The following is a 50,981-nucleotide window of genomic DNA, read 5'->3' as shown; positions in this document are numbered from 1 at the left end:
GCGGGACCCTCCGCGCTGGCGCGCGGAGGAGTGAAACGACTCCGCTTACGCTCCGTCAAATTCCCCCGCAAGCGGGGGAATTGAATTCCGCAAGCGGAATTCTAAAAACGCGTCAATTCGCGCTGCGCGCGAATTGTGAAGTCCCCGCAAGCGGGGACTTGTTGGCTGGCTACGGGGGCGGTGCATCGCGCGCGAGCCTGTGTAGGGCTTGGGATTCCCAGCCACCACCCCCGAAACGAGACTGACGGACCGTCGACCTGACGGGGTGCCGGCCCCATCGCAGTTACGGGCTCCGCTGCGCTCCACCCGACCCCTCCCCACTTCCAAATACGGCGTGTTCACGTTCACTGATAGCCCGCCCAGCCTACATGCCGACGCGCCTCAATGGTGCTGAATCCGCTGACACTTCATCCGGGAAAGTGAGCGCGGTAGGCAGAGCGATGCATCATGCAGTTGGACTGTGTAGCGTTTGGTCCTGTCCGTGACACCACCGTCCCAGCAGAAAAATTGCCGGCAGCGCGGCTATGAATAGCTCGGCCACAGAACGGAAGCCCGATATGGGAGAGTCGAAATTCGATGTGCGGAGGTACCGGAGCCGTCCGGCCCCCGGGGCCGGACGGCGGATCCGCCCACAGGCACTGGCCACGCCTTGATGTTTGGGATCGTCACGGCCAGCACCACCCGAGACGCAGCAGCGCTGATGCAGCCTACGGTCCGCACCAGTTCCATGGAGCCGCACGCGAAGCCGCCGCAGCCATCGACGGGCCCCGCTCCGCGTCGTGCCGCAGGAAGCCGTCCACAGGCCCCGCGCGGACCTGCCTTGCACCGTTGGCGCACCGAGTGGCGCCTGCGATGCTCCTGGGGGCCTTCGCAGGTGTGGTGGTCGTGCGGGCCGGGTGGAGGCTGTGCTGCGCACCACCGGCTGTGGCGGCTGGTGCCGTGCGTAGCGGCCCGCCCCACGAGCGTGAGTTTTTGGTCCTGCCTTCGCGCGCGCGTGCGTCTTAAGGAAAAGAGGGCGCTCATGGAAACCCTGCTTTGACCTGGTCTTTTGCAGAAGGAGATGTGTCAGGGCTGACACATTGACCTGCGGAAATGTGTCCGTGGTGCCACACCGACACCCATATTGGCCAACCCTACTTGTACAAATGGGGAACGTTGCTGGTGAGGGCCGGTTCCCGGGGAGTACGCCTTGAATCTACTGTGTCGGCGTCGACACCAAAGCGCCACGCCAGCGTGTACAAATCTGCCAACTGAAGTTGAACAACTGTTAGTGTCCGGCGCGACCCCCAAGATCGAGGACAGGACCACCGTCGATGCCCCGCCAGCCCAAGCGCCCGACCGCCGGCCGCGGGAAGGGCAAGATCACCGCCGTGCCGCCCGGTGGTGACAGCGCCTTCCGCGAGACCCTGTCCTCCCGGCTGGGCAAGGACATCAAGCCGCCGACCCGCAAGCGGCCGGTGCAGCAGATGGACGTCAGCGTCCGGTACACCTACCGCGCGCCGCACGACATGTACGGGCGCTCCGGCTACAGCGTGGTGTCCAACGACTTCCTCGCCGACGTCCTGGCCGTGCTCATCGCCCAGCACGGTATGTCGCCGATCCAGTCCGCGGTGCTGCTGTGGTGCATCGGTCGGCAGCGCGAGGGCTGGCTGAAGGCCACGCACAAGAAGATCGCCGACAAGCTGGGCGTGGAACGGTCGAACGTGACCCGGGCGATCGGCCGCCTTGAGGAGTGGCACATGATCCAGCGCGTGGACACTGGGCTGATCTTCGTGAATCCGATGCTCGGGTTCGAGGGCAACGGAGACCGGCAGCGCGAGATCCTGGACGCATTGCGCGACGAGGACGGGAAGCTGCCCGAAGAAGTCTTTCCGGCCTTGAACGCCCCGCGGCCACCGCGCAGCGTTCAGCTGGAGCTCGGGGCAGAAGACGGGGAAGATGAAGTGGTCGACGCGGAGGGGCGTGCATGCTGATCCAGGCGAGCGCCGGTTTCGGAATGCTGTACCGGCTGGACCTCACCAAGGCCGCATTGGAGCTTCTGAGCGCCCTCATCGAGCGCCAGGAGCCCGGCGGCGAGGTGAACGCTTCCCAGGCCGAACTGGGGGCGCGCGTGGGCCTGTCGCGGAACTCAGCGAACACAGCGATGTCGCTGCTGGAGAGTCGGAACCTCGTGCTGAGGCCCGTGGACCGCAAGTACCGGACCTACTACCTCCACCCCTACATCGCTTCCTACGCTTCCCAGGAAGAGCTGGAGGAAGCGATCGAGGACGCATCCGAGCGCATCGAGGCCGGCGAACTGCCCGAGATCACCGTCCCGCTGTACGAAACCGCACCACCCAAGCGTCAGAGCCAGCCGCTCCGGGCTGTCCGCGCCGCCGGATAGTGCGGCCCGCCTTCACCCCCGGGTGATGACCGACCGCGGAACGTGCCCCTGCCGCACAGGAAATTGAGGCAAGGGCACAATCGTCTCTCCGATTGGTGACAGCCTGCGGACATCGATCTCCTCCAGGGGAAACTCACAGGTCACCGACGTGCGGCCCCGAGAGGGCGGTAGCACCAGGTAAACCGGTTTGTTCTGGTTCTCCAGAACAGCCAGCGACTGCTCCGGTCCGTGCGTACATACATCGTTCCCCTCTGTGGGAAACCCGCCGGCAGCTGTCCCGCTGGTGGCGCTGCTGCCACCGTTTCGTGGCAGCCGCGCCACGAAAAGTGCCGTAGGTCAGCGGGCTCTGACTTACGGCGCTATATGCGGCAGCTGTGCATAGATCTCGCCCGGAACATGCAGATCTGCGATGTTATGCAGCGCCGGGGCGGGCCCACCGTCGTGCTGGAGGCCGCGGAGCAGGAGGCGCCGGCCGGGTGCAGCACGGCCCGAGCAGCGTGCAGCAGCTGCACCGGCCGGGGCCGGCCTGCTACCCGTGCAGCACCCGTGTGCCGCCTGGCCCATGCAAATGCTGCGCTCCACCCACGACACCGCCCTGCTGCACTCCGAGGACCACCACCAGGACCGCGCGCAGCACCACCGAGACGACGACCACCACCCAGAGGACCCCACCGAGCAGCACGACCAGGAGCAGCGGCACTCCGTCGCCGCAGGCTTCGCCTCACACCTCGCACCCTCACACCGGGCCTTGCCCACCCGGGGAAACGTCCTGTGTGCCACACAGGAGCAGGCGGGAGCGGTGGCCTACAGGACAGTGCGGTGCAGACGCCGTGGACGGCCTGGCGGCACGGTGGGCTCATCGAGGGCCTGGAGGCCGCTTTGAAGCAAGCGTGGCGAGTCGGCGGGTGACCAAACCACGAGCCGTGGCCGAGCGGCACCCAGACGCGGGCGGCATGCGCGTCACAGACCCGGGCGGCGAGCACCGCTACGGAGCACTGGCGCCGTCCATCGCCGCGCACAGCCCTGCCTGTCACCTCCCGGGCCTGCACCGCGCTGAGCGGCGGCCGCGCCGGTCCGGCGACGTCGCCCTGGGCGTACTCGGTCATACCTGTCATCGCCCTCCGCGTCGGCGGACCCGATCAGGGCGTACGGAAGCACGGGCGCGAGCGCCTAGCCCAATAGGTCGCCGTGCGGGGGTGTCGGTGGTGAGGCGCATCATGGGCGGAACCTGCCCAGCGAGCGAAAGAACCACGTGAGCGCTACCTACGCCCTGACTGTTATCGAAGAACACGGTGCCCGTCCGGGTCTGACCAGGGTCATCGAGAGTGTGCACGCCATGATCTGCGTGATCGCCGACGACTTCGACGTTCCGGACCTGGAGTTGACGGTGGTGCTCACCGGCGACATCACAGCATCGATCCAGGCGCGCAGCGAGACCGAGCGAGACTTCAGCCCCGAGCGGGTCGGCGGCACTGTGAGGGGCAAAACGATCAGTCTGGTCCGCGACTTCAGCGAGACGGCCATCGTGCTCGCCACCGGTGACGCGGCGGCCGACGAGGACTTCGACGAGGTGGAGTTCCTGCATCTGGTCGGGCACGAGTACGGGCACGCCCTCATCGGCAGGCTCCGGGCGGCAGCCGGTACCCGGCCTCCCAAGCCGACCCGGGACCTGACGCCGGACGAGGTGGCGGCAATCTGGGCGTACGAGGCTGCCGACGAGTTCCGGTGCGACCTGTTCTCCAACACGCTCCTGGGGAAGTTCGTCACCGTGACGCCGGGCGGCTCCGAGCCCCGGCCGCTCACCCTGGCTGACGTGTTCGGTGAGGGGTACCGCGTCGCCTTCGTCGACCTCCTCGATGATGTGCACCCTGGCTGGCCCGACCTCGTTCAGGCATACCGGACACGCGAGGTCGGCCTGGGTGAGATGTACGGCGGCCTGGTCTTCGGAACCGGGTCGGTCCTCAAGCTGATTGCGCACGCCGATGCTGTCGAGGAGGCTGGCGGGAACGCCCCACTCCTGACCGCGGCCACGGATCACCCGGCGGTACAGCGGCTTCTCGGTCCGGTCTGGACACAGATCCGCGAGGTGCTGGATACGACCCCGACCCTGCCGCCGTTGGCTGAGTTCGCGGCCACGGACCGGGCGATCCAGGAGTGCGGTCAGCACATCGTTGCGATGTGGCAGTCTCTGGGCGTCAGGGGGCACCTGACGGAGGACGACCAGCTGTACGTCTCCGTCAGCTGAGCGAGACGATCCCGCCCACAACAGCCTCTGAGTATTGGCTCTACCTGCGGAATCGTGCTGTGAGGCTCACAACCTCCCAGCCCTCAGCGGCCTCAGAGGCTCTAGGCACCTGAATGCGCCAGGTGGGGGTTGTTTGGGCTTGGCAAGCAAGCGGGTAGCCAACTCTCTTGGTGCGCTCTGTTTCCTGACATTGTGCAGAACTCGGGAGAGTGCCCAGTAATGAGCTGTGCTTACCCAGACAAGGGAGCGAGCACCGATGCTGTTTGGGGACATGGCTACTGGCGAAGGCGTAGAGGCCAACCCTTGGCTATTCGGGTGGGAAGCGCTCGTAGCCATCGGCACTATCGCCTTGGCGGTCTATACCGCCCTTCTGGCCAAGCGCACCCGAACTCTGGCTGAAGAGTCTACGGCTGACCAAAGGGCCCAGTGGCGACCCTTCCTTGTTCCGAAACACGGGGTCACAGTACGTGCGCTTTTCGAGAGGCAAGTGGAGATCGAACCCATCTCCCTGTATGGCCACCACCTGCACCTATCCATTCACAACACTGGCCGTGGTCCTGCTTTGCATGTGAGAGCTGAGCTCCAAGGAGAGTCAAGCGCTGCTCTCCCGGCTTTTTGGTCTGCAGCTGCTCTGTCACCCGGTGACGTGCAAGAACTTGCTTTCAATGAAATTGCAGCCGATGAGTCAGCCCTTCAGCTGCTCTTGGACTACCGCGACTTGACGGGACGCTCGTACTCAAGCGCGATCAGCATCACCGTCCGCGATGGAGCTGCGTACTTCTACGACGTGCGGACATGGGAGGACCACACGGTGACCCGCTACACCGATACTCCATATCCGCTGCCCGGCCTTACAGATGTCTCTCCCAAGCCGAAACCCGACTGGCTCGACCCGAATTGGCCCGACGGATGAACGGCCCCTCCCGCCCTATCCCGCCGACAGCGCCGAGCGCCTCCTCTTGAGCGTCGTCGATCTCACGGTACGGGGCCGCCGGTAATGGCGGGAGCGGGTTGAGGAGGGTGGGTGTTACCGGCGCTCGAAGCAGGGTGTCGTCAGGCTGTACCCGGCGGTGCGGATGTGCTCGCAGACAGGAACTTGGGTGGTGAAGGCGGCTCCGGTCTCACGGGCGAGGGCGGGGAAGAACTGCTGCGCCTGGGGCGACTGGTGGGTGGTGGTCCAGTGGTAGTCCTCGGCCCTCTGCATCGCGCGCTGGACCATCCGTCGCCCCAGGCCCTGTCGCTGCCAGTGGTCGGCGATGTAGATCTTGGCGATGTGGCCGCGGCGGCATGGTGCGCAGATGTTCCAGGACAGCCGTGCGGCGTCCCAGCCGGTTCGGTCGCACACGCTCAGAATCTGCAGGCTCGCGGCATGGGCGACCGGATAGTACAGCCAAAGCTGTTGGCGGAAGGGATGCCGGCGCAGGATTCGTTTCCACTGGCGGTCGGTTAATCCCTCGGGCATTTGGTGTTCCTCTCAGAAGGACACGTCGAAGTAGTCGATGTCGGTGAATTCGACTTCAAGGTTGTCGGCGCGGCGTCCGCCGTCCTTGAAATAGATTTCTTGAAGTCCTTCGGCGACGATGTCGCGCATCTGCTGGTCGTTTGCCCCTTGCTCCCGGGCGTCGAACAAGCGGCGGGCGTACTCCGGCGGGAGGTGGACGGTCAGGCGACGAAAGCGGCCGTCGTCGGTGGTGCCGATCGGTGCGGTGTATCCGAACCGGGCCCTCGTTTCGACGGTGATGCCGGTGGCGGTGGCGGCCTGCTTCTGGCGCCGCTTGCGGACCTGTGGCTGCCAGCGGGCGCGCACCGCCGCGTCGATCCGGTCCGTGATCTCCTTGGGCGGGTGCTTCCGTTCGCCGGTGCGGTAGCGCTCCACCGACCGTTGGCTGACTCCGATCTCGCTCGCGACGGCCTTGGTCGATTTGAGCTGCTTGACCAGGAAGTTGATGCGGGCCCGGAGGCTCTTGGGGGGCTCGCGGGTGAAGGTCTCCTGGTCCGCACGTTGCAGGGCTTCGTGTACGTCTGTCATGGCTTACTCTCCTTCGTCCATGACGGCGTCGCCGCCCTTGATGTGTCGGGCGGGGTTGAAGCCTTTCTCCATCAGGTCGACCGCCCAGGACATCTCTTGGACGCCCTCCAGCTTGGCCAGGCCCGGGGTAGGCCCGAGGCGGAACCCGCCGGGCTGCGGCTTGCCGGAGGCGGCGTACGGCAGGAAGTCCAGCGGTGAGGCCCCCGGCGAGGGGTAGACGACGCAGTCGGACAGCACGGCCAGCGGGTACAGGCCCGTCATCCGCGCCATGTTGGCCAGCTTGCGGTGCATGTTGACCCGGGCCTTGGAGATGACAGCGGCGCGGATGTCCGGGCGCCAGGTCGGGCGCTCCAGGGCCGGCCACCGCTCGCCGTCCTTGTAGTGGCGGCCCTGCGGGCGCTCGCGGAGTTTGCCGATGCCGCCCTTGACCGTGGCTTTGATGGCGGCGAGCACCGCGGCCAGGGCCGTGTCGACGTCCTTGTGCCGCTCCATCGCGGCCAGGAACTCCTGGTCCGTCAGATCCTTGGTGACGCCCAGGTCCGCGAGGGTGTCGACGTAGGCGGTCTTGAGCCGGTCGTGCCACGGGTCCAGGTAGGCGCCGGTCTCCCGGCGCAGGTACGCCTCGAACGGGGCGACGTTGTAGCCGAGCTCCTGGGCGTAGGCGACGGTGTGCGTCTGGTACCAGGCCGGGCCGGTCGGGCGTTCGCCGGTCGGCGTGAACGGCGACGGGAGGCGCGGGTCGAGCTCAACGTGGGAGAGGTCCACCAGCCAGGAGCCGGGGATCTTCGGGTTGAAGGTCGGGTGGTGGAAGTGGTCGGGGGCGGAGAGGCCGACCGTGAGCCGGGCGGCTGCCGCGAGGAACGCGGTGTTCAGGTCCAGGCCGACCGCGTACGGCAGCAGGCACTCCTCGTCGGAGAGCAGGTCCACCGACCGCACCCACTGGTACGCCTCCTCATCCAGGAAGCCGCCGGTCCAGCTGCTGTTCACGACCACGGGGTGCTCCTGGGTGGCCTCCGGCGGCGCCGGGTGCATCGGTTCCGTGCCCAGCGAGCCGGGGTTGTGGCCGGAGACCCAGTTGCCGGTCTCCTTGTCCTGCACGGCCCGGGTCGGCGGGCGCAGCGCGGTCATCAGCTCCAGCCCGGAGACGGCGGTCGATCCGCGGGGGGTGATGACGCGCTGGGCGTAGATGCCGAGGACGCGGGCGACGTCGGCCGGCTCCATCTCCGCAACTCCCGGCCACGACCGGGAATCGAGCGCGTCCCATGAGAGGACGGCGAGCTGCACGCACTGTCGCTGTCCGGCCTGGGCGGGGCGGTAGATCCGCGCCCAGGGGCCGAACCCGCGCTGGGTGAGCTTCCACTTCGCCTTTGTGACCTGTTTGACCACGGGGTGGTCCTCGGGCAGGCGCAGGGAGCGGCGCTGCTCGTGGCCCTCCAGGCGCTCTGGGAGACCGAGCTTCACGGCGGCGGCCTCGGTGAGCACGATCAGTGGGTCGCTGTCCTTGCCGTTGCGGTGCAGCTTGGCCGCGCCGAGACCGGACTCCTTGAGTGTCCAGTCCACCAGCTCCGGCACGGTGGTGGCCGGGCAGTCGAGCACGATGCCGTCCACGCCGTACGCGGAGCCGTCGCCGTCCAGTACGGCGAGCGGGCCGTGCGGGAACCGCGGATCGGTCGCGGGCTTGGCGGCCTTCCTCGCAGCGGGACGCCGCGACGTCGCCGGGCGCCTGGTGGCCGGACGCTCCGGCGCGGCCTGGGCAGCGGGAGGCTCTACCGGCGCGGCGGTCTCCGCCTCGGGGGCCTCGGGCACGGGCGGGCTCGTGAACGTTTCCGGAACTGGCTGCGATGCGGCGTCCGGAGCGGGCGCAGCGGCGACAGCAGCGCCGTGCGCGGGGTACCTCGCCGCCCAGCCCTTCAGCAGTCGTTGGTACGCCTCCAGGCGCGGCGACTTCGGCTCGGAGCGGCCGTTCTCGTAGTTCTTGACGGACTGCGTCGTCGTCTTGAGCGCGGCCGCGAGGCGGGCCTGGGTGATGCCGGCGGCCTCACGCAGTCGGGCACGCTCCGCAGGGGGTGGGAGCTGCGGCTCCTCCTCCAGTAGCGCGTCGATGTTCGCGAACAGCTCTTCCTCGGATGCCATACCTGTCTACCTCCACTCCGAACACTACCAGTGTTTACCCTGTTGTTTAACCCATTCTTTAACCCAATCGGATCTTTTGGTAGGGTGACCTTGCCGAGCTGGACAAGCGTTGACGGGCGAACTCAAGGGGATTGCGGTGAAGGACGCGGACGTCACACCGGTCGTGCTGAGCGAGCAGGAGCACGAGGAGATCCTGGCGTCCCGGATCCTGCCGACCTGGACCAAGGAGGCTGCCCCCCAGGAGGAGCCGGTGGTGGTGCTCGTCGCCGGAGGGCCGGGAAGCGGCAAGTCCACACTCATCGACCTCCTGCACACGGTCCTTGACCAGCGGGGTGGCGCGGTGCGGGTCTGCCGCGATCTGTACAAGACTGCTCACCCCGCGTACGGCGAGCTGATGAACAGCGATGAGCGGACGGCCGGCGTCAAGGTCCGTCCAGATGTCCTGCGGTGGCAGGCGCAGGTCGAGGAGTACGTACGCCGCCGGCGGCTCGATGCGGTGGTGGAAACCCCGCTGGCCGACCCGGAACAGGCCCGTGCCTACCGGGCGGCCGGCTATCGCGTCGAGCTGGTGGCACTGGCGACAGCCCAGGCCGTGACGCAGCTGAGCGTGCTGGACCGCTACCTGGAGACCGGCCGGTACATCTCCTGGGACAACCTCGACGAGTGCGCGCGGCGCCTGCGCGAGTCCGTGGAGGTCATCGAGGCCGAGCAGCTGGCCCACCGAGTGATGGTCGTCCGGCGTGACCTGGATGTGCTGTACGACAACGCGCTGACCGAGGAGGGCCGCTGGCGGTCCCCCGCCGGCGCGCACCAAGCGCTGGTTGCGGAATGGACGCGGCCGTGGACGGCGCCGGAGACCTGGCGCTTTCGCCGCCAGATCTCCGGGGTACAAGAGCAGTTGCACCCCGCGGTGACGAACACTGAGCGACGTCTTGCCGTGGCCGGCGGTCTGGAGCGGGCCTGCGCGCTGGCCGAACCGGTGCGCCGCATCGCCCAGCCGCTCACCGTTCCGCCGGGGGTCGACTACCACCGCCTCTCGGCCGACGAGCACGCGTTCGTCTTCGACGAGTTGATCGTGCCCATGTACCTGAGCAGCATCACCGCTCAGGACGAGCCGGTCGTGCTGTACGTGATGGGTGCCCAAGGGGCCGGTAAGACCCGCACGTCGCGCATGCTGCGCCGCGCGCTGCACCGTCGCCGGCCCACGCGGATCGAGGGCGGGATGTTCAAGGCGATGCACCCCGACTACCGCCTCCTCCTTCAGGAGCAGCCGCGCACCGCCTCGGCCCGGATCAGGGCCGACTACCGAGCCTGGCAGGACCAGGCCGAGGCATACGTACGCGCGCGCCGCGGTGACCTGCTGATCGAGATCGCCCCGGACAGCGTCGGCCACCTGATCGACAGCGCGCGCCGCCACCACCGGGCGGGCTACCGCGTGGAGCTGATCGTCCTGGCGACGCGTGCCGCAGACAGCCGGCTGGGCACCGCGACCCGGTGTGCCGAGGTGGCCCGCCTCGGCGGCACCCCCCGCTTCACCTCAGCCGCGGGCCACGATGCGACCTTCCACGTTCTCGCCGACGCGCTCCGCGCAGCCGAAGGCGAGCCGCACACCGTCGACTCCGTCTCCATCATCCGCCGAGACCTGAGCGCGGTGTACCGCAACGAGCGCACCCCGGACGGAACCTGGTCACGAACGCCCCTGGGCGGACACGCCCTGGAGGCTGCGCAGCAGCTCCCCTACACCCCGGCGGAAGCCGGCCAGTTCCTCGCCACCCTTCAGCGCGTGCAGTGCGAGCTGCCGCAGTACCGGTCGGATCTGGTCGAGATCGCCGCGCTGGCCTGGCCGCTGATGCCCTCTCACCTGCAACCGCGGACCCTCACCTCCACGCGCACCTCGGCGCCGCTGCCTGTCCCCCTCCATCAGGGTCCCGGCTACTGGCCGTCCAACTCCCTCGCGCGGGCCGCGTAACGGGCCGCGATCTCGGCCACTTCCTCCGGGCCGGCGTCCTGCAGCGCCTCCCGGTCGGCGGCGCACGCCGCCAACTGCTCCTTCAGGGCCTTCAGACGCTCCTGATCGGGCGCTGCGGCACGCCGTTCGACGATGATCTGCTCCGCATACAAGGAGCTCACGGCCTGCACCAGCAGCTCGGCGGCCTCGGGGGTCACATGCTCAGACAAAGCGGGGGTGTCCTTCGGGTATCGGAACCAGGGGATGCTGGCGCCATTGTCCCGGCCGAGACCTGGCCGGATCGGACCCGGGTTACGGCAAGGGATCGCGTGGCAGGGGCCAGGGCACATAAGTTGGTCCCGCTAATGATCTTTTTCAGGGGGTGTCGTGGCACGGGATCTACGGATGCTGTTCGGCGTAAATGACCGGTCCATTGCGGCCGAAGATGCCTTCACCAACCGACAGGCCCAGTGGCAAGCCGTCGTCACCACGCTCACCGACCATCTGCACCGAGTCGCCAGCCCCGCCTTCGACGTCGAAGACCTGGTGAGCCCGAGGCACAACATCCTGGTCGGCCACGGCGTCGGCGGCATCGGCAAATCCACCTTCTCCCGCAAAATCGAGACCGCGCTCACCCACCAAAGTGGTCGTCCCGCACAGTGGGGCGCCCCTTCCTGGCCGATTGAGCGGATCCTGCCCCTGCGCATCGACCTCGCCCGGTCCACCGGCATCGACTTCGAACGCGTGGTGCTCTCCCTCCGCCTGGCGATCGCCGCCCTGGGCCGCCCCATGCCCGCCTTCGACCTGGCCCTGCGCCGGCACTGGGAACGCAATCACCCCGGCGAACCCCTTGAGGAATACCTGCGGCGCGGCGGCCTGTTCAGCCGATTCACCAACGCGGTCAACCTGCCGCAACAAATGCAGTCCACACTGTCTGACGTCGCCCAGGCACTGGCCCTGCCCGGCACCGTCGGCGGCGCTCTTGGCCAGCTCACCACCACGCTGGTCGGCGCCCTGCGCGAGCGACGCCAGACCGTACGCGCGCTGGCCGGCTGCGCGCGCCTGGCCGACATCCTCGAAGCCGAGCCCGACCTGGAGACCCTGAGCTTCGCCACCCACCTGCTCGCCTGGGACCTGGCCCAACTCCCCGCCACCCAGCAAGTCATCCCGGTCATCCTGTTCGACACCTTCGAAGACATCGGCGACCGCACGAACCGGGATCTCGAACGGCTGCTGCAACGCATTGTGTGGCTGATGCCCCAGGCGTTCTTCGTGATCACCGGGCGCAACCGGCTCCAATGGGCCGAGGACGGCCTCCACGGGCAGCTCGACTGGACCGGCCCCGCCGCCTGGCCCGGCCTGGCCGACCACCTGCCCGCCTCCCGCGGCAACACCGGCCCAGCCCAGCGGCAGATCCTGCTCGGCGACTTCTCCCCCGAGGACTGCGAAGACCACCTCGCCCGGCGCCTGTCCCGCGACGGACAACCCCTCATCGATGAAAACCTCCGCCACGCCATCGCCGCACGCTCCCACGGCCTGCCCCTCTACCTCGACCTGGCGGTCATGCGTTTTTTGGAGATACGGCGCAGCGGACGGGACCCGCAGCCGGCAGACTTCGGCGACTTCCCCGCCCTGATCTCCCGCACGGTCAGCGACCTGACGACCGACGAGCGGCATGTCCTGCGCTCGGTGTCTCTCCTGGACGCCTTCTCCGTTCCCCTGGCCACCCAGGTAGCCGGCCTCACCCACGACGCAGCCGCACTGCGGCTCACCGAGCGCCCCTTCATCCGCGAAGACCCCCAAGGACTGTGGCCCTTCCACCTCCACCAGGTGGTCCGCTCCGCGATCCGCCACGCCGAAGACCACACCGACGACCGCTGGTCACCCCAGGACTGGCACCGGGCAGCCACACGCGCACTCGCCGCCCTGGGCCACGAATGGCGCCACGGGCCGCAGCGCGATCGCACGATGCTGATCGACTGCCTGCGCCAGGGCCTACGCCTGGCCCGCGACCACCACCTCGAAGACCTCAACTGGCTCACCGACGCTGCCTTCGCCTACACCGAGGACTCCGTCTGGGAGCCCCTCGCCCCACCCGTCCACACCTCGGCCTCCTCCTCCGGTACCGAGCCGCAGGCGGGCCCGGACACGCCCGCGGACGCCTTGGCCGAGCTCCTCGCCGCCATCACACGCCGCCAGCACGAGCACCGCGAGCGCACCGCTGAGCGCCTCACCGCCGTCCTGGACACCGGCCTGCTGTCCGGGGAACTCTCCGACCTCGCGCTGTATTACCGGGCCAAGGCCCACAAGGACCTCGCCCGCACCGACGAAGCCCTCGACGGCATGCGCCAGGTTGCCGAGGCCGAGGGCCGGCTCGCCCCGCGCGCCCGCCGCGGCCTGGCCCAACTCGCCCGGATTCGCGGAGATTTCCCCACCGCTCTGGCCGCCGTTCCCAGCCTGGGATGGAAGGGCCGCCACCACCGCGTCCTGGCCCACATCCGTTTCCCCCACGGCGATATCGAGCGTGCCGCCGCCGCCTTCGAAGCCGCACGCACCGAAGCCGAACAGCACAACGCCCCGGGCGAGCGGGCCATTGCCCAGACCCTCCTCGCCCTGGTCACCGCCTTCACCGACCCGCTGCGCGCCGACGACGAACTCGCCCTCGCCCACCAGTACCTCGCCCCCCTCGACCAGCGCGCCACAGCCTTCTACGCCGCCGTCGCGGCCCTTGTGCGCGACGCTGGCACCGACGGCGACGTTGCCGACCGCGCCACCGCCCTGCGCGCCGAGAGCACCGTCGCCGGCCTTCCCTGGCTCACCCCACTCATCGAGACCGCCATCGCCTTCCACCACGCCGTACGCGATGCACACGACGACCTCAACGCCACCCTCAGCCGCCTGCGCCAGGAAACCGTCAGCGGTGACTTCGCCTACTACGTCGACATCGCCACCGCCATGGGCGACCTGCCCCAGCCCGCGGAGAGCGCCGTCCAGTGGCTTGACGATGCGCACACCGTCCGGGAGCGGTGGCGTGGCATGGTCACCGCCCGCCAAGATCACTTGCGTGGCGTCCAGTAGCGGCGGCGTTACTGGGGGCGCCGGTAACGCAGTCACTCACCCGAGCTCAGCCGCGGCGTAGCAACCGCGTGGCGCGCCGGGCGATACTGGGGGCATGGCCGAGCAGCCCCCTTCGTCTCCTCCGAACGCGTTCGAGCTGTTGTGTGCGCAGTACGCAAAGCGGCTGCCTGCTCAGCTGGAGGACCTGAACGGTCCCAACCGCGGCACGGTCGACCTGCCGCTGCACGTGGTCTGGTCGGGCCGCCGCTCCTACGGACTCGAACAGCCACGCTCCCGGATGAGTCTGTACCGCACTGTCCTGGCCGAAGGGCAGCGCCAGGACCTGATCGACTTCCTCAACCGGGATCTGCTCATCGCGCAGTGGCCCGTGCTGCGCACGCTGATCAGCCGACCAATCAGGGACGTGTGGGAAGCCGCGTTCCCTGAGCTCACCACCGCGACAGCCGCGACGGCCGCGTGAACCTGACAGATCTGCACCGCCGGCTCCTGGCCGACGTCCTCGCTATCGGCACCCCCTACCCGCTCGTGATCACCGGTGGGTACGCCGTGCAGGCCCACGGCCTGGTCGACCGGCTCTCCCAGGACCTGGACGTGGCCACCGAGAGCCCGGCACCTATCGACGAGATCGTTCACACGGTCGGCGACGGCTTGGCCGAGCGTGGCTGGGGCGTGCGGCACATCGAGTCCAGCCCGCTGTCGGGCCGGCTCATCGCCACCGACCCCGCCACGGGCGAGGAGTGCGAGGTGGACGTCCTCAAGGAGGCGTTCTGGGCGCCGCCGACGATCACTGAGTACGGGCCGGTTCTCGCGCTGGACGATGTGATCGGCACCAAGGTCCGAGCACTCGCGGACCGCGGCGCGGTCCGCGATCTCATCGACGTCCACGCCGCGAACAGGCATCGCTCCACCGCCGACCTGGAAAACCTTGGCCGCCGCCACGCCCGTTTCGAATTCAGCCTCCACGACCTGCACGACCGCCTCGCCGGCGCCGAGTGGTGGGATGATCAGGACTTCGCCGACTACGGACTGAGCCCTGAGCAGATCGAGGACCTGCGTGCCTGGGCCCTGGGCTGGGCTGGCGATCTCGCCAGCCGGCTCCACTCCGGGGAAGACCCGCACGACAACTGACCTCGCTGCGCAGCGAAGAGATCAGCGTCCCGAGAACCGGGCCACCGTGTCGGCAGGCGCGGAATGGAAATGGAATGGGCCTTGTGCTCAACCCCTTCGGGGGCATCGGCGGGCAGCTGACTCGCTCGCTCTCAGCCTCTCCTCAAGAACTAGTGCGATTCCGGCAATCGGAGGGGTGATTGAGTCGTTAAGAATGGGGTTCGGCAGGTGAGAAACGGGCCGCTGCGGGTAGGGTGATATCACGCAAGAGCCCCTAGGCGGGCTGCCGGGAATACGGCCGGAACCAGGGAACTGGATCCCTCCACCCTCCGAGGTGGTTGTGGCCCCCGGGAGTCCCCCCGGGGGCTTTGTGCACTCACAGGTTCTTGAGGTCCGGCCACCAGGCCCGTTCGGTGATGAAGCGTTTGTCCCCGATGACCTTGATGCCGTAGCCCAGCAGTTCGCCGCGTGCCGATCGGCGCAGCTGGTGGCTGATCTTCTGCAGGTTCTGCGCGCAGGCGGTGTCCTGGGGGTGCCCGCTGAGCGCGCTGTTGAGCAGGCCGGCGTGGACATCGGCGAGCTGAATGCCGTTACGCGTGGTGCTTTCCCAGGTGGGCGGCCATTTGATGTGCTCCCAGGGGACGCCGAAGGTCTCGCCATTGCCGCTGCGCACCTGGTCCAGGTAGCTCACGCAGTCCTGGTGGTCCATGTGCTTGACCTGGCCGAGCCGGACTATCGCCAGGCGCTTCCCGCCGGGCCACTCCCTGGCCAGGTGGGCGACACGTTCCAGCAGCAGCCTGGTCGTGAAGTTGTAGAAGACGCCCTTGTCCCGCCGCATCTCGTTGTCCTGGTTCAAGGTCGCCTTGTGCGCTATCACGTGGATGACCCGCGCCGTGGGTATGGAGGCGAGCGCCTGCGCGGCCCGGCTGCGCCGCTCGGGGTGCTTGGGCTTGAAGTGCTCAACCCAGTGGATCGGCTTGAGAAGTTGCTGCGGCTGGCCGCTGTGGACGAGGGCGCGCAAGCCACCTGCGGTGTAGGTGACCGTCCACTCGTCTTCCTGGGGGACCACTAAGGCGGTCATGGCGAAGAACGGCGACTGGGTTTGGGACCTGTCGCTGAAACCCCGGTCACCTGTCTCGTCGACGTAGACGTGGAGCTTCGGCAGCTGACCGAAGTGTTCGGGAACGTGGAAAGCCGCCATCAGGCCCGCCTGGGGCGGGCGTAGACCGGGCACGGCGTCGCGCCACGGTGAGAGTGCACCACGGGAGCTGGTCTCCTTTGTCCTGCCCGACGATCCAGTGCCGGGTAGCTCTACGTTGTTACCGGTCGGTCACTCCCAGCTACCATCCGGTTGGATGACCGTACACCCGATGGTCGACATGTCAGCAATGCATATGTACAAGGCCAGTTGACCTGCTGTCTTGGAACAAGTCATTACGCGTCAGCTCTTCGCATGAGCCGGGCCGTCCAGCGGTCATACCTGTCGTGCCGGATCCGTTTCGCGGGTGATGGCGGCTTCGGCCTCGCTCAGGCCATCGATGCCGCCGGCCAACTCGGCTCCCGCTCGGTCGAGGTCTTCACTTGGGCGTCACCTGAGGTGCTCAGCACGGGCGCGCCGGGCATAGCGGAGGGGTGCCTCCAGCGCGGCCATCAGGTCCACCGGCTGCCGCGGCTCGCGCGGCGGCAGCATCCTGCCGCCCGCCGCGAGCATGTCGATCCCCCGCGGCACCCACCCGGGGGCACACGATCCGCCTACCCGAGGCCGGATGGGTGTGGCATGCACACCGCGGGGCCCCGACCGCGGGACGACTCCGGTGGGAAGCTGCTGTGCCCACCGTCCCGGCCCCGCCCGGCGGCCCTGTGCCCTTCTGCCTTGGTGACGCCCGCGGCGCAGCCCCGGCCCAGCGGTCAGCGTCCGTATTGCAGGACGGTGTCGGGGCGGCAGACCGGGCACGGTGCGGTGATGTCCGGCCCGGCGAGTGCCTCTCGTGCCTCCTGGTCGGTCACCAGGCCGCCCTCCGAGGCCGCCTGCGCGCAGTCGGGGCGGTGGAGGTAGACGTCGGCCCAGCCGTCGCCCTGGGGCGGTGGGGACAGGCGCCAGCGCTTTCGGTGCTCGGGCGGGGGGAGGTCGAGGCTGCTGTAGTCCTCGCCCTCGATCCGCTGGACGACGGGGTGCGGGGCGCAGAAGGTGACCTTGCGGGAGGTCAGGGCCGGCCCGTGGCGGCGGTCGTCGACTCGGTCGGGCAGCTCGATTTCCAGGTCGTACCACCACACGCCCGAGCGGTCGCGGCGCCGGCGGATCACCGCCGCTTGCAGGTGCTGGCCGTTCGGGAGCGTGACGTCGGCCTGCGGGGGCGAGACGTCCGGTGCCAGGTCGTCCTTGTCATCCATCACGGGTCGGAGCGGTGTCGGGGGCCGTGACGTGCTTGAGTGCGGAGCGCGCGGTGACCGGGTCTGTGCACGAGGCCCAGAAGTCGTGGACGTAGATGGAGGTGACGAGCTCCAGCTGGCGGGCGCGCAAGTCGTTGACCTGCTGTTTTTCCTCGTCGGTCCAGCCTGGGGAGTCGGGGCGCTTCGTTCCGAAGTAGCGGCCGCCGTCCTTTGTGTGTGTCCACCCCGGTAGCGGCTCCACTGACCAGGGCAGGCGCTTGTACAGGGCGGACAGCTCCGACCGGACGCTGCGCAGCTCCAGCTGGGCGTCCACCAGATCACGCGGAAAATCGAACGTTTCTGCCATCGTGGCTCGATCATATTGGGTGCCGGTCACCCCTTCCCTGCTGACACCCCCGTGAGATCCGCTCACGGCGAGACCGCTACCCGCACCCGCTGGCACGGCCTGGTCGCAGCCAGGCGCGATCACTCGTGCGCCACCCCGTAACGCACTGTGGCTCCGCCGGATCCGGCGGAGCCACACGAGTTCATATTCCGGGCATAGCCCGGATGCTCAGCTGGCGTTGGGGTTCTTGCCCGCGAGGGAGGACAGCAGCTCCACGAGCGTGGCGTTGACGCGCCGCTGCTCGGTGATGAAGCCATCGAGCTTCTCGCCCAGGCGGTCGACCTTCTGGTCGAGATTGCCGACCTGAAGGCGCAGGGCGGTCAGGTCGCTCTTGACGATGCCGAATTCGCGATCGGTCGTCTGGGCGTTTTCCTCGAACCGGCGGGTCAGCGCAGCAAGCTCGCTCTGTGCGAGTGGGTCTTCGGCCATGGGCGTACTCCATGTGGTGGGCGAGCTGCTGACCGCGCCGATTATTCCAGAGGATGCCCGGCAAGTGGCCGGGGCCCCGTGCCAGGTGGCTGGACCGTGGGTGCGTGATCGTGACGGGACCGCGAGGCGGTCGCCCGAGCCGGCCCGCTGGCTTCCCTTGCGCTGGGGCAGGGGCCCGGGGGCTCTCATCGCGCGGCGAACTTGCCATTTTCGAACATTAGTTACCGGACATTAAACATATCGACCATGTGGCGTTGATCACCATGGATCGCTGGAGCCACAGGTCAGGGGCACGGTGCGGAGTCGACCGATCACTTTCCGCTCCGCACGGTTAACCCTGTGGGGGGCCTTCGTCGGTGAGAGAGACAGGAACGGCCGTTCCGCCCCACCCGTATCGCGTGGGTGGTCAGAATCTCTCAGGAAGGGGGGATCGTGGAGCACTTGGGGCACTCATGGCCCTGGCAGGCGCTGGAGATCATCGGCGCCTATCAGTTGACCGCCGCAGGACTCGACGCCCTTGCCCGGCGTGTAACCCGCACCGCCGCCCATACCGTCGCGGAGCACCACCACGCTTGTCCCGGCACCACACCAATACAGCAGGCGTACCTCCGCACCCATCTGTCGACCACCCGTCCCACCCCTGCCAGTCCGCCGGCGCCGCCGCGGCCGCCGTCGTCCCCCCGCCGCGGGGAGGGCCGATGAACGAGCGCTTCCCCGCAACGCGCCCCGCTGCCGACCTGCCGGCGGACTTCGAAGTCTTCTTTCAGCAGGAGCAAAAGGCATTCCTTGCACTCGCCGTCTCGCGGCTGCGGGATCGCCGCGACGCCGAAGAGGCCGTCCTTGAGGCCGGCCGCCGTATGTATGCGAAGTGGGAAAGAATTCTGGCTCACCCCAAGCCGGTGGCCATGGCCTACACCATCCTCAACGGCGTAATCGGCGACTTCTACCGCCGCGAGGTCCGCGCCGCGCGCGTACAGCCCTTCGCCGACCCTGCCGCGACCCTGCCGGACAGCACCTACCTGCTGGAGCTGGGCCACCACGAGGCGCTCGACCTCGCCCTGGACGAACTCGAGTCCAAAGCCCCCCTGCAGGCCAACTCCGTACGCCTCCGCCACCTGACGGGGCTCTCGTACGACGAGATCGCCGAACGGCTCGGCACCACCCCTGGCGCGGCGAAATCCAGCACATGCATCGGTCTGCAACGCCTCAAAGCGATCATGACGAGAAGGGGCCAGTGATGCTCGAAGACCTGCTACAACAACAGGCCGCAGAGATCCACCACGAGTTCGCCGATCACGACGTGGAAGCCTTCACCCAACGCCTCGCCGAAAGCATCGCCGAACACGCCCACCAGCGGACCGAACGCATCACCCGAGGCGTAATCAACGGCGTCCGCCCGACCCCGGTCCGCCCCGCCCTGCACCGTGGACGCCGCCGGCGCCCCACCCCCATCATCACCCCAGCAGTAGCCCCCGCAGCCGTCCTTGCCGAAGTACGGCGCCTGTGCCACATCGTCCTGCGCAGCGACGACATCGACGCGCTCGGCGCATTCGCCGCCGACTACGACCCCGTCGGCGCCCGCACCTTCGCCTGCCTGCTTTACACACTCAGAAAATGGGAGGCAGCGCTGTACTGGTGGCGGTTCGCAGCAGGCGCCGGCGACGAACTCGCCGCCCACCTGCTGGCACTGCACCACGCCGCAGTCGGTCCCTGGCCCGACGCGCGACTATGGCGCGCGATGGCCCGGATGATGCGATTCGCAATCGATCAGCATCTGCCGGTCCCCATCCGCGGATCCTCCGACCTCGCCGAAGGCTTCGCCAGCTCCATCGACAGCAACCTGCAGACCTTCTTCGAGCACAACCACCTACCGCGCGACCTCGTCACGCACTGACCACTGCTGTCTGTTCGGCGGGCGCTCTGCCCGCCGAACAGCACGGCGAAACGGTGACACCCCTACTGGAACAGATCCGGCACGCCCGCGCCCTGCTGGCTCTGCCGGACAACACCGTCACCTCGATCGTGAAGCTGCTCGGGGTCTCGCGTACAACGCTGTACAAGTACGTGTCGAGGCGGGACTCCCCTCCCTCATCGCTGGTTCGATGCCAGCTCTCCTCTCTCCTCGCCCCCGACACCGCGCAGCCTCCGCCCGGGCCCGGCCTGTGGGCCGACCCGGGCGTCTACGGCTTTTCACCCGTTTCCACAGCGGCGATCCGTGCTGTGACCCTGTCATCCGCAGCAAGGTGCGGGGGCAAGGAAGTGCTCTCTCTGGGCCGAGCAGACACCAGTTGGTCAACCGTCAGATGTGTCGCCCCCTCCAGGTGAGCCCCCTCCAAGCGGGCCCCGCGCAGCTCTGCCCTCTCCAGGATCGCCCTTTCCAGGTGGGCTCTGTGCAGGCGGGCCAACTCCAGGTAGGCGTTCAGGTGGGCCTCCTCCAGGTGGGCCCCACGCAGGTCCGCGCTCTCCAGGTGGGCGCCGAACAGGTCCGCCCCCTCCAGGTGGGCCCAGCGCAGGTCCGCCCCCTCCAGGTGGGCCCAGCGCAGGTCCGCCTTACGTAGGTTGGCGTTTCCAAGGTTGAGCCGGAAGAGCTCACCACGGTCCCGCGGCCGACGACCGAGCACAGTCAGCGCTGCCTGGACCGGTTCCGTCGGGCGCGGGCTCCGGTCGTACTCAACAGCGTATCCGCGTAGCCGCAGGGTGACCCGTGTCTTCGCAGTCCGCATGCGCTGGCGGGCAAGCTGTACAAGCTTCTGCGTGGAAGACTCGACCGGAGCGGGGGCGTGCTCGCGGACGAATGCGGCAAGGACTTCGACGATGGTGGCGTGATCCTTCACCGAGTCTCGCATAATGCGCTCCAGCGCGTAGATCCCGCCGAGTTGCTCGACCGGCTTGTCGGAGGCGATCTGGCCGATGGCCTTCGTGTAGCGGTCGGTGACTTGTCCTTCGCGGGTTTGGTGCAGGGTGCGGTGGGTGTAGAGGATGCCGACTACCGCTAGGCCTCCGGCGCCCATGGCCAGCAGTGCCGTGCGCACACCGGTAACAGCGGTGGCTTGAGGCTGTGTGATTTTGGGGAGGTGGTGAGCATCGAGCCACCAGGGGACTTGCCACAGCGCAATCCCTACCGCCCCGATTCCGCCGAGTGCCGTCAGGATGCCCCACACCCACATCCACGACTTCCGCAGCCACCACCGGTTTTTCATGCCCTCCAGGCAATATATTTCTGTCTTGCCAGACTGCTCGACTCGGCCGTCCGCTAGCACAGATCACCTGGACGGAGGCTGTCACGATGCGCGGGAACCCGGGGCCCGGTCAGAAGAGCTTGGTGAGGGTGACGGGTCAGGCTGGTTTGTCGACTCCTCGTGCGGGTGGTCCGGCTGGTGAACCTCATAGTGGATGACGAATGAACGGCCATCGCATTCATTCGAAATTGTGGTGGCCAAGTTTTCTCGCTGCTCTGGATGAGCGTCGAGGATGCGTGCAGCGGCTCTCTTCGTGGTGATGCAGTGCTTGGAAGATGAGCGCGGCAAATGCTCCACCTGAAATCCGGAAATTGCAAGTACCGCAACAGCCGGAGGAACGGCAATTAGGGTTAGTCTGCGCAGGATGGAACTACTCTTCCCCACTCAGCACCCCCATGCGGCGGAGCTCGTTTCGCAGGTCACTTGCTTCTTTATAGGCACCTGTGGCGATGAGGCTCATTTCGACGATCGCCAGTTGGTCCTTCACTTCCCTGGAATTTCTGGTCGAGCGTGTGACGGTATCCAACCCTGATTGATACAGGCTGAAGATTCGGCGTCGACGGTGACTAATCTCAATTAGGAGAAAGGCCGCGCCAGTTAGGGCAATCAGTGCGCCCGCGCCAAAGAGGCGTTGTCCCCATGGTGTGAGATAGCCAGAGGTGAATGCTGCCGCCACCAGTACAGAAGTGGAAATCGCGAGAGCCCCACCAGCTCCGATTAGGAAAATGAGAGACGGTGGTGGGGGCGGCAAGGGTGACACCCATAAACCTTTCAGCAGTCGCCATTTCGAGTCGTGCGGGTAAATTCGGCTGTCCATGGGCGCAACGCTAAGCGCGCTGTGGGGCGCTCGCATCCGGGGAGATGCACACGTCAACCTTGCCAGCTGGTGCACCGTCACCGTGTTCAACGGTCTATGAACGTCACGAGAAGACGTACGCAGTCCAGCAGCTCTTCGGTCAACATGTGCCGCCACGCTCCTCCTCGCGGGGCAATGAAGTCTCGAGATCAGCCCATCGAACTTCAGAAGCAAGTTTTTTAGACCCCGTTGCGGGCGCGCTGGGCGTCGCGCACAGATTTCTCCAGCGCGGCCATCAGGTCCACCGGCGGCTGCGGCTCAAGGGGCGGTGATGTCGTGCGGCCGGCGGCGAGGCTGTCGACGAGGAGGTTCAGCGCCTGGGCGTAGTCGTCGTGCAGCTCGGTGAGGTCGACGCCCGCCATCTCGGTCATCAGCAGCTCGGCGATCTCCAGCTCCCGGTCAGTGGTCGGCGCCGGGCTGGACAGATCGCCGGGGTCACGGATCTCCTCGGGCCAGTGCAGCGTGTGCAGTACCAGGATTCCGTTGCGCGGCCGCAGCACGGCCAGTCTCTCCCGCGACCTCAGGGCCGCCTTGCACACCGCGAGCCGACCGGTCCGAGCCAGGGCTTCGACCAGCAGGGCATACGGCTTCTGGGCTCCGGGGCCGTGGGCGCCCACCCAGTACGGGCGGGCATACAGCAGCGGGTCGACGTCGCTCTCGTCGACGAAGCCCAACACCTCGATCACACGCTTCGTGGGCAGCGGCAGGGCCTCGAGGTCGGCATCGTGGATGACCACCGTGCGGCCGTCGGGTGCCTCCCAGCTGCGGGCGGTCTCCTCCGGCCTGACCTCCCGACCGTCCAGCTCGCACACCCGCCGGTGGCGGATGCGACCGCCATCGGCCGCATGCACGAGATGAAGACCGGGCCCGTGATCTTCGGTAGCTGCATAGATGTCCACGGGCAGTGCGACCAGGCCGAAGGAGACCGTGCCTTGCCAGAGCGATCGCATGGCTTCGACGGTACGCACGGGCTGGCCGGGCCGCCGCCCGTCAGCATCCGTCCGGGCGGGTGCCGGTGCGGAACTCCCCGCCGAGACTGCGGTGACCAGCACCACCGCCACCCGGAGTCCTCCGAGGCGCCCGTCGCTCAGGGGCTGCCTGCACCGGTCCCGTGATCAGCTCTCGTTCGGATTGCCCAGCACCGTGCTCAGTGCCATGCTCGCCGTCCTGGGGCTGGCCCTGTGCCGCGCCACTTGGTCATCGGGTCGTTCAGTCGCACGTCCTCGGGATCCAGGCCGGCTCGGCGCAGGAATTCCAGCAGATCGGCCACACCGTAGACGACACCGACGGGGGTGGCATTCACGTGGACGCGACGGCCGCCCTCAGAGGACGGAGGGTGCACCACGTTGCGGGGGGCATGAGTCCACCTTGCCGACGATCGCCGTAGCGCGCCCGCCGGCTCACCCCGCTACGAACCAGGCCATCGGCGACCAGCAGTCGTTCGAGGACGCACCGGTGTCGGGCTGGTGGGTCAGGTCTTGTCGGCGGAGGTGGCGGAGGGTGCCGGGGCGACCGCGTCATCGACGACGGCCTGGGGCACGGTCTGTGGGGGCTGGCCCTGTTTGATGTGGTCGATGACGGGGGTGATGGCGTCATACATGCGCCGCGCCATCGGCTCGTTATCGCCGGGGCGCTGGCCATACATGTTGACGCCGCCGTGGGCGTCGTGGTCGAGCTTGCGGAGGTACTCCACCAGCTGCGGGCCGGTGAGCGTGACTTGGATCAGGCCGCGTTTGCCTTGATCGCCGCCGAGCTTGACCGGCTTGACCTTGTCAAACTCGTCGTCGTCCTCTCTGTCGAGGCCGCTTTTGCGGGTGCGGTCCCACATGTCCTTGGTGCATGTGACCTTGAACTCGGCGAGGCCGGCGGCCTTGTCCAGACGCTTTTGCTGCTCGGGCGGCGAATCGGCGCCGCAGCCCGAGGCACACAGTGCGGCAAGCGCGATGGCGGCCAGGGCGGTCGTGGCGCGACGATGGTTCATGGAGTTCGACACGACCGAATCCTGGGCGACCACACCAGCCGGGCGGTGGTGTTTCCCTGCCCTCGGCCGGATCCGGCTGTCGCATGGCCTGTGCCGTATCGCTCGATCGTGTCTGGCATCAACGACGCCCGCCTCCGCTGAACTTGGCGGTCACGCGATCCCGGACGGGTCCTGGGCCATGGCTAGCGACTTCTACCGCCGACTCGCCGAAGACTTGACCACCACCAGCCATCACGGCACGCAGCCGCTGACCGTCGTCTTCGACGACGGCGTTCACGACCAGGGTTCGGTGACACCGAGACACTCGCCTGAGTGCGCCTCATGCAGTGTTGCGCAAGGGCGTGCTCGTCGGCGTGGCTGTGGTCTGCTGCCGGGTTCGTTCGGTCCGGGCCCGGTGCAGCGCGGCCGCGCGGGTGGTGGCGGCTTCGCGGCGCCGGTGAGAGCGGCTGGCTTCGATGGGTTGCGGCAGGTCCTCCGGCTGTGGCCTGGTCTCGGGGAAGGCTCTCGCCGACATGCGGCGCAGCGCCAGGGTCTGCTGCTCGATGGCCTCCTGGAGCGCCGGGTCGACGGGCTGGCCGGACCATGCGGCCCGGTGCGCTGCGAGTGCCTGGCGGAAACCGTCGGAGGGCTGGGTCGGCTCGGCCGGCCTGGGGGGCTCGGCGGGCTTGGCGGTGGCCGGGGCCTGCGTCGCCGTGGTGGGCGTCGGGAGGTTGCCGATGGGCAGGACCCGTACCCGGCGCACGGTGGTGGTGCCCGTCGCCTGGTTCGCGGCGATGATGATGCGCGGGGTGATCAGCCGGAGCTGCGTGGCGTAGGCGGGTGAGGCGGGCTGCAGGTCCAGCTGTCCGGTCTCCGCGTGGAAGGCGGTGGCGGCGACGTTGTGGGGCAGCTGCGGGGCGATGGCGGCCGCGATGTCCGGCCAGCGGTCAAGGATGCTGCCGCCGGCGGCGGGCAGGTCCCAGGCCCGGTCGGCCATCAGCCGCTGCAGCACCGAACCGAAGCCCTGCGGGTCGCGGCCGTCGACGCCGCGCCGGGTGGCGACTTCCCGGCGTCGGGTACGGGGGGTGGCATTCTCGCCGCGCTTCTTCGCGGCCTCACGGGCCGAGTGCAGGGCGACTCGGGCCAGGTCGACGCCGGACAGCTCTCCGCCACCGGGCTGGTGGGCCGGTGTGGTCATCTCGGTCATCACGGCCTCCTACCGGTGTCCGATGGTCATGAGCGTGCTGCGCGAGCCTGCGGCCAGCTGCCTGGCCCGGTGCAGCAGCGTGCGGCCGTAGAGCTGCTCGGCGGCCTCCGGCCCCATGGAGGCGAACGCGTCCTCGATCAGGTTGGTGTCGCCCAGCGCCAGGCGCTGGCTGGCCTCTGCGCGGGCCTGTGCGATCTCGGCCTCGTCCAGGCCGTCCACGCCGCCGCTCAGCTCAGGCTGCTCCTGGCCGCAGTCCTCGTCCCGGGTGGATCCGGAGCGGGTGCGGCCTGCGACGATGTCCCGGACCGCGGCGAACGCGGCGTCGACCTGCTGCTGGACGGCGGGGCTTTCAGGGCGCTCCCAGTCGCCCTCGAACCGCTCGTGTCGGGCGCGGATCTGCCGGATGCGCTCGCGGCGGGCGGCTTCCTGACCGGCGCGCCACTGCTCGTGGGCCAGCTCTCGCTTTTCGGGGGTGTCGAGGATCTTCTCGGCGTCCTTGAGCAGGGTGGCGAGCAGGCCGGAGGCCCGGCGGGCCCGTGCGGCCTCACCGCGGAAGGCGAGCCAGGCATGGATGTCGGTGATGCTCCAGCCGGCGTCGGCGATGTGCCGGGCCACCCAGGCGATCCGGGGCACCGAGCAGCCGCGCAGCCAGTCCAGCTCTTCAGCCAGCTCACGCGCCAGCTGGTAGCGGCGACCGACCTGGTTCAGCGTCCGGCGGCCGGCCTTCGCCTTGGACTTCTTCGGCGTGGGGGACTTGCTCGCCCCGCTTGCGAGCTTGCTCTCAGGGGGGGAGTAAGTAGCACCCGCAGTAGAAGAACCATCAGCACTACCCCCCATTGGGGTGCAACGGGACCCGCCTGAAACAGCCGTCCCAGACGCCCTGCCAGCACCCCTACGGGCAGCCATCGCGGGGGCCTTGGAGGGCGACTTCGACCGAGGCCGCCGCACCCGCCGAGACGCCTTCTTCGCCAGACGCCCCATCAGTACCCGGCCCGCCTCCGCGATCCCGGTCATCCGGCGCTCGGTGCCCGCGCCGGCCGTACGGATGCCCAGCGCGACGTCGAACTCCGTTGGCACAGTTCGGGCGAACTCGCTGGCCTGCGCCTGCTCGCCACGAACCCGGGTGCCCCGCACGACGTACGCCAGCAGTCCCGCCTCCCGCAGCATCGCCAGGTGGTACTCCACCGCCCGCTCGCTCAGGCCGGTGCGGCGCATCAGATAGGCGAGACCCGGACGGCACGGCGACAGCTCGGCGAGCAGCTGCGCGATGAACACCGTCGTCGTCCCGAACGACCGTGGGCCGTGCGACCGGTGACGTCGCGGCTCGTACAGCCCAGACCCGGCCACCCAGTGGACCGCCTGCATCCAGCTGTAGCCCTCGGGCGCGATTCGGCCGGACGTTGTCGACAGCCACTGCCGTGCCTCCGGCACGTACAGGCCGGGCAGCACGTCGACCGCGCCCCCATCGTCGGAAGGACGCGGGGCGGGAACCATCAAGGCGGCCGGTGCCGCCACGGCGCTCACCGCGCCACCCGCAGGAACGAGTGCTGATGTGTCATGCCGGCAACACCATCAGCCAAACCGGACACCCCCGGCTGAGCGGGAGCGGGAGGAGCCGACAGGGCAGGAGACGGGATCACGTACAGAGAAGGGAGGGCGCGAGAGCTGGATGTGACAGGCGCCGAAAAAATCTTCATCCGGCACCTTGACCCGGATGCCCTGTGGACAGAGCGGCCACGGTTGAGCGCTCCCGCCTGGCGGGAGCGGACCGGCATGTTCCTGCGAATGAATCCCGCCACACGGGACGCAAAAACATACCGCTGAGGGCCATTCTCAAAGCGGCGAAGCGGACAGATGGGGGTGAACCAGGCGGTGGCCGCCTGGCAATGAGGACGCTGGTCGTGCACTATGACGAGAACCGACCTTCCTTATAGCTAACGCTGTGGGTGGGAAGGACCGTCCCCTCCGTGAGGAGCGGGCGGCCGGACGAAGAACCAGAGGCGACCTCCTTGCTCTCTCGGTGACTTGGACGGGTGGTTTCGGCGGCCTGCCAGGGCCGACGGAACCGATGGGGGAAGCCCCCTGCCAGGGGCGACTTCCGACCCGCTTGCCAAAGCGGGGTTGTTCTAGGTGAAGAAAGACCCAGCTCTATGAGCTGGAGCCCAGAACCGGGGCCAACCGGAGACTGGGCGGCCGACGCGGATGCGAATCCGGTCGGCCCAGACGGGCCGCGCGAGGCCACAGTGGATGCCACTCCACCTTCTTGGCGCGCGCGGCCGGTGGCTTACGTCACCCCGACCCCCTTGATTCCGAGGCCGGCGTCGGCATGCCCTCATCCAGCTCAGCGGCCTCGGGATACCGCTCCGCGAGCCGCTTGAGCAGGTGCATGTAGACCGCACGGTGCGGACGTCGGGGGTGGGTCTGACCCAACTCCCAACGGGCTACGGCAAGACGCTTCACGCCCACGGCCTCTGCCACTTCCTGCTGAGTGAGGCCAGCCGCGAGACGCAACTTCGCGCGCACGGACGGAGGCGGCAGGACGTCGTCAAGTAGGGCGTCGACCCGCTTCAAGCGGTCCGGGTCGGACATAGCGCAGCCTTTCAAGATCGATGGATCTCTGAAAGATACACGATGCGATCTCCATTCGGGAGGCGCCGTCACCGCGAACTGCGTTGCCCCCGATGCCCGGTAAGGTCCCTGCCCGTGTCCTGCCTCGCGCTTTTCGATCTGGACGGCACGCTGGCCGACCGGCAGTCGGCGCTCAGCGACGCCGTGGCCGGCCTGTGCCGTGCACACGACCTCACGCCAGATGCCGAACGGTGGCTGCGCACCCAGCTGGCCGACCGTGCGAATCCCGACGACTTTGCCCGGCTGCGCCACGCCTTCGGCCTGGCGGTGCCCGCCGCGCAGCTGTGGCAGGAGTACGTCGACCTGATCGCGGCCGCCGTCACCTGCCGACCGGAGGTCCTTGAGGGCCTGGCCCATCTGCGCGCTGCCGCGTGGACGATCGGCATCATCACCAACGGGGCCGGCGACATCCAGCGCGCCAAACTCGCCGCAACCGGCCTCATTGACCTGGTCGACGGCGTCGCGGTCTCCGGCGACCTGGAGATCCGCAAGCCGGACCTGCGCCTCTTCGAACTCGCAGCCTCCCGCTGCGGCGTGAACCTCACGGACGGCGGCTGGATGATCGGCGACAACCCGGCCGGGGACATCGGCGGCGGACACCAGGCCGGCCTGCGCACCATCTGGCTGCGCGGCCGACCCTGGCCCGAAGACCTCACCGCCGCGCACCACGTCGTCGACGACGTCACCGACGCCATCAACATCCTGCTCAACAACGCGGAGTAGCACCGTGGACCAGCCCACCGTCGGCATCCTCCACCCCGGCAGCATGGGCGCCGCCGTCGCCGCCTGCGCCGCGACCAACGCGGCCGAGATCCTGTGGTGCGAGGCCAGGCGCAGCGCCGCCTCCGCGGCGCGCGCCGCCAAGTTCGCTCTGACGCCCATGGCCACACTGTCCGAACTGCTGGACCGCAGCGACATCGTCATCAGCCTCTGCCCACCAGCCGCTGCCGAGGACCTGGCCCGCAATGTCGCCGGGCACCGCTTTGTCGGGGTGTACGTGGAGGCGAACGCCATCAGCCCTGAGCGCGCACAACGGATCGCCGCGCTGCTGGAACCGGGTGCGACGGTCGTGGATGGCGGCGTCGTCGGCTCCCCGCCGGTGCGAGGCAAGACGCCAACCCTGTACTTGTCCGGCCCGACCGTCGCGACCGAGCGCATCGAGGCGCTGTTCGCGGGCACCGCCGTCCGGACGGCCGTTCTGGGCACGGAGGTCGGGAAGGCGTCCGCGCTGAAGCTGTCGTACGCCAGCTTCCAGAAGACGAGCCGCGTGCTGGTGGCGCTCGCGGTCGGCATGGCGCGCGAGCATGGCGTCGACCAGGAGCTCCTCGAGGTCGCCTCCCGGAGGACCGACTCGTACCTATCCGAGCCGCAGTACGTCGCCAAGACGGCGTCGCGCGCCTGGCGCTGGGGCCCGGAGCTGGAGGAAGCCGCCGACGCGCTCGCGGCTGCCGGCCTACCGCCGGAGATGCTGCGCGCGGCTGCGTCCACGCTGGCACGCTGGAGCGACGCCAAGGATGGTGAGCTGACGCTCGCCGACGCCTTGGACCGACTCGCCCAGCCGTAGCCCGCGCTCATGCCGTCGCCGCTCCCGCCCGCTGCACCAGCAACTGGTCGATGAGCCGCGCCGCTTCCTGCGGTGAGGCCGCCGTGGTGTCCACCGTCAGGTCCCAGGCCATGTCCGGGTGCGTGTTCAGGTCCTCGCGGGTCGCCTCCCACGCTGCCAGGCGCGCCGTGGTGTCGCTGTCGCCCCGGCCGACGGATCGCTGCTCGGTCACCTCGCGCGGGCACCACAGCAGCACAACCGTCCAGGTGGCCGGGTACCCGTCGACCAGGGTGCGGATGCCGTCGATCTGTCCGAGGTGCACCACCGGCACCCCGGCTGCGAACGCCGTGTCCAGGCCCGGGCGGTCGATGGCGTACGTGTTGCCGTACCGCGCATTCGCGTAGACGACGTCGCCCGCGGCCTCCAACTCGCGCAGCTGCTCCGCAGTGCCCACCCGGTAGCCAGCAGACCTGCCCGTTCCCACCTTGAGTCGCGCGAACTGTGCGTACCGCGGACTCCGCTCGGTGAGCGCGGAGGTGACGGTGTCTTTGCCCGCCGCCGGCGGGCCGTAAAGGATCACGCCCTGCTGGCTCACTCGTACATCGCCCCCATCGCCTGCCGGGCCTGGTCCGCGAGTGTCACCGCGGTGCCCAACCTGTTGTCGACGACCAGGTGCGGCACCGCCGGGCGCAGGTCCAAGTCGATCGTGGCCATGTACTCGTCCCACCGCTGGAGCTTCCAGGCGTCCCGAGCCGCGGACCGGAAGGAGATGTACTCGCGCATCGACTCCTCGTCGCAGCGCACCCACACGGGGAAGACGTCGACGCCCAGGGCCGCGGCCCGGTTGGACAGGCGCCGCATCCAGTCCGGGTCAGTCATCTCGGAGATGAACGGAGCCGAGAGCACGGTGCTGATCCCGCACTTGATGTTCGCCAGCGCACTTTGCATCAAGCAGTCGTACTCCACCGGCCGGACCTGGGTTCGGTAGAGATCGGTGTGCCGGTCATTCGGGTCGCCGCCTAGCGCCACCAGGAGCCGTTCTACGAGCGACCGGGTGAGCGGGTCTTTGTCGAGCAATGGCCAGCCGGTGAGTTGGACGAAGAACCTCGCCAGCTCGGTTTTCCCGCTACCCGCAAATCCGCCCACCAGGATCAGGACCGGACGGTGCGGGTCGCCCCCGGTGTGCCGGCGCTTCCACGCGTCGATGATCCGCTGCTGCAGGGCAAAGTGCCCAGCATCCTCGGTGCCCGGCGAGATGCGGTGAATCGCCCGCTCGACAGCCAGGACGTGTGCGCCGTTGAGACGGTCATCCATCGGCGTCAGCTTGAAACTCGTCTCCTCGCCCGGCAGCGCACTCCGGAACCCCAAGTCAGGCTCGGTCGCCCGGTACAGCAGGCAGTAGGCGCGCCGGTAGTGCGGCCCCGGGTAGACCTCACCCTGCTCGTGCTGCCACAGAGTCTGCGGATTCGCGGCGGGAATGCCCCTGAGCTTGGCCTGCTCGGCGACCTGCCGAAGCTGCTCACCTGCCCTTTCCAGAGTCAGGCCGTGGGCCTCCCGCTGCTCGCGCAGCCGGTCCGGTCGCCACCCCGCTCTGTTGAGCTTCCCCACCCTGTTCCCCTCCGTCATCGTCATGGCCGCGAGCCTAAGTCTCGGGCCTCAAATCCCATGTGTACGTGGGTGTTGAAAACCCGTGAAGCTCGATGCCCATGAGCTTCGACAACGCGCTGTGATGTTGCGATCCGGCTCCCGCGAGTGTGATGGCCCCACCAGACAGTTACCGAGCGCTTGGTGTGGCGAGTGGGAGGTGGGAGTCAATGTCGACCGCCATCTGTGGAAAGGCGTGCAGAGCGGAGCTTCGCCAGCACGTGCTCCGGGTGACCGTCGTAGACGATGTGTGGCTCGTCAGCCGTCGGCGGGTGGAAGCGGCCCGCGAACCTGAGCAGGTCCTCTTCGTTGAACTCGATGCTGTTCGCGTCGACCAGCGACTTTGCGTTGCGCTCCCGGATCCGTTCCCAGCGCACTTTGTGCGCAACCGGCAGGTAGACGAGGACAGGAACGCCGCCGGCCTCCATCGCGGTCGCCGCCCACTGGCCGCGCTCTTCCGGGGTCCAGAACCCATGGTCGACTACGACATCCCGTCCGGCCGCCAGGAGCTCCTGGAGCTCCAGCGCGATGTCCATGAGCACAGGGGCCTCCCGAACACGGAACTGGCCGCGGGGGAAGTCCCGGCCGTAGTGACCGTAGCGGCGGAACATCTCCTCATCAGGGCAGAGGCGCACCATCCCGGCCTGCTCAAGGGAACGGGCCAGAGTCGTCTTGCCGGCGCCCGGCATCCCGGCCATCAGGATGGCGCGCGGCGCGGGCTCGGCCCGTCCGGCCAGGGCTTCGGAGATGCGGCTGATCTCGAACCTTCCTTCCAAAGTCAGGGTGTCGGCGCGCTGCGTGTGCAGGAGCACGCCGAGGCGGCGCTCAAGGCAGTTGACGAGGATGTCATCCAGGAGAACGGTGTCGCGCGCGGTCACCGCGAGACCTCCGAGGTGGTCCTGCGGGTGCGACCGGGGGCGCCCAAGTCCACGCCGTACTCCAGCAGCTCGCCGTCGGCGTCCAAGAAGCGCGCGGTTAGCACGAGGATCGCCGCGACGGTGCCAGCCTCCAGCTCCAAGAGCTCAAGGTCGCGATCCGTTGCGATGCGAGCTGTCTCCTCATCCACGCGCTGCACGACGTGCCGCCCGGTAGCCCGAGCGATCAAGTCGAGCGACAACCCGCCCTTGAGCCGCTCGCTCCGGGCCAGCTCCGGTACGACCTGCGCGAATTCGGCCGGGATCCACGATGTCGAGTGGGAGACGATGCCATGACCGTCTCGGTAGACACGGCTGCGGCGAATCACGTCGTCACCAGGCGAAATACCCAGCACGTGAGCGACGTCCTCGGGAGCCTCGACTATGCCGGCAGTGTGGCCGGACGACTTCTCGCCGACGCCCCACGACGACTGTGTCTTGCTGCTGCGGTCGTGGCGTTCCGCCCCGGAGGACAGCGCGATGGGACGCGCCAACACCTCGGTGCCGACACCCGGGATGCCCTGCACGAGCTTCTCTTCGCGCAGCAGCCTCATTGCCCGGTCCGCGGTGGCCGTGCTGACCCCCCACTCGGTGGCCAGCGTCTTGATGCTGGGCAGGAGGTCCCCCGGCGAGAGTTCCCCGGAGCTGATCAGGTCGCGGTAGCGGCCCGCGATGCGTGCGTACGGCGCCCGATTGTCGGCTCGGGATGGCGGCCCGGTCATGTGCCTTCGCCTCCTTCGGTTCCATCTGGTTGCCTCACTATACCGCTTGACACCTGAGGGTACCTGAGGCAACCTGATGCATGTAGACCTCGGTGATCCTCCGGGAGCACCGAGTGAGCACCACCGCAAGACCGTAGGAAGTCGTCCGCCTCGCAAGAGGGGGCCGGGTTGATGGCAACACCAAATCCCCGGGCTCTCGACTCCTACTGCACGTCGCAGCGCTATGCGCTGTCCGTCCGCCAGGACGCCGGGGTCACCCGCGCGGCCTGGCGGGCGGAGTGAGCACCGCGACGCACCCCCTTCCCCACTTCGCACATGAGGAGACCCCCATGGCCATCACCGCCGCGATGCCCACCGCCAAGGAACGCCCCCGCAGGACCCGCACGAAGCGCACCAGCAATTGCCCCGCCATCAAGCTCTCCCAGCTCCCGCCCTCGCACATCGACCTTCGCGACCCTCTCAAAGCCGTTCTGGTCTGCGAGGACTGCGGAACCTGGTGCCCGATCAACGGCATGCAGAGCAAGGTCCAGAAGCTGGTCCCGCACCACACCGGCAAGGCCGACGTCGCCACCGCGATCCACTGCCGGGGCAGCAACCGCCGTGTCGAGTTCGACATGACGATCCCCGAGTGGCGCCAGGCCCTGACCGACGCCATCAAGGAGACCGCGGTCCGGCGCCCGACCCACGTGCTGCGAAAGCCGAAGGTCGCGCCCACCCCGGCCGTCAGCCAGATCGCCACGCAGAAGCAGGTGCCGGCGGACGACGAGCCCGGTGACGGCCGGCTCCTGTGGCTGCTGCGCGAGATGGGATGGGCGTCGACCGAGTCGGCGGTCCGCGAGACCGACACCCGGCGCGCGCAGCTGCCCGACGGTGACGCGCCGCTGGGCGCGCCGCCGGTGCCGCTCAAGACGCTCCACCCGAAGCGCCGCGCGCGCTGACCCGCTCTGGACGAACGACCACGGCCCCGGCCACTCCGTAAAGGGGCGGCCGGGGCCGTGGCTGCTCGTACAAGCAGTCAACTCCCCAACTGGGGAGTGATCGCGACAGCCTTGGGATTGCGGCCCGGGGCTGTCCAGGACCTGACTCGGAGGACCTGATGCAGCACAGCATGACACGCACCGTGGCGCGGCCGACGGCCGGTCTCGGAGAGGTGATCGACGACATCGAGCGCAAGGACAACGACCGCGGCCCGGAGCCCGAGGCCGCTGCTCGCGAACTCGCCCTGGTGCTCCTGCCCACCATCACCCCGGCGCTCGCCGGTTGGGAGGTGGCGGCGTGATCACCAGCCTGACCGACGAGGAACGCGCTGAGCTCTCGCGGAAGAACGCGGAGCAGAACAAGAGGTCGGAGGCCAACCGCCGATGAGTGCCCGACCGACCGACGGCCTGTTCGTCCGCTACATGAAGGCGTTCGAGGACTCCGCCAAGCACACCGCCGACTGCCCGGACTGCCAGGGCGAGACGCCGTGTGCGGAGGGGGCGCCGATTCACGAGCGGTTCGCCCGCCTCCAGGACGCCTACCACGAACGCCAGTCCAAGCAGCAGCGCTGACCCGGCTCTGCCCGTCGACCCCGAGCCTTCCCGGCCGGGGTCGGTGGAGAGCGCCGGGAGCTCCCCCGCTCCGGCCATCCGGCCGCCGACACAGAACAGCCCCAGGGCTCGCATCCCCGGGGCCGCTTCGTACAACCGGACCTTCTGGGAGGCCCTGATGAACCACTCCATCGTACGCACCCCTTACTACGGCGCTATTTCCACCGCCGCGGCGCCCGCCCGGCCCCGCCCGGTCTGCGCGGACGAGGACCCCGAGCTGTTCTTTCCCATCGGCGACACCGGCTCCGCGCTCCTCCAGATCGAGGAGGCCAAGGCCGTCTGCCGCCGCTGCCCGCTGATGGAGAGCTGCCTCCAGGGCGCCCTGGAGCGCAACGAGCGCTTCGGCGTCTGGGGCGGCACCGACCAGGACGAGCGCCGCGCCCTCAAGCGTCGCTCCACCCGCCGCCGGTCCGCTGCCTGACCTGCTCTGCAGGCTGCCTGATCCGCCCGCATCGACCGCTAAACCCTGGCGGCCGGGACGGGCGGTGAAGGGGAGCCGGACAGGGCGGGCTCTCCCGCAGCACTCCATCAGGCCGCCCGCCCTCGCGGACGGCCGGCCTATCCGTTCGCCCAGTCGTTGATAGGAGACCAGAGATGATCAAGAAGTTGCGTGCAAGGAAGACCGAGCGCCTCGCGAGGCAGCGGCACGTCCGCCTGATGAGCGTGGCAGAGCACCTGATCCGGGAGGCGGTGCTGAAGCCGACGACCTCGCCGGAGCAGGTGACCGCGATGCAGGTCGCCTGCCTGGCGTTCGCCCGGCACGAGATGCGCATTGACGAGGCCGAGGCGGCCGACTACCTGGCTGCCGCCTTGGTCGAACGCGGATACAGCACCGACCACTGGCCCGCCGTCTCCGCCTGACGTTTCGCTCCCGCCCGGCGGGAACCGCAGGCAGTTTCGAGCCCGCCCGGCAGCACTCCCCAGACCGGCCGCCCACCCCCTGGGCCGCCGGTCTTTTGCGCACCCGGAGCGGGGCGAGTCGGCGTCCGCTTCGCAAGCAACCAGCCGCACCGACCGCCGTTTCGGGGACGCACCGACGCGTTTCGCGAGCACCGGCCGCCGTTTCGACCCCGTCCTGAACGACCCCTTCCGGAGGCCCCCATGACGATCACCGCCTGGCCGCGAACCGCGGCCGAACCCGACCCCGACTCGGCTTCACCGGCCGCCGTTTCGCGAACCCTCACGCCGGTTTCGCAGACGCCCGACACCGTTTCGGACGCACCGGAGTTCACTTCGGAGGCGGAAAGCGGAACCGGAACGACGCCCTCCCCGGGGAAGCTGACCGGCACCCAGAAGTGGACGGCCGCAGCGATCGTGGCCGCTGCGCTCGCACTCGCAGGCATCGGCCTGTACCTGTCCTTCGAGCACGTCGCGGACTTCGCCTTCACCGAGCTGCGCTTCGGCTCGCTGGGCAAGGGCCAGCTGTTCGCGGTCGGCGTCGACGTCGGCATCATGGTGATGATCGCGGTCGACCTGCTGATGGCCTGGCTCAAGCGCCCCATCGGCTGGATTCGCTACCCGGTGTGGCTGCTGACGGCCGCCACCGTCGTCCTCAACGCCGCGTCCGGCGCCCCGGAGGGGGCCTGGAAGCTGCTGGACTACGTCGCCGCCGGCGCCCACGGCGTCGTGCCGGTCCTCTTCATCACGGTCGTCGAACTTGGCCGTACCGCCATCGACCGCGTTGTTCGGCCTGACCAGGCCGAACGCGACTCGATCCCGTGGCTGCGGTGGATCCTCGCCCCAGTCGCGACGGCCCGCATCTTCCGCCGGATGCGGCTGTGGGGCGTCACCTCCTACCCGGAGATGATCCGCCGCGACCAGCAGCTCATCGCCTACGAGCAGTGGCTCAAGCGCAAGTACAAGGGCGACCTCACCAAGGCCACCGAGGACGAGCTGCTGCCGATGAAGATGGCCCCCTACGGCTACACCGTCGCCCAGGCCCTGGCCATGCCCGACGAGCAGGAACAAGCAGCTCAGGAGCGTGAGGAGGAAGCCGAGCAGCGGCGCCTGGATGCCGAGACCCGCAGCCAGATCGCCAAGTCCGAGGCTGAGTCCGACCGCCTGCGCGCCAAAGGCAAGGTCGAAACGGTGCGCGCCGAGGTCGACGGCCAGACCGGCCAGGCTCGCGCTCACGCCCAGGCCCAGGTCAGCGCCGCAGAGCGGGCCGCTGAGCTGGAAAAGGAAGCCCTCGACAACGCTGTGATCGCCGAAGCCCGCACCCGCGAGGCGGAGGCGGAGCGCAAGGAAGCCCAGGAGCGCGAGGCGAAGGCGGAAACGGACCTCCGCGCAGCCGAGCTGGAGCGCCAGGCGGCACAGAAGCGGAAGGAAGCGGCGGAGGCCGACCGGGTCGCTGCCGCGGAGGCACAAGCGATCGAGACCCAGACCATCGCCGAAGCCCGACGCGCTACCGCCGAAGCGGATCGGATCGCTGCCGAAACGGAGCGGGCCAACGCCGAAACGCGTCGCGCCGCTGCTGAAGCCGACCGCAAGAAGGCGGAGGAGGAGCGCGGCCAGGAGGTCGCTCTCGCCGACATCGCGCGTGCCAAGAAGGAAGCCGCCGAAGCCGAGAACGCTGCTGCCGAAACGCGGCGGGCCATCGCCGAAATCGAGCGGCGCGCGGTCGAAGCCGAGGACACCGCGAAGCTCAAGCCGCGTGAGCGCGCGGTCCGCAAGGTCGCCCGGATGATCCTCGCCGCTGGTGATGACACCAGCCGGCCGACCCTCGCCGACATCCAGCGCGAACTGGAGGTCTCTTCCCCTGGCACTGCCTCCGAGTACCGCCAGGAGGCCACCGAGCTGCTTCGTGAGGGCTACCGCCCGGAGCAGTGACCTGCACAAACGAGCTGTTTCGACGGTTCCACCGGCCCCCGAGACGAAGTCAGCGCCTCGGGAGCGCGGTGAAGGCGCCGAAACGCCACAGCAAAGCCTCCCAGATCACCCCCGCGCCCGCCCAGAGCGGCCCGCGACCGATCAGCCCGTACCGACCGCGCCCCGGCTCGCACACACGCCTCGGGGACACGAACTCCCTCCCCTCCCCCCGATCCCCCGAGACTTGGAGGTCTTCTCGCATGACCAGCAACGACCCAACCGACCCCCCTCTGCGTGACGTCGCGCAGAGCCCGGAGGCAACCGCCCGGTACCTGGCCGACGTTCAGCGGGTCCTGCTGGACATCGGCAAGAGCATGGAGATCCTCGCGCTGGAGACCCGCGTTCACCTGCGCGAGACGCACGTGGAGGGTGACCGCTGGTACCACGCGAGGATGCGCGCGATGCCCGTCGAAAAGGCCCTCGGGAACGTGCTCAAGAACCTCAACAACCTCACCGCGGGCCTGGAAAAGAGCGCCTACAAGCGCCGCGCCCACGACGAGGCCGTTGAAAACACGGCCCAGGAAAGGAAGGAAAAGAAGCTGGAAAGGCAGCAGAAGAGGAACCCGCAGCCGCTCCAGGCCGCACCTAATCCGCCGCAGCAGGATGCACAGAACCAGAATTCCCGCTATGGTCGTCCCACGTCGATTTACGACCTGGGCAACAGGGAGTCGGCGTGACGCGCCCCCTCACCAGCGTCGAACGCTCCATTCAAGGGCGGAACGACTGGCTGCAGGACGAAGAGCGCAAGGCGATCGAAAGTCGCGGCGAGATGGGCCGGATGGAATTCTGGCTCCGCGTTACTCGATCCCGAATCACCAAGGACGTCAAAGCCGGACGCGACGACGTCATTCCCGGATTCACCAGCGTGTGCCGCCTGTTCAAGCTCGCGATCGACAAGCGAGCCGAGGGCGACGCGCGGCTGTGGAACCACCTCATGCAGTACGCGAAGCAGGTGCTGGAGCAGCACGGCCCGCGTAACTGACCGTCACCAACGAAGGCCCCGCCGGGCTCCGGCGGGGCCTCGCGCGCGTAAAGCGTGCACACGTGCACGTGCACGCGCGTGCACACGAGACCCCACTGTCTGTCAAGTCCCTGGAGGGAGGTGCACCGTGTCCGACGTGGACGATCCGAACGGGATCCTGGTCCGCGGCCCCTGGAGCGGTGATTCCTCGTACGCACCACCGCCGGTCCCGGATTTCGCCGACACCCTTCCATCAAGGGACGAAACTCCGGAGGCTCCGCCGGAGTCCCCGGAAGAGGCGACGATAGAACTGCCTCCCATTCCAGCTGCACCGGACCCCGCAATGGCGCTGCGTTCGGAAGGAATTGCCGCACCGGAAACCGAAGATGATGAAGGCGAATACGAGGAAGGTGAATACGAGCAGCCTCGTTCTCTCGCTGACCGTCTCGGTGACTGGCTGGAATTCCGGCTGGAGAGGGCGCGGGCGCTTCATGAAGGTGAAGCGCCTTTCCGTGAGGCCGAAATAGCGCGTAAGGCTGCGCTGTTGGAGGGCCGCACGGCGCAGGAAGTCGCGATGATGGAGCAGAATGGAAAGCTCCACACCGCGATGATGAAAGCGAAGGGCGACAAGGCGGCGGCGCGGGGGAAAGCGGATGCCGACCGCATGAAGTCGACCGGCTCCGGCCTGGGGGCGGACAAGGGTCGCTCGAAGGCCGGCGGTGGTGGTGGGTCCTCGCGCGGCGGAGGCGGCAGCGGTCCGTCCCGTAACAACTCAGGCCCGGGGCCGAACCGGTCCGGGGCGTCGCGCGGCTCGAACTCCGGCGGCCCCGGCGGGCGTTCGGGGTCCGGATCGACCGGGGGCAGCGGAGGCGGCAAGGGTGGCGCGAAGGGCCCTGAACGGACCTCTGGCGGCCGTAGTGCTGGTTCCGGGCGCAACGGGTCGCCCGGGGGCTCGAAAGGCTCGCAGGCGGGCTCTGGCGGCACCGGGCGCAACGGCAGCTCGAAGGGTGACGGCGGCGGCCGGGCGCAGCACGGCCAGGCGTCCAGCGCCCGTGCCGAGCGGGCCCGCGGCCGCCAGGAGCGTGCCGGGACCCGGCAGTCCGGGCGCCAGGAGCGGCGCAGCGCCGGGCACACCGCCGGCATCGCCGACCGGACCAAGGACCGCGACCAGGCCCGCGCCAACCGGCAGAAGGACTGGGAGGACCGCCGTGCGAAGCGCCAGGAGCGCGACGCGGTACGGAAGGCAAAGCGGGAAGCCGCGGCGTCGTCTGAGCCGGGCCGCACCACCTTGGGCCAGGCCGTCGCGGAGGAAGCCCAGCGCCGCTGGGACAAGCGCCGTGCCGACGCGAAGGACGCGAAGGACGCGAAGGACGCGAAGGACGCGAAGGACGGCGAGGGGGCCAAGGACAGCAAGGACGCCAAGGGCAGCAAGGACACCAAGGACAGCAAGGGAAAGGGCACCGACGGCAAGGGCGAGAAGACCACCAAGGACGGGCCTGACGGCGCCTCCAGCGCGGCCGAGGACAGCACGGCATCCGATGAGCCGGGCAAGGAATCCAAGGCCGGTGACGGGCCGCCTGGCGGTTCGAAGAAGCGGCGCCGGTTCCGGCGTCGGCGCACCGACGCCGGAACCGCCGGACGGCACGGACGTACCCGCCGCACCGGCACCGGCCGGTCCGGCACCGGCTGGTGGGGGCGCGGGCGTGCTGGTCGTGCCGGGCGGCGCGGCCGACCGTCGGACAGCCCGTTCGGCGCGGAGGACTCCACCCCGACGGTGGAGTGGCCCGACCGGCCCACCGGCCCGTCGCGCACCGGCAGCAAGGGCGAGGACGACATCGTCGACGCGGACATCGTCCCCGACGCGCCCGCGGCCGTGACGACCGGCGTCCAGGGCCTGCCGCCCGCGCCGGAGAAGCACACCCAGCGGCCCGGCACCAGCCGGCCCGGCATGGAAGGGAGCAGCGTGAGCACGCAGACCAGCAGGCAGTTCGGACACAGCGGCCTTGCCAGCCAGCACCGTACGGACATCACGTTCGACCAGTACCTGATGGAGATGGCGAACATCGCCATCAAGGCCGCCTCCGACCGCGAGCGCGCCGAGGCCCTGGCGCAAAGCCTCGGCAAGGTCGCCACCGTCCTGCGAGATATGGCCGCCGACCTGGTCGGTGACCACAACATCACCACCGAGATCACCGACCTGATCGCGACCCTGGCCGACTGCGCGGCCCGCATGAAGGCGCAGGCCGGCCGGTGTGCCGAGCAGTGCGGCATCGCCAAGGACGCCGCCCGGATCGCAGCCACGGCAGTCGCCCGCATCTACGGCCAGGACATGAACGCCAAGGAAGACGCAGGTCTCAAGCACGCGTCGGCCGCTGCCCACCACGACTGAGCACAAGGAGACCCGCTATGAGCAGCGAACTTGTACCCCTCAACGACAGCGCCGTCGCCCAGGGCGGCGACGACAACCGGTTCAAGGCCGTCCAGTCCAAGCTGGGCCGGCTCGCCAAAGCCCTGGACGACGCCACCGTTGAACTGGAGATCCTGCACCGCAGCATGCAGGGCAACGCCAACCACACCGACGGCGTCGCCACCGACGTCGAGAACGCCGACCTCGACGGGAAGTTCGTCGGCCTGACCAGCAACGTGGCCACCGCCCTGGTCGGCGCCGCCCGGTCGGTCAAGACCCTGACCGACACCACCTGCGAGACCGCCGACCTCACCTACAAGACCCGGCGGGCCCACGCCAGGCTCTACGGCCGGCTGGATGACATCCGCTCCAACCGGCGCGAGAAGACCCCCCGGGCCGGGTTCTTCGACCGCTGAACTGAACCGCTCCCCCACCCACCCGCCACGGGCGGCCCGCGCGATCCGCGGGCCGCCCGTGCCCGCTTTTTCGAAGGAGAAGCTGGTGACCACGCCGCGCAGTGTCGCGCTCGAACGCCTCGCCTACACCCTTGCCGCGCCTGTGTTGGCCGTGGCCCCGAACATCTGCCCCGACAGCCCCGTCAACCAGGTCGTGCAGCTGGCCGGCGCCGCCGGCATCGGCGGCATCGTCCTCGCGGCCAAGAGCCACGAGCCCGGCGCCGGACGCAAGATCCTGCGCTGGTCCCCGCTGGTCCTGGCCGCCGCCGTCGACATCGCCGCCGGGCACACCACCGACTTCGGCCCGTACGGGATGGACGCGCTGGTCGCCGCCGGATGGGCGGCGGCCGGCTACCTGGTGATGCCCTTCTCCCGGCACACCCGCCGCCGCCACCGCCCCGCCGCCGCAGCCCCGCCTCCGGCCCTGCAGTCGGCCCCCGCCGAAACCGTGGAGCCGTCGGTGGCGCAGCCAGACGACGGAGCCGACCTGCTCACCCGCGAGGCCCGGATGCTGTGGGAGGAGGCCGGGATGCCCGCCCGCACACACATCGTCAAGGCCACCCGGCACCCCGGCCAGCGCCACGACATGACGATCCTGCTGCGCGCCTCGGAGACAGGACGGCCGATCAGCGGTCTCACGGAGGATGCCGTCGCCGCCCCGTTCGGCGTGCACTCCAGCGACATCGCCCTCGCAGAAGTTGCCATCCAGCCCGGCCGCCAGGGCGGGCCCGGCTGGATGGAGGCCCACATCACCCCCGACGCCAACCTGCGCCGCCGAACCAAGCCGACGCCGCAGGAGCGCTGGACGGACCGGGTCGGCGGGCCCAAGGGCGGCGCCCCCGGCTCCGAGCTGGTCCACAAGACCCGCGACGACGAACGCGGGGTGACCTTCTACCGGGCGAAGATGGCCGACTCCACCGAGGCGCCCCGCATCGACCTGGCCAAGGTCTGCCGCGCGCTGAACCTGCCCGAAGACGACTCCTGCGTGTTTGTCCTCATCGACGGCAACGAGTTCCTGATCAGCGCGTTCGACACCCCGCCGCTGAGCGCGATCTTCCCCGCGACCCGCGAGCTGCTGACCCCGGACGCCAAGGGCATGTTCGTGTGCGGGTTCACCATTACCGGCCAGCCGGTGAAGAACATGGTGTGGCAGCACGACAAGAACGCCGCCTGCCACGGCCTGATCCTCGGAGTGTCCCGCTCCGGGAAGACGCAGTTCTTCGCGATCAACATGGCGGCGGAGTCGCTGGCCGGTGCCGTGGTGTGGCTGTCCACCGTCCGCAAAGACGAGAAGACGACCACGCTCGGGCAGTACATCGACCGGCAGGGCTCGAACGCGCTGTGGATGGCCCGCCAGCTGCGCGCGGCCAAGGCGCTGTGCGAGATCCGGGCGGAGATGCCCTGGCCGCACGACGGCAAGCCGCACGACTACAAGCCCGGCGACCCCCGGTGCCCCTACCGACCGCTGTCGGTGTACGCGGATGAGTTCATGACCGCCGCCCAGGACGGCCTGTTCGGCGCGGACATCCAGACCAACGGCGACGACCTCACGGTCACCGGCCTCAAGTACGGCATCGGCTTCAAGCCCGCCGGCCAGTCGCCGTTCGCACACAACGGGTTCAGCACCGAGATGAAGGACAACCTGCGGCAGAACAGCCGCCCGGTCATCTTCAACATGGGCTCGCCCGGCGCCACCCGCAAAGCAGCGGAGGGCACCATGGAGAACGCCTACGACGTGCCGACCATCCCGGCCCGCTACTCCCGCCAGGAAGGTTCCGCGATCGAGCGGGCCATCAAGGGCGAAGCCGACCCGGAGAACGGCGTCAGCACGGGCGGCGTCGCCGTCATCGTCCTCGACAACGGCCGCGCCGTGCTCATGCGGTCGCTGTACGCGGACTTCGACACCGACCTCTCCGAGCTCTTCCTCGAAGAGGTCAACCGGCTCACGGACTACGAGATCAGCGAGCTGGACAAGCGCGGCCTGTGGGGCGACTGGTACCGCGAGCCCGAGCCCGGCGAGTTCTGGCCCGCCCCCAAGGACGACGACAGCGACGACGGCGACGGCAAGTCCCGTCGCCGCGGCGGCGCAGGAGGCGGCAAGGGCGGCGGGCGCGACGCGAAGTCCGGGGGCAGCCGCCCCGAGCCGCAGGTCACCTCTGCCCGCCAGGCGCTGGAGGCCATCAAGAGCCTCACCGACGCCTGACACTCCCATCCATCCCGGGGCCGGCCTGCCGAGCACGGCCGGCCCCGCCCGATCCCGAAGGACTTCCTCCGCCGTGGCTCTCTCGATCTCCGCCGCCGTGCTGCTGGGCATCATCGTCGCCGTCCTGCTCAAGGGCGAATACGTCCGCTTCGGTTCCATGCTGGCCTGCACGCTGTTCGGCTTCACCCTCGCCGCGACCGGCCTGGCCCCCACTATCAACAGCGCCATTGCCTCGATCGCCGGACTGCTCTCCAACCTCTGACCCGGAGACGCCCGGCCGACTTCATCAACTCTGCTGTGAATCGCCGGTATCTGGAGCATGCTCTTGTCGGGCCCCACCACGATCACGGGGAAGGACAAGGTCATGGCCCACCTCCACTTCACCTGCTGGCGCTGCGGCGAAGACTGCGTCGTGCACGGCGACGGCTGTGACTGCTGCGACCTGGTCGAAGTCCCCGATGAATGGGACTGCTGGAACTGCGGCGCACTGAACTACACCCCCGACTAACCCCCGCACCCCACGCACGACACCGAAGGGCGCCGCCGGACACCAACTCCGGCGGCGCCCTCCGCGTTGCGCCTCCCCTCCCCTCCCGCGCCCTCCCCGCCACCACGGCGTGGAGGGCGCTCCCGTTCGCGTGATCGGAGAAACCCAGTGGACCCCCTGAATAACACCCAGTCCGGCATGCCCGAGTCCGAGGCAGCGGCCGAAGCCCGCCGCCTGATCGACGACTGGGCGACAAAGCCCGTACGCCACCACCCCACCTCGTTCCGCGACGACACCCAGCCGCCGACCTTTGGCACCGCCCCGCCCGTGACGCAGGGCGACCGCCGCATTGTGCCCGCCTGGGCGGCCGGAATCGCCGTCGCCTCCATCGGCGTGGGCGCCGGGATCACCGGCATCGGCTGCGGCGCCTGGCTCGTGCTCCAGGGCCTGGCCTCCGCCACGTTGAACGGCGTCCTGATGGTCACCCTGCCGTGCGCGGGCCTGGCGATGATCGCCACCGCCATCGGCGGCGCGATCAGCAAGGCGCGCTCCGCCGTCACCAACACCGTCTACCAGGGTCCGGTCACCCACCACACCGAGATCCACAACAACAGCCGCACGCGCGGCATGTTCTTCGCCCGCACCCGCAACGAGATCCGCTGACGACTCCGGCCAGCCCACCACCGCTCACCACCGACCTCCGCCAAAGGAGCAGCTGCACCATGCCCAGCAACGACACGCAGATGAACGGCCAGCCCCGCCCGAACAGCACCCTCGACCAGCTCGAACCGTCCCCGGCCCGCAAGAACAAGCTCGCCCACCTGCGCGCCGCATGGAAGGAGTCCTGGCAGGAGGGCGGCTTCCTCTACCAGCGGTGGGAGGACGTCTTCCAGGCCCGGCACGCCAGCTGGCACGAGATCGCCACCTGGATCAAGGCGGCCGCACTGTTCGCCGGGATCAGCCTCATCGTCATGATGGTGGACACCGCCGGCGACATCGCCAGCGCCACCCTCAACGGTCTGTCCGCCGCCCCGGCCACCGGCGCCGGTGACGGCAGCGGGCTGTGGGGCACGGTCGACCACCCCATCCGGATCTTTCTGGCCGACCAGGGCGCCCACCTCTCCGTCGCCCCGGCCGCCTTGTACGGGTTCTGGCAGCTGACCGGACTGCTCGGGCTGATCGGCGGCTTCCTCGGCAACGCCGGCGCCCGCATCGCCTGGGTGCTGTTCGGCATCGGCAGCCTCACCATGATCTGGTCCGCCGCCCCAGCCGGAGGCCGCGCTGCCGCCACCGGGCTCGCCGCCCTCATGTGGGCGCTGGCCAGCATCTTCGCCCTGCGCGGCCTGACCCTGCGGCCCATCGTCCACAACCACCCACTGCAGTACCAGTTCAACCCCACGCTCCACCTCCACGCCACCATCCCCGCCCCCACCCCGGCCGGTGACGACTTCGGCGACGAACCCGACAACCTCCACCCGCTCCAGCGATGACCCCGCACTCCACCCCGTCCAGCACCACCGCCTGGCGGCACACCCAGCCCACGCAGGCGATCGTTGCCGGGCTCGGGGCCCGAGCGCTGGGTATCCGGGTGCACCCCGGCGCGGCCGCGGCCGCGCTCGCCCTGTCCTTCGGCACGCACTACATCGCGGACCGCAGGGTGCCGGGCCACGGCGTCTTGGAGAAGCTCGCCGACAAGACCGGCAAGACCAACTTCTACAAGCTGGCCGACTTCGGCATGAACGGTGCTTTCCACCTCGACAGCTCGTGGCACCACGGCTGGGAGACCGTCGCCGCCCTCATCGCCACCACCAAGGCCACCACGCGATGACCGGCTGGGGCGGCCACAGACGTGTCGCCTGGCCGCCCCGGTGCCCCTCCACCACCTGAGCAACTGACAGAAGAAGGAGCGCACCGTCATGACGTCCGTCCCCCAGCACCCGACCGCTGATCACCACCTCGCCTTCTCGCTGGCAGACGCCGAAGGCTTCACGACGCTCCACGGCACGCCGGTCGTGGCGATCGACGACGACTGCGGCACCCTGCTCATGCTCGGCCACCCGGACGACCGCCACGTCCTGGCCACCACGAGCGCCCAGTACCGCGTCCTCTACGGCCAACGCATCCGCGGCGGCCGCGCGCTCGGTGATCTGCTCCCCCACGGCGTACGCCGCACCTGGGCGCGGGCAGTGCCGGGTGGCGACGACTGCCCCTGGCACACAGAGGTGACCGCCGCGGACGCGCAGCATGCCCTGCCCATCACGCTGGTCGAGGTCGACGTGCTGGACGCGGAGGACATCGCGGTGCAAGAGGAGTGCCCTGCCTGCGGTCGCGCCAGCCGCACCAGCGACATTGCCCACTCCCCCGGCCGCACCGGCTACTCCCGGGTGCACAACTGCCGCTCCTGCGGCGCCCGGTGGCCGAGCGCGGACGAGTACCGCGTCTGCCTCTACAAGGTCCGCACGCGCAGCGGGATCGACCCGGCCGGCTGCTTCGCCTGCGGCTGCACCGAGACCTGGCCGTGCGACGCCGGCTGCCGGATGGCGGGCAACGGCCGACCCATCGCTCAGCCCCTGTGCACGATCTGCCTCGCCCAGCACACCCCCGATACCTGGCAGGCCCTCACCGCCACCGGGTACGCCGCAGCCGACTCCGATGCTCAGCGCGACCGCTGGCTCTACACCGAGGCACTGCGCGGCACCGAGCCTGCCACCGCGGCCGCCGAGTGGACCGAGCGCCGCGCCTTGACCCGGAAGCGCGCTCTAGAGGCCAGCAAGCACGACGGCTGGCGATGAACGACGACGCCAGCAGCCGCGCCTGCCCCACCACTTGTGCTCTTGACCTGTAAGGAGATCGCACCTCATGAACTCGCCGCTCTGCTCGAACCTGCCGGACAACGCGCTCGTGGTCTTGATCGGGGCCTCCGGCGCCGGGAAGTCCACCCTCGCCGGCACCTGGCCCGCCACCCAGGTCCTCTCCCTCGACGCCCTGCGGGGTGACGTGAGCGACGACCCTGGCTGCCAGGACGAGGACGTCACCCACGATGCCGCCGCCGCGCTGGCTGTCATCCTGGAGCGCCGCATGGCGCGGCGCCTCAACACCGTCATCGACGCGACCAACGTCGAACAGTGGGTGCGGGCCAACCTGATCGCCGCCGCCAAACGGCACCAGATGCCCGCGGTCGCGTTGGTCGTCGCCACCCCGGCCTCAGTCTGCGTCGACCGGCAGAAGCCGAGGCCGACCAACCGGGCGGTGCCCGAAGATACCGTCCGGGCCCAGCACAAGGCGATGGTCGCTTCCCACGCGAGTCTCGCGTCGGAGGGCTTCAACCAGGTGCTGTTCGCCGACAGCCTGTACCGCCTGGAGCCGTACCTGCGGCGCCTGAGCGAGGCCCGGAACGCCGACCTCGGATTAGACGGCAGCGACGGCCTGGGCGACCTCCTCCTCCCCCGCCGCTTCTTCGGCCCGGAGATCTTGCGCATGTGGCGGTGGAAGCCCGGCTCCGACATCGCGGGTGGTGACCGGGTGGCGGAGATCCGCCTCGGTCAGCAGTACCTCACCCTGGCCCTGCGGCAGAACGTCGACGGCGAGGGCGACGTCGGCTTCGACGTCGCCGTGCCCTGCCCGTTCGACCCGGAGTGCGGCGGCTACGCGTGGGCGCCGGCCTACAGCATCAGCTGCCTGCATCGGGCGCTCAGCGGCGAGATGGACGGCGACCCGGACATCGTCTGCACCATCCACGGCGGGGTCGACGATATCGACCAGGAGACCGGAGACCAGGACGACGACCCCGACGGCCGCGCCGACCTGGAGCAGCAGTACGCGGACGCGGTCCGCGCATGAGCCGCGCCGCTCCCGGGCCGCACCCGCACCCGCTCACCCCGGCCGACCTCCCGGCCGGAGACGAGTGGTGGCGTGGCTGCCCGACCTGCCACCTGCCCACCCAGGGCGGCAGCGCCGGCCTCGCCGCGCACCGCCGCACCGTCCATACCGACCGCGGCGACCCTCGTACGCCGATCACCGTCCAGCTCAACTACTGAGGAGACACACATGGACACCCAGACCCACGCCAATACCTCCACCGCGCTCGCCGCATGCTTCAGCACGGACCTCGCCGCCTTCATCGCGGAGGACACGCCGCAGGACCCCTCCCCCACGGACTTCATCGATTTGGTCGACCGCGTCCGGAACGTCCTGGGCAGCGCCAGCCTGGGCAGCCTGCAGGAGGCCGAGGAGGAACTTGACGCCGCTGTCACGTACCTCACCGACGCGCTGAACGGCGCCGAGGACGACCAGGCGACGCTCCTGGCCTGTGCGCGGACGCACCTGCGCAACGCCATCGAGGCGATCAACTGAGAGGCGTTGAGCGCACTCTGTGCCGCCCCTGCCCACCAAAGCAGAGGCCGGGGCGGTCGCAGTGGCTCCTCAACGCAAGCAACACGAAGGCGACTTCGCGGAAGGAGCTTCCGCCCGGGACGGCCGCCAGGCCGGAAAACCATCGGCCGTCCCGGACCACCCATCCCGTTCGAGACGAGAGGGAGAGACCAGTATGGCCTCCACCGGACGCCTACACGGCCCTGTCCACCCGGGCACCTGGATCCGAGGCATCACCGTCAAGCAGCCGCACGCCGAGTGCATCGTCGCCGGGGCGAAAACGATCGAGAACCGCCCGCGGCCGTGGTCCTGGCGCGGCTGGCTGCTCCTCCACGCGGGCCAGAGCATCGACCGTCCCGCCCTGCGTCTGCCGCTCGTCGCCCGCACGATCCGCGGCCGCGAACTGGCCACCGGCGCCGTGATCGGCGTAGCACGGCTGACGGGCTGCCACCAAGACCCGGCCGGTTCCCCGCCCTGCACGCCGTGGGCGGAGTCCGGTGCGTGGCACCTGGAGCTCGCGGACGTCCATGCCCTCACCCTGCCGATCTCCGCGCGCGGGCAGCTCGGGCCGTGGAAGCCCACCGAGGAACTGGTGGCGCAAGTGCTCCAGCAGGTGCCCGACCTGCGGCCGTGAGAACCCACCGACGCCCCGCATCCGCACCGCTGGAGCGCTGCAACGCGGCGCATCAGCGAGACCCGGTCCGGTTCCGGCCGCCAAGGGCGGCCGGAACAACGACCACACCTGACATCCCTCACCTCCAGTTGGAGGACCCCATGAGCAGCACCCAGCGCGATGTCGACCACGCCCTCGCCTATCCCGAGCCCCCCGCCTCGCCGCTCTGGCACCGGGACGGGCCGCAGCCCCGGCCGCTCACGTCCGAGCAGCAGCGGCGCAACCGCGAGCTCCTGGTCCTCGCCGACGCACACGCCCCCACCCAGCCCACCTAGGGCACGGAAGCCCAGGGCTTCATGGACCGCGAAAGCGAGCCAGTTCCTCAAGGTCACCGACACCACCGCCCAGTAGCAGCACCCGGAGCGCCGTGCCCGCCCCTTCCCGGCCGGGCGCGGCGCTCCGCCAGCCCTGCCCCCCATCAGTGAAATGGAGGCGCCTTCGTGCTCCCGACCCAGCCGATCTGCCTGATCTCCTTCGGCTACCTGCACCTTCCCACCGGACCGGACGGCTCCCCCGTCCCGCCCGCCGCCGACCGCATCGAGGATGTCCGCGACCGGCTCCGCGACCCAGCCGCCGCCCGCGACATCCTCGACCTCGACGGCCTTCACCCCCGCGTCCAGGACGTCGTCCAGAACACCCCTGGTGCCCGCGAGCTGCTCGCCAACCTCGCCGACTACGCCGACCTCCCCGCCGGCCCCCGCCGCATCGCCATCGGATGTGCAGGAGGCCGGCACCGCGCGAGCGGACTGACGGAACTCCTGGCCCGCACGCTCCGGGATCGTGGCCACGAGGTCGAAGTCGAGCACCTGCACGTCCATCTGCCGCGCGTCCTCAAGACGCCCGCCGACACCCGCACCGCCGCCAACACCGAGCAGGAGACCGCCTGATGATTCGTATGCTCCGCCGCTGCGGCCACTCCCCCGGCGCCCTCACGTTCGAGGACCAGGCCGTCGTCGACGCCTTCCGTGCGATGCTCGCCGCCCTCCGCTCCCCGGAACCCTGGACGCCGGGCTGTGGTCTGGACATCGCCGTCAGGGTCGGCCCGTTCATCGAGCGCGCCCGCACCCGGCCCGGCGACGACCACGGACCCGACCTCATTGCCGTCGCCCTGCAACACCCCGGCGGGGCGTACGCACCCTACGGCGCCCACTACCGGAATCTGGGCTGGCTGCGCTGCGAGACGGTCAAGATCCTCGGCGTATGGAACCAGGCATACTCTCCGCTCACCCACGCTGCGGCGGGCCTGGACCTGCCCGCCGACGTCGGCATGAAGCCCGCGCACTACGGCGTCCTCGTCGAAGCCCGCAAGCCGGACGACACTGGCTACACCCTGCTTCGCCTCGGTCCCTACACCCAGGCCCGACACGCCTCCCAGGACGCCGACCGCCTCACTGCCGCGCTGGACGGGCGGGAGACCGTCGTCGTACCAGGGGTCATGGTCACCGCGCGGCCCGCGCCGTTCGATGTCAGCGACCACGAGCGGTTCACCGACCCGTACGAGGCCGACGCCATCGCGCTCATGGACGCCGCCGTCGAAGGGGCGAACTCATGACCAGCGCCCCGTACGAGATCGAGACCATCGAGGGCGACGACGGCACCATGCACCCCGTCGAACAGCTCTGGACCCCAAGCGCTGATGACGCGGTGGCCAGCGGTTTCGTTGCCCACCGCGGCCTGTACGTCTCCGGGATCGACGACGCCACCGACGACCACCTCTACCCGGTCGGCTTCATCGTCCTCGGGCACCAGCAGTGGGCCGACGTCATCGAGGCCGCCGGTGCGTACATGGCCCGCGTCCACGGCTGGCGCAACCTCCACCTCTACCCCGGCGACGACCCGGCCGTGCTCATCCCCCGCATCCCGCGCGCCGTTCACACCCACGGTGTCTTCTTACGGCACCCGCACCCGGACCACGGCTGCGGCTGCGAGTGGGACGACACCTGGCGCATGGTCTGGGCGCCGACCACCGAACCCAGCGCCACCCCGATCACCGCGATGCGGCACCCGGCCGCTTCGGCGAGCGCTGGCAGCCTCCCCAATCCCGATGAAGGCGCGCCCGCGACTTGGGCGGCCTGACGCTCGCCCCACCCTGCACGAAGCGGCCCCCGTCGCCCGGACCGAGGTCC

The 50,981-nt window shown here is 69.2% G+C and carries 57 protein-coding genes; 37 read left to right on the top strand and 20 right to left on the bottom strand.

All coding sequences use genetic code 11. The features are described from left to right. Window positions 1-1,313 precede the first annotated feature (1,313 nt). A complete protein-coding gene (locus ACFWJW_RS30950; RefSeq protein WP_387247489.1) occupies window positions 1,314-1,973 on the top strand; it encodes a MarR family transcriptional regulator in 660 nt (219 codons plus the stop codon). Further along, the gene (locus ACFWJW_RS30945; protein WP_387247488.1) at window positions 1,967-2,383 is read left to right on the top strand and encodes a hypothetical protein; all 417 of its coding nucleotides are present in this window, start codon (window positions 1,967-1,969) and stop codon (window positions 2,381-2,383) included. Before ACFWJW_RS30950 ends, ACFWJW_RS30945 begins: the two co-directional genes overlap by 7 nt. 529 nt (window positions 2,384-2,912) lie before the next feature. Here the strand turns inward: ACFWJW_RS30945 and ACFWJW_RS30940 are convergent. After that, on the bottom strand, window positions 2,913-3,065 hold the full coding sequence (locus ACFWJW_RS30940; RefSeq protein WP_387247487.1) for a hypothetical protein: 153 nt from the start codon (window positions 3,063-3,065) through the stop codon (window positions 2,913-2,915). Between the two features lie 570 nt (window positions 3,066-3,635). Between ACFWJW_RS30940 and ACFWJW_RS30935 the strand changes: the two genes are divergently transcribed. Further along, on the top strand, window positions 3,636-4,628 hold the full coding sequence (locus ACFWJW_RS30935; protein ID WP_387247486.1) for a hypothetical protein: 993 nt from the start codon (window positions 3,636-3,638) through the stop codon (window positions 4,626-4,628). Window positions 4,629-4,884: 256 nt separating this feature from the next. Beyond that, window positions 4,885-5,541, top strand: coding sequence for a hypothetical protein (locus ACFWJW_RS30930; protein ID WP_387247485.1), 657 nt, complete (start codon window positions 4,885-4,887; stop codon window positions 5,539-5,541). Between the two features lie 114 nt (window positions 5,542-5,655). On the opposite strand, the gene ACFWJW_RS30925 is transcribed toward ACFWJW_RS30930, so the two are convergent. From ACFWJW_RS30925 to tap, 3 genes are all read right to left on the bottom strand, one after another. Further along, on the bottom strand, window positions 5,656-5,973 hold the full coding sequence (locus ACFWJW_RS30925) for a GNAT family N-acetyltransferase (RefSeq protein ID WP_387247484.1): 318 nt from the start codon (window positions 5,971-5,973) through the stop codon (window positions 5,656-5,658). A 129-nt stretch (window positions 5,974-6,102) separates the two neighbouring features. Further along, a complete protein-coding gene (gene tpg / locus ACFWJW_RS30920) occupies window positions 6,103-6,657 on the bottom strand; it encodes a telomere-protecting terminal protein Tpg (protein ID WP_387247483.1) in 555 nt (184 codons plus the stop codon). A gap of 3 nt (window positions 6,658-6,660) precedes the next feature. Then, entirely contained in the window at window positions 6,661-8,790 is a 2,130-nt protein-coding gene (gene tap / locus ACFWJW_RS30915; RefSeq protein WP_387247482.1) for a telomere-associated protein Tap, read from the bottom strand. Between the two features lie 136 nt (window positions 8,791-8,926). Between tap and ACFWJW_RS30910 the strand changes: the two genes are divergently transcribed. Then, window positions 8,927-10,759, top strand: a complete 1,833-nt coding sequence (locus ACFWJW_RS30910; protein WP_387247481.1) for a zeta toxin family protein — start codon at window positions 8,927-8,929, stop codon at window positions 10,757-10,759. On the opposite strand, the gene ACFWJW_RS30905 is transcribed toward ACFWJW_RS30910, so the two are convergent. Further along, on the bottom strand, window positions 10,723-10,968 hold the full coding sequence (locus ACFWJW_RS30905) for a hypothetical protein (protein WP_387247480.1): 246 nt from the start codon (window positions 10,966-10,968) through the stop codon (window positions 10,723-10,725). The genes ACFWJW_RS30910 and ACFWJW_RS30905 overlap by 37 nt on opposite strands. A gap of 157 nt (window positions 10,969-11,125) precedes the next feature. On the opposite strand from ACFWJW_RS30905, the gene ACFWJW_RS30900 reads away from it, so the two are divergent. The 3 genes from ACFWJW_RS30900 to ACFWJW_RS30890 all read left to right on the top strand — a co-directional run bounded on the left by ACFWJW_RS30900 (window position 11,126) and on the right by ACFWJW_RS30890 (window position 14,944). Beyond that, a complete protein-coding gene (locus ACFWJW_RS30900; RefSeq protein ID WP_387247479.1) occupies window positions 11,126-13,816 on the top strand; it encodes an ATP/GTP-binding protein in 2,691 nt (896 codons plus the stop codon). A 94-nt stretch (window positions 13,817-13,910) separates the two neighbouring features. Then, window positions 13,911-14,276 carry a hypothetical protein gene (locus ACFWJW_RS30895; RefSeq protein ID WP_387247478.1) on the top strand — a complete coding sequence of 122 codons (366 nt, stop codon included), beginning with the start codon at window positions 13,911-13,913 and terminating at the stop codon, window positions 14,274-14,276. After that, window positions 14,273-14,944, top strand: a complete 672-nt coding sequence (locus ACFWJW_RS30890) for a nucleotidyl transferase AbiEii/AbiGii toxin family protein (RefSeq protein WP_387247477.1) — start codon at window positions 14,273-14,275, stop codon at window positions 14,942-14,944. Before ACFWJW_RS30895 ends, ACFWJW_RS30890 begins: the two co-directional genes overlap by 4 nt. A gap of 355 nt (window positions 14,945-15,299) precedes the next feature. Here ACFWJW_RS30890 and ACFWJW_RS30885 read toward each other — a convergent pair whose 3' ends face one another. The 4 genes from ACFWJW_RS30885 to ACFWJW_RS30870 form a co-directional block, all read right to left on the bottom strand. Beyond that, the gene (locus tag ACFWJW_RS30885) at window positions 15,300-16,124 is read right to left on the bottom strand and encodes a DUF3800 domain-containing protein (protein ID WP_387247476.1); all 825 of its coding nucleotides are present in this window, start codon (window positions 16,122-16,124) and stop codon (window positions 15,300-15,302) included. 707 nt (window positions 16,125-16,831) lie between these two features. Beyond that, window positions 16,832-17,314 carry a DUF6233 domain-containing protein gene (locus tag ACFWJW_RS30880; RefSeq protein ID WP_387247475.1) on the bottom strand — a complete coding sequence of 161 codons (483 nt, stop codon included), beginning with the start codon at window positions 17,312-17,314 and terminating at the stop codon, window positions 16,832-16,834. Next, the gene (locus tag ACFWJW_RS30875) at window positions 17,307-17,660 is read right to left on the bottom strand and encodes a hypothetical protein (protein ID WP_387247474.1); all 354 of its coding nucleotides are present in this window, start codon (window positions 17,658-17,660) and stop codon (window positions 17,307-17,309) included. The genes ACFWJW_RS30880 and ACFWJW_RS30875 overlap by 8 nt, the downstream gene beginning before the upstream one ends. 207 nt (window positions 17,661-17,867) lie before the next feature. After that, window positions 17,868-18,128 (bottom strand): hypothetical protein, encoded by a 261-nt coding sequence (locus ACFWJW_RS30870; RefSeq protein WP_387247473.1) that lies wholly within the window; start codon window positions 18,126-18,128, stop codon window positions 17,868-17,870. A 698-nt stretch (window positions 18,129-18,826) separates the two neighbouring features. Between ACFWJW_RS30870 and ACFWJW_RS30865 the strand changes: the two genes are divergently transcribed. Continuing rightward, window positions 18,827-19,366, top strand: coding sequence for an RNA polymerase sigma factor (locus ACFWJW_RS30865; RefSeq protein WP_387247472.1), 540 nt, complete (start codon window positions 18,827-18,829; stop codon window positions 19,364-19,366). Further along, a complete protein-coding gene (locus tag ACFWJW_RS30860) occupies window positions 19,366-20,022 on the top strand; it encodes a hypothetical protein (protein ID WP_387247471.1) in 657 nt (218 codons plus the stop codon). Before ACFWJW_RS30865 ends, ACFWJW_RS30860 begins: the two co-directional genes overlap by 1 nt. A 286-nt stretch (window positions 20,023-20,308) precedes the next feature. Here ACFWJW_RS30860 and ACFWJW_RS30855 read toward each other — a convergent pair whose 3' ends face one another. The 7 genes from ACFWJW_RS30855 to ACFWJW_RS30825 all read right to left on the bottom strand — a co-directional run bounded on the left by ACFWJW_RS30855 (window position 20,309) and on the right by ACFWJW_RS30825 (window position 27,979). Beyond that, window positions 20,309-21,328 carry a pentapeptide repeat-containing protein gene (locus ACFWJW_RS30855; protein WP_387247470.1) on the bottom strand — a complete coding sequence of 340 codons (1,020 nt, stop codon included), beginning with the start codon at window positions 21,326-21,328 and terminating at the stop codon, window positions 20,309-20,311. A gap of 409 nt (window positions 21,329-21,737) precedes the next feature. After that, window positions 21,738-22,184, bottom strand: coding sequence for a hypothetical protein (locus tag ACFWJW_RS30850; RefSeq protein ID WP_387247469.1), 447 nt, complete (start codon window positions 22,182-22,184; stop codon window positions 21,738-21,740). A 218-nt stretch (window positions 22,185-22,402) separates the two neighbouring features. Further along, a complete protein-coding gene (locus ACFWJW_RS30845) occupies window positions 22,403-23,173 on the bottom strand; it encodes a Ku protein (protein ID WP_387247468.1) in 771 nt (256 codons plus the stop codon). A gap of 521 nt (window positions 23,174-23,694) precedes the next feature. Continuing rightward, window positions 23,695-24,216, bottom strand: a complete 522-nt coding sequence (locus tag ACFWJW_RS30840) for a hypothetical protein (RefSeq protein ID WP_387247467.1) — start codon at window positions 24,214-24,216, stop codon at window positions 23,695-23,697. Window positions 24,217-24,523: 307 nt separating this feature from the next. After that, window positions 24,524-25,390: a DciA family protein gene (locus tag ACFWJW_RS30835; RefSeq protein WP_387247466.1), complete on the bottom strand. Its 867-nt coding sequence runs from the start codon at window positions 25,388-25,390 to the stop codon at window positions 24,524-24,526. 9 nt (window positions 25,391-25,399) lie between these two features. After that, complete coding sequence (locus tag ACFWJW_RS30830; RefSeq protein ID WP_387247465.1) at window positions 25,400-26,914, bottom strand: winged helix-turn-helix domain-containing protein; 1,515 nt, start codon at window positions 26,912-26,914, stop codon at window positions 25,400-25,402. 765 nt (window positions 26,915-27,679) lie between these two features. Then, the gene (locus tag ACFWJW_RS30825; RefSeq protein WP_387247464.1) at window positions 27,680-27,979 is read right to left on the bottom strand and encodes a helix-turn-helix domain-containing protein; all 300 of its coding nucleotides are present in this window, start codon (window positions 27,977-27,979) and stop codon (window positions 27,680-27,682) included. A gap of 114 nt (window positions 27,980-28,093) precedes the next feature. On the opposite strand from ACFWJW_RS30825, the gene ACFWJW_RS30820 reads away from it, so the two are divergent. Together ACFWJW_RS30820 and ACFWJW_RS30815 are read left to right on the top strand one after the other, a co-directional pair. Continuing rightward, window positions 28,094-28,741, top strand: coding sequence for an HAD family hydrolase (locus ACFWJW_RS30820; RefSeq protein WP_387247463.1), 648 nt, complete (start codon window positions 28,094-28,096; stop codon window positions 28,739-28,741). Between the two features lie 4 nt (window positions 28,742-28,745). Continuing rightward, on the top strand, window positions 28,746-29,582 hold the full coding sequence (locus ACFWJW_RS30815) for a DUF1932 domain-containing protein (protein ID WP_387247462.1): 837 nt from the start codon (window positions 28,746-28,748) through the stop codon (window positions 29,580-29,582). 7 nt (window positions 29,583-29,589) lie between these two features. Here ACFWJW_RS30815 and ACFWJW_RS30810 read toward each other — a convergent pair whose 3' ends face one another. The 4 genes from ACFWJW_RS30810 to ACFWJW_RS30795 all read right to left on the bottom strand — a co-directional run bounded on the left by ACFWJW_RS30810 (window position 29,590) and on the right by ACFWJW_RS30795 (window position 32,841). Beyond that, on the bottom strand, window positions 29,590-30,156 hold the full coding sequence (locus ACFWJW_RS30810) for a guanylate kinase (RefSeq protein WP_387247461.1): 567 nt from the start codon (window positions 30,154-30,156) through the stop codon (window positions 29,590-29,592). Further along, entirely contained in the window at window positions 30,153-31,193 is a 1,041-nt protein-coding gene (locus tag ACFWJW_RS30805) for an AAA family ATPase (RefSeq protein ID WP_387247460.1), read from the bottom strand. Before ACFWJW_RS30805 ends, ACFWJW_RS30810 begins: the two co-directional genes overlap by 4 nt. Before the next feature lie 179 nt (window positions 31,194-31,372). After that, window positions 31,373-32,083 carry an AAA family ATPase gene (locus tag ACFWJW_RS30800; RefSeq protein WP_387247459.1) on the bottom strand — a complete coding sequence of 237 codons (711 nt, stop codon included), beginning with the start codon at window positions 32,081-32,083 and terminating at the stop codon, window positions 31,373-31,375. Next, on the bottom strand, window positions 32,080-32,841 hold the full coding sequence (locus ACFWJW_RS30795) for a GntR family transcriptional regulator (RefSeq protein WP_387247458.1): 762 nt from the start codon (window positions 32,839-32,841) through the stop codon (window positions 32,080-32,082). The genes ACFWJW_RS30800 and ACFWJW_RS30795 overlap by 4 nt, the downstream gene beginning before the upstream one ends. A 329-nt stretch (window positions 32,842-33,170) precedes the next feature. Between ACFWJW_RS30795 and ACFWJW_RS30790 the strand changes: the two genes are divergently transcribed. From ACFWJW_RS30790 to ACFWJW_RS30670, 25 genes are all read left to right on the top strand, one after another. After that, the gene (locus ACFWJW_RS30790) at window positions 33,171-33,779 is read left to right on the top strand and encodes a hypothetical protein (RefSeq protein WP_387247457.1); all 609 of its coding nucleotides are present in this window, start codon (window positions 33,171-33,173) and stop codon (window positions 33,777-33,779) included. Between the two features lie 170 nt (window positions 33,780-33,949). Beyond that, a complete protein-coding gene (locus ACFWJW_RS30785; RefSeq protein ID WP_387247456.1) occupies window positions 33,950-34,120 on the top strand; it encodes a hypothetical protein in 171 nt (56 codons plus the stop codon). An 82-nt stretch (window positions 34,121-34,202) separates the two neighbouring features. Then, a complete protein-coding gene (locus ACFWJW_RS30780; protein WP_387247455.1) occupies window positions 34,203-34,391 on the top strand; it encodes a hypothetical protein in 189 nt (62 codons plus the stop codon). Window positions 34,392-34,548: 157 nt separating this feature from the next. Then, window positions 34,549-34,851, top strand: a complete 303-nt coding sequence (locus ACFWJW_RS30775) for a WhiB family transcriptional regulator (protein WP_387247454.1) — start codon at window positions 34,549-34,551, stop codon at window positions 34,849-34,851. Between the two features lie 173 nt (window positions 34,852-35,024). Beyond that, complete coding sequence (locus ACFWJW_RS30770) at window positions 35,025-35,291, top strand: hypothetical protein (RefSeq protein WP_387247453.1); 267 nt, start codon at window positions 35,025-35,027, stop codon at window positions 35,289-35,291. Window positions 35,292-35,531: 240 nt separating this feature from the next. Then, window positions 35,532-37,259 (top strand): DUF2637 domain-containing protein, encoded by a 1,728-nt coding sequence (locus ACFWJW_RS30765; protein ID WP_387247452.1) that lies wholly within the window; start codon window positions 35,532-35,534, stop codon window positions 37,257-37,259. Between the two features lie 239 nt (window positions 37,260-37,498). Continuing rightward, complete coding sequence (locus ACFWJW_RS30760; RefSeq protein WP_387247451.1) at window positions 37,499-37,975, top strand: hypothetical protein; 477 nt, start codon at window positions 37,499-37,501, stop codon at window positions 37,973-37,975. Further along, the gene (locus ACFWJW_RS30755; RefSeq protein WP_387247450.1) at window positions 37,972-38,280 is read left to right on the top strand and encodes a hypothetical protein; all 309 of its coding nucleotides are present in this window, start codon (window positions 37,972-37,974) and stop codon (window positions 38,278-38,280) included. The genes ACFWJW_RS30760 and ACFWJW_RS30755 overlap by 4 nt, the downstream gene beginning before the upstream one ends. Before the next feature lie 553 nt (window positions 38,281-38,833). Continuing rightward, entirely contained in the window at window positions 38,834-40,648 is a 1,815-nt protein-coding gene (locus tag ACFWJW_RS30750) for an ATP/GTP-binding protein (RefSeq protein WP_387247449.1), read from the top strand. Between the two features lie 17 nt (window positions 40,649-40,665). Further along, a complete protein-coding gene (locus tag ACFWJW_RS30745; protein WP_387247448.1) occupies window positions 40,666-41,082 on the top strand; it encodes a conjugal transfer protein TraB in 417 nt (138 codons plus the stop codon). An 85-nt stretch (window positions 41,083-41,167) separates the two neighbouring features. After that, window positions 41,168-43,324 (top strand): chromosome segregation protein ParM, encoded by a 2,157-nt coding sequence (locus tag ACFWJW_RS30740; protein WP_387247447.1) that lies wholly within the window; start codon window positions 41,168-41,170, stop codon window positions 43,322-43,324. Window positions 43,325-43,397: 73 nt separating this feature from the next. Then, the gene (locus tag ACFWJW_RS30735) at window positions 43,398-43,586 is read left to right on the top strand and encodes a hypothetical protein (RefSeq protein ID WP_387247446.1); all 189 of its coding nucleotides are present in this window, start codon (window positions 43,398-43,400) and stop codon (window positions 43,584-43,586) included. A gap of 63 nt (window positions 43,587-43,649) precedes the next feature. Beyond that, window positions 43,650-43,832, top strand: coding sequence for a hypothetical protein (locus ACFWJW_RS30730; RefSeq protein ID WP_387247445.1), 183 nt, complete (start codon window positions 43,650-43,652; stop codon window positions 43,830-43,832). A 147-nt stretch (window positions 43,833-43,979) separates the two neighbouring features. Continuing rightward, entirely contained in the window at window positions 43,980-44,474 is a 495-nt protein-coding gene (locus ACFWJW_RS30725) for a hypothetical protein (RefSeq protein WP_387247444.1), read from the top strand. 59 nt (window positions 44,475-44,533) lie between these two features. Next, window positions 44,534-45,301, top strand: a complete 768-nt coding sequence (locus ACFWJW_RS30720; RefSeq protein WP_387247443.1) for a hypothetical protein — start codon at window positions 44,534-44,536, stop codon at window positions 45,299-45,301. Next, window positions 45,298-45,639 (top strand): hypothetical protein, encoded by a 342-nt coding sequence (locus ACFWJW_RS30715; protein ID WP_387247442.1) that lies wholly within the window; start codon window positions 45,298-45,300, stop codon window positions 45,637-45,639. The genes ACFWJW_RS30720 and ACFWJW_RS30715 overlap by 4 nt, the downstream gene beginning before the upstream one ends. An 88-nt stretch (window positions 45,640-45,727) precedes the next feature. Then, entirely contained in the window at window positions 45,728-46,603 is an 876-nt protein-coding gene (locus ACFWJW_RS30710) for a hypothetical protein (RefSeq protein ID WP_387247441.1), read from the top strand. A gap of 67 nt (window positions 46,604-46,670) precedes the next feature. Beyond that, window positions 46,671-47,651, top strand: a complete 981-nt coding sequence (locus ACFWJW_RS30705) for an AAA family ATPase (RefSeq protein ID WP_387247440.1) — start codon at window positions 46,671-46,673, stop codon at window positions 47,649-47,651. Beyond that, on the top strand, window positions 47,648-47,848 hold the full coding sequence (locus tag ACFWJW_RS30700) for a hypothetical protein (RefSeq protein ID WP_387247439.1): 201 nt from the start codon (window positions 47,648-47,650) through the stop codon (window positions 47,846-47,848). The genes ACFWJW_RS30705 and ACFWJW_RS30700 overlap by 4 nt, the downstream gene beginning before the upstream one ends. Window positions 47,849-47,858: 10 nt before the next feature. Beyond that, on the top strand, window positions 47,859-48,164 hold the full coding sequence (locus tag ACFWJW_RS30695; protein ID WP_387247438.1) for a hypothetical protein: 306 nt from the start codon (window positions 47,859-47,861) through the stop codon (window positions 48,162-48,164). Window positions 48,165-48,357: 193 nt separating this feature from the next. After that, a complete protein-coding gene (locus ACFWJW_RS30690) occupies window positions 48,358-48,816 on the top strand; it encodes a hypothetical protein (protein ID WP_387247437.1) in 459 nt (152 codons plus the stop codon). 140 nt (window positions 48,817-48,956) lie between these two features. After that, complete coding sequence (locus tag ACFWJW_RS30685) at window positions 48,957-49,130, top strand: hypothetical protein (protein ID WP_387247436.1); 174 nt, start codon at window positions 48,957-48,959, stop codon at window positions 49,128-49,130. 165 nt (window positions 49,131-49,295) lie between these two features. Further along, window positions 49,296-49,742, top strand: a complete 447-nt coding sequence (locus ACFWJW_RS30680; RefSeq protein ID WP_387247435.1) for a hypothetical protein — start codon at window positions 49,296-49,298, stop codon at window positions 49,740-49,742. After that, window positions 49,742-50,407 carry a hypothetical protein gene (locus ACFWJW_RS30675; protein WP_387247434.1) on the top strand — a complete coding sequence of 222 codons (666 nt, stop codon included), beginning with the start codon at window positions 49,742-49,744 and terminating at the stop codon, window positions 50,405-50,407. The genes ACFWJW_RS30680 and ACFWJW_RS30675 overlap by 1 nt, the downstream gene beginning before the upstream one ends. Continuing rightward, a complete protein-coding gene (locus ACFWJW_RS30670) occupies window positions 50,404-50,931 on the top strand; it encodes a hypothetical protein (protein ID WP_387247433.1) in 528 nt (175 codons plus the stop codon). The genes ACFWJW_RS30675 and ACFWJW_RS30670 overlap by 4 nt, the downstream gene beginning before the upstream one ends. Window positions 50,932-50,981: the final 50 nt, after the last annotated feature.

The organism is Streptomyces sp. NPDC127097 (assembly GCF_042724075.1).
Taxonomy (GTDB): domain Bacteria; phylum Actinomycetota; class Actinomycetes; order Streptomycetales; family Streptomycetaceae; genus Streptomyces.
The sequence above is the reverse complement of the archived record's forward strand: the minus strand, read 5'-3'. Positions and strand labels throughout refer to the sequence as shown.

Bases quoted from the DNA above. Each gene is read 5' to 3' on its own strand.
- ACFWJW_RS30670 (WP_387247433.1), top strand. From the start codon at position 50,404: ATGACCAGCGCCCCGTACGAGATCGAGACCATCGAGGGCGACGACGGC.
- ACFWJW_RS30715 (WP_387247442.1), top strand. From the start codon at position 45,298: ATGACCCCGCACTCCACCCCGTCCAGCACCACCGCCTGGCGGCACACC.
- ACFWJW_RS30705 (WP_387247440.1), top strand. From the start codon at position 46,671: ATGAACTCGCCGCTCTGCTCGAACCTGCCGGACAACGCGCTCGTGGTC.
- ACFWJW_RS30855 (WP_387247470.1), bottom strand. From the start codon at position 21,328: ATGAAAAACCGGTGGTGGCTGCGGAAGTCGTGGATGTGGGTGTGGGGC.
- ACFWJW_RS30750 (WP_387247449.1), top strand. From the start codon at position 38,834: ATGATGGAGCAGAATGGAAAGCTCCACACCGCGATGATGAAAGCGAAG.
- ACFWJW_RS30850 (WP_387247469.1), bottom strand. From the start codon at position 22,184: ATGGACAGCCGAATTTACCCGCACGACTCGAAATGGCGACTGCTGAAA.
- ACFWJW_RS30765 (WP_387247452.1), top strand. From the start codon at position 35,532: ATGACGATCACCGCCTGGCCGCGAACCGCGGCCGAACCCGACCCCGAC.
- ACFWJW_RS30785 (WP_387247456.1), top strand. From the start codon at position 33,950: ATGACACGCACCGTGGCGCGGCCGACGGCCGGTCTCGGAGAGGTGATC.
- ACFWJW_RS30875 (WP_387247474.1), bottom strand. From the start codon at position 17,660: ATGGCAGAAACGTTCGATTTTCCGCGTGATCTGGTGGACGCCCAGCTG.
- ACFWJW_RS30675 (WP_387247434.1), top strand. From the start codon at position 49,742: ATGATTCGTATGCTCCGCCGCTGCGGCCACTCCCCCGGCGCCCTCACG.
- ACFWJW_RS30795 (WP_387247458.1), bottom strand. From the start codon at position 32,841: ATGACCGGGCCGCCATCCCGAGCCGACAATCGGGCGCCGTACGCACGC.
- ACFWJW_RS30720 (WP_387247443.1), top strand. From the start codon at position 44,534: ATGCCCAGCAACGACACGCAGATGAACGGCCAGCCCCGCCCGAACAGC.
- ACFWJW_RS30770 (WP_387247453.1), top strand. From the start codon at position 35,025: ATGATCAAGAAGTTGCGTGCAAGGAAGACCGAGCGCCTCGCGAGGCAG.
- ACFWJW_RS30745 (WP_387247448.1), top strand. From the start codon at position 40,666: ATGAGCAGCGAACTTGTACCCCTCAACGACAGCGCCGTCGCCCAGGGC.
- ACFWJW_RS30690 (WP_387247437.1), top strand. From the start codon at position 48,358: ATGGCCTCCACCGGACGCCTACACGGCCCTGTCCACCCGGGCACCTGG.
- ACFWJW_RS30885 (WP_387247476.1), bottom strand. From the start codon at position 16,124: ATGGCGGCTTTCCACGTTCCCGAACACTTCGGTCAGCTGCCGAAGCTC.
- ACFWJW_RS30685 (WP_387247436.1), top strand. From the start codon at position 48,957: ATGAGCAGCACCCAGCGCGATGTCGACCACGCCCTCGCCTATCCCGAG.
- ACFWJW_RS30880 (WP_387247475.1), bottom strand. From the start codon at position 17,314: ATGGATGACAAGGACGACCTGGCACCGGACGTCTCGCCCCCGCAGGCC.
- ACFWJW_RS30895 (WP_387247478.1), top strand. From the start codon at position 13,911: ATGGCCGAGCAGCCCCCTTCGTCTCCTCCGAACGCGTTCGAGCTGTTG.
- tpg (WP_387247483.1), bottom strand. From the start codon at position 6,657: ATGACAGACGTACACGAAGCCCTGCAACGTGCGGACCAGGAGACCTTC.
- ACFWJW_RS30760 (WP_387247451.1), top strand. From the start codon at position 37,499: ATGACCAGCAACGACCCAACCGACCCCCCTCTGCGTGACGTCGCGCAG.
- ACFWJW_RS30710 (WP_387247441.1), top strand. From the start codon at position 45,728: ATGACGTCCGTCCCCCAGCACCCGACCGCTGATCACCACCTCGCCTTC.
- ACFWJW_RS30950 (WP_387247489.1), top strand. From the start codon at position 1,314: ATGCCCCGCCAGCCCAAGCGCCCGACCGCCGGCCGCGGGAAGGGCAAG.
- ACFWJW_RS30805 (WP_387247460.1), bottom strand. From the start codon at position 31,193: ATGACGATGACGGAGGGGAACAGGGTGGGGAAGCTCAACAGAGCGGGG.
- ACFWJW_RS30775 (WP_387247454.1), top strand. From the start codon at position 34,549: ATGAACCACTCCATCGTACGCACCCCTTACTACGGCGCTATTTCCACC.
- ACFWJW_RS30865 (WP_387247472.1), top strand. From the start codon at position 18,827: ATGAACGAGCGCTTCCCCGCAACGCGCCCCGCTGCCGACCTGCCGGCG.
- ACFWJW_RS30945 (WP_387247488.1), top strand. From the start codon at position 1,967: ATGCTGATCCAGGCGAGCGCCGGTTTCGGAATGCTGTACCGGCTGGAC.
- ACFWJW_RS30700 (WP_387247439.1), top strand. From the start codon at position 47,648: ATGAGCCGCGCCGCTCCCGGGCCGCACCCGCACCCGCTCACCCCGGCC.
- ACFWJW_RS30835 (WP_387247466.1), bottom strand. From the start codon at position 25,390: ATGACCGAGATGACCACACCGGCCCACCAGCCCGGTGGCGGAGAGCTG.
- ACFWJW_RS30845 (WP_387247468.1), bottom strand. From the start codon at position 23,173: ATGCGATCGCTCTGGCAAGGCACGGTCTCCTTCGGCCTGGTCGCACTG.
- ACFWJW_RS30780 (WP_387247455.1), top strand. From the start codon at position 34,203: ATGAGTGCCCGACCGACCGACGGCCTGTTCGTCCGCTACATGAAGGCG.
- ACFWJW_RS30825 (WP_387247464.1), bottom strand. From the start codon at position 27,979: ATGTCCGACCCGGACCGCTTGAAGCGGGTCGACGCCCTACTTGACGAC.
- ACFWJW_RS30930 (WP_387247485.1), top strand. From the start codon at position 4,885: ATGCTGTTTGGGGACATGGCTACTGGCGAAGGCGTAGAGGCCAACCCT.
- ACFWJW_RS30695 (WP_387247438.1), top strand. From the start codon at position 47,859: ATGGACACCCAGACCCACGCCAATACCTCCACCGCGCTCGCCGCATGC.
- ACFWJW_RS30790 (WP_387247457.1), top strand. From the start codon at position 33,171: ATGGCCATCACCGCCGCGATGCCCACCGCCAAGGAACGCCCCCGCAGG.
- ACFWJW_RS30870 (WP_387247473.1), bottom strand. From the start codon at position 18,128: ATGGCCGAAGACCCACTCGCACAGAGCGAGCTTGCTGCGCTGACCCGC.
- ACFWJW_RS30860 (WP_387247471.1), top strand. From the start codon at position 19,366: ATGCTCGAAGACCTGCTACAACAACAGGCCGCAGAGATCCACCACGAG.
- tap (WP_387247482.1), bottom strand. From the start codon at position 8,790: ATGGCATCCGAGGAAGAGCTGTTCGCGAACATCGACGCGCTACTGGAG.